We start from the raw sequence: 57,671 nt of genomic DNA, 5'->3' as shown, positions 1-57,671 counted from the left end.
ATAGCGCCGGAGTGATCATAGTATCCTGCTCGCTCCTCTACTCCTACAGTCTCAGAAGCGGTAATTTGCACATTGGCGATGTACTGATTGTTCCATATTCCTTGAAGCAACGGATTAGCGAATTTTAAGGCTTCAAGGTTTTGAACCATGGGCTTGCCTAAGTAATGGTCAATACGATAAATCTCATCCTCAGCAAATGTTCTGCTCAGGCGATCATTCAACTCACGTGCGGATTCCAGATCGTGACCAAATGGTTTTTCGATAATGAGCCGTTTCCAACCCTTTGTTTCAGCTAAACCACTCTCCCGAATATTGAGGGCAATCACATCAAAAAATTCCGGTGCCACCGATAAGTAAAACATGCGGTTCCCCGGAATTCCCAAGTCATTTTCACGTTGCTCAGCAAGCTGTAGCAGCTTTTTATAATCTTCCGGGTGGTTGACGTTCAATGCGCTGTAACGGAAAGCACTTAAGAACTGATCCATCTGTGCACGGTCTTCATTCACGTGTCTGGAAAAATCCTTAATGGATTGCTCTACATTACTTTGAAATTGCTCGTCTGCCACTTCACGACGCCCCATCCCAATTACAGAAAAGGAAGCCGGAATTTTACCTTCTACAAACAAATTATACAAGGCAGGGTAAATTTTACGTTTAGCCAAATCCCCTGTCGCTCCAAATAAGACAAATGTCATTGAATCCATGAATTATTCCTTCTTCCCATTATAAAGATGAGGTTATTAAAAGTTACCTGAGGAATTAACGTAACCCATAATACACCCAAAATAAGGGGCAAGTCAATCAAATTTTAGCGAAATCGTGAACATTCGATATATCCTGTAATGATAACGTTTTCTGTGGTATGATTGACGAAAGGAAAGAGAAAAAAATGTTAAATATGTCACAGTTGACACAAAGCGTTATAGTTACTATTGGTATACAGAGTTACTTTTAGTATACTGTTTAAAACAACAATGAAATTGAGGGGATTCAGATGAGCGACGACAGGCAGCCTAAGCTTTTGTGCGGTAAGGTGGAACAGTCCTTTCAGATCATCAGCAAAAAATGGACCGCTCTCATCATTCATACTTTGATGGAACATCCCAAACGATTTAGTGAAATTCACGTCTCCATACCCGATCTTAGCAAACGCATGCTGAACGAACGCATCAAGGAACTAGAGCTTTCCGGCCTGATCCTTCGCAATGTCATCACAGAGCGGCCTGTGCGTACCGAGTATTCGCTGACACGCAAGGGTAAAGAGCTAGGTGATGCATTGAATGGTGTGGAGAGCTGGGCCGAGAGATGGCTTTAACTTCTAACAGGAGATCGTCACACATGGTCTCCTGTTATTGTGTTACCCCATGTGGATCATAATACAGACTACAGTACGAAAATAATGGAACAACCACGCAGCAGCTCATGATTTCAGTCTGAGCCAAGGAAGGAAGAGAACGATGGCTTTTGGCATTACCCGGCAGGAGCTTATGGCCTGGAAAAGAGAGGTCAGTCGTGGTGAAATTGCTTTTCTGACACATTACTGGCTGGATGATCGCTTTCCAGGCATTACAACCGTCACCAAGGTGGGATGTTCTGATTTGGACAAGCTGCGCTTATGGTGCAACCATAACGGATTGGACCCCCAATATATTCATCAACGTCAGGCCTATCCGCATTTTGATCTTATCGGCAACAAACAGACAGAAATTTTACGTAAGTACGGCATGAGCGATCAATTAAAACGCTTTGAACTTCATCTCCCAACGAGTACACGCCCATCGTTCTAAACCGCAGCTCTCAGAGCTGCGGTACTTTTGTTTTCATACCCGTTAATACCTTGTGTATCCAAATCGCTGACATAGCTCCTTCTCCCATCGCCACAGTCGCTTGCTCGGCATGAACTCCTAAGTCCCCGGCTACCCACACATTTTCCACATTTGTCATTTTGCTGCGAGGATGAGTTTCAATGTGCTTATTATGCAGCAGATGTACACCCAGTTGCTCTGCCAGCTCTGAATGAACATGATTGCTGCCAAAAGCTAAAAAGCCCCGCTCTGCTCGAACTACTTGTCCATCAGCCAGTCGCACTCCTTCAAAACAGCCCGGTTCTCCGGTTATAATCTCAGAAATAGCGGCTTCCTTATAGCCAATCCCTTTTTCCCACAGCTTTTCGCCCAGCTCGTCCGGCACCTCTGAACGCTCATGATTGACATATACAAGTTGATCGGTGCGCTCTGATAAAATCAGAGCCATGGAAGCTCCTGCTTTGCCAGCCCCCATGACGACCGTACTGCGATCCTGAACCTCATAACCGTCACAATCCGGGCACACATATACACTGTTGCCCAAGCAAGCTTGTAACCCATCCAGTTTTGGAAAACGATCCGTTAGCCCTGTCGCCAACAGCAGCGTCTTTGACGAATACATGGAGCCTTCCTCCACTTGAATGTCAAAAAGCTCATCCCTTTTGACGGCTTTGACCGCCTTTTCTTCAACAAACTCAGTTCCTAGTTTCGTAGCCTCGCTACGTCCACGCCGTCGCAGCTCTTCACCAGAAATTCCCTCAGGAAATCCCAAAATATTATGATATTGATGACACAGCGTAGACCGACCATAGCCGGAATCTATTACCAGCACCCGATGACTGCTGTATCTTCCCAATTGAATGGCTGCTTGCAAACCGGCAATTCCCCCGCCAACAATAATGCAATCATAGTTCATCACTTTTCCTCCTTTGAATGCGCGTTATCCTAGACAGCTGCATAAAACCGCAATCACATCTATGTAAACTTCTCATCCAATTTTAAACATAATATCACCCACTAACGGATGAATTAACCGCTGTGTCTGTATATATCAAAGCTTACATATCTTAAAAATGGAATGGCAAAGAGCACTGTAGATACCCACAGTGCTCTAATCAGGCTGAACCTGAAACGTCATTTTATCGTGAAAATTATTTAAATGTTTTTACACGTTCTTCAATAGGCTGGAATTCTTTTTCACTTGGTTGGAATGTCGGTTTACCAAATGGCATTTCAGCAATCAGTTTCCAATGCTCAGGAATGTTCCATTCGTTTTTCACTTTTTCATCAATCAAAGGGTTGTAATGCTGAAGGGATGCGCCCAATCCTTCTTGTTCCAGAGCTGTCCATACAACCAATTGCAACATACCATTAGATTGGTTAGCCCAGATTGGAAAATTGTCCGCATAGGCTTCGAATTGTTGTTGCAGACCAGCTATCACGTTATTGTCTTCAAAGAACAAGACCGTTCCGTAACCGCTGCGGAAACCGTTCATTTTCTCAGCAGTAGATTTGAATTGTTCTTCATTGCCTACCACTTCCCGCAAAATATCTTCTGTAATATTCCACAGTTTGTCATGATGTTCTCCAAGCAACACTACGGCGCGTGAAGTTTGGGAGTTGAACGAGGTAGGTGTGTACTTTACAGCTTCCTCTACAATCTCTTGAATTCGTTGGTCAGAAATGACCTGTTCTTTGCTAATACCATAATAGGAGCGTCTGTCTTTCAGAGCTGTGAAGAAATCTTTAGTCATTTTGTTACCTCCTGAGAAAAATCAATTACTTTTCGTAACTTAATATACATTGCATATATCTTAAAGTCAAGAGTTTTCTTTTTGAATATTACCAGTTAGTTGATGATTATACGCCACCATTGTATTTTTTCTCACTGGAAGAGGTGTGCTTGGTTGCATCCTTGTCTCTCTCCTCCTGTCTTTCCATCTTCAAATCCTCTACAGGAATGGCGTCTACTGTCTGCTCGATCTCAAAACGGTCGAACAAGCTTTCCTGCTCTGTTGGATACTGCTCTGCATGATCTCGATTGATCGACTGTTCCTGATGTTGAGACTCCGTTGTTCCTTTCCCCGTCTGTCCTTTCTGCTCATTCTGATCGTGCAGGTTATCTTCAAATGGGGCCATTTTATTTCCCTCCCTATCGGATTGGTGTCCACAATATACTTTTACCTTTCACATCGGAGATTAAACGCAAAAAAGAGAAAATCTCTTCAAAGATTTTCTCTACTCATGTTCTTATAGATGGTCGATTGGATTATTCCGAGTTGGATTGACCTGTACACTCATAAAAAAGATGAGGTACCAGCCTCTCTCCTGTTACGAGCTTCTGTACCAGTTGAGTCCCCGAGTCGGGGGTCATTTGACCATACCAGTCCCCTTGAGGATAGACGATCACAACCGCAGCATCATGACAACGCCCATTACAGCGAGTTCTGGTCGTGTGAATATATGCCTCTGCATTTTGTTTACGAATTTCATCCCGAATTGCCTGTGTAACTTCTTCACCCTCATGTCGCATACATGTGCCTCCATTGCAAATCAATACATGATGCTTCATTGGTTCTAATTCAAAAATAGCCATAGCTTCCCCTTTAATCAACAGTTGTTGGTTTTAAATCAATGTTTATCTGGATAAAGAACAAGCTGTGCTTCCATCTGACCAGCTTCAATCGTCAGCACGATAAATGAATATTCGTCTTGACCGCGTTTGTCCGTCGGAGACCCCGGATTAAGGACAAGCTGACCGTCAATCGTTTTGAGCACCGGAATATGAGAATGTCCATAAATCAGGCAATCCAGCGTTTCTCCCTTAAACGTATTCAATGCGATATTTTCTGTCGTGCCTCGCCAGCCGTGACCGTGAACCATGCCGATTCGCTTGCCTTGGGCTTCAACGATTCGCTGATAGCCTAGACGCTCCACGATGTCCACTCCATCATTGTTTCCGGCAATGCCTTGCACAGGCGCAAATTCAGCTAGACGTTCATATACGAACCAATCCGTCCAGTCTCCGGCATGGAGAATGAGGTCACTGCCTTTTAACTCCTGTACCAGTCGACTAGGCAGTGTTTTGCCTCTGTGCGGCATATGAGTGTCTGAAAGTACGATGATTTTCATATTAATTGCTCCTTACCAGCGTCTTTACACAGATGAACTTTGTTGCCCCACGCGCTGCTGAAGTGCCTGCTCCAAATCTCGCAGCGTAACGGTCTCGAAAAACGTCTGTATTTTCTGCTCTGCCACGGTATATAAACCATCCAACAATGCGTCTATGTTCCTGCCTACCTCACAATTAAGATTGCTATCGGTGTGGATGGCGAACAACGGACCTTCATCCTTAGTCGCTTCATAGATCATTTTCAGATTGATGTTTGAACTGGACATGCTTAGACGAAAGCCGCGTGCTCCAGGCGATGAATCAACCAAACCCGCTTGCTTGAGGCGGCTCATAATCCTTCTCACAACTACCGGGTTTGTATTGATGCTGGAAGCTATAAGTGACGATGTCATTCGCTCCGGTGCCCCTTCAGCCAGAAGAAGCAGACAATGGATACTAACGGAAAAATGGGTACTCATGTTAACCACCTTTATGTGTGTGCCTCATTAAATGTTTGATAAAATACTTGTTTCCATCATACCACAATAGAGGCACCAACACAGTGCTAACTGCACCTTACTCCGGAAAATAGTCATTTTCAGGACGTACTCGCACCTTTAATTGGCGCACACTATATTCCAACTGTTTTACGATATCCTCCAGTTGACGACGGTCAAGTCCATTAAGGTCAGCCGCTGGCTTGGGTGCATTTTTCAAATCACGTATGGTTGCCTGCTGCTCCTGCCACTTGTCCATCAGGTCGGCTATATTCGCATAAAAGCGTTCATAATCCTTGATCACTTCATCCAGAAAGGCATCTACCTCGTCCGGATCATAGCCGCGCATTTTATTCTTAAACTGTTTCTCATGAATGGAGAGCGCGTCCAGCTGAATGCCCAGTTGTTTAAACAACTGCTTTTGCTTATCCAGACGACGCTTCATATGTTCATCCATCGGTTATTCCCTCCTTAACACACTATTCTTTTTATATCACATTCTAGGCTGGGAATAAAAGTCTCTGCTGATTGCCCGGCCCTATGAACGGGTATAAAAGAGCATACGTGTCACTTATACAGACCACGAAGGGGAGAGATGATCATGAATCATTTGAACGATCCGCAGCTTGCAGAGCTGAAACATATGTTGTTGGAGCAGAAAAAGGATTTAGAAAAGCATTTTGAACAAAACGGTCAGGCAAACACTCAATTGGGAGAAACACTGACAGATTCCACAGGTGAGCTCTCGTCCTATGACAATCACCCCGCTGATATAGGGACAGAAACCTTTGAACGGTCCCGTGATCTGGCGATTAATGATTCGCTGCAAAACGAGCTGGAGCAAGTCAATGCAGCCCTTCAGCGGATAAAGGACGGGACGTACGGAATATGTGTGGAGAGCGGGGAAGAAATTCCTTTTGAACGGTTACAAGCCATTCCATATACAGCCTATACCGTCGAGCACACGCCAACTCGAGAATTATCGAATGACCGTCCGGTAGAGGAACAGGTCATGACTCCGCCGCCCAAGGGTGCAGGTGAGGTTCGCCAACGGAATGCAGGACGATTTGACGATGCAGGCGCATGGGACGCCGTGGAAAAATACGGTACATCGAATTCGCCTGCAACTTCCGCCAAGCGTGATGTCACAGATTATGATGAAAATATGTGATGCTCGAATGTCCAAAGACTCATTGAAAATACCTATGTATTTGTCATCTAAAAAAGCAGCTTGTCCTTTTGACAAGGCTGCTTTTTTAGATCTTCTAGGAATACGGTACACCGCTTATCCAATTTCTATCCGTTTCCGACTGCGAGCTGACTCAATACAAGCATCGATCACCTTCATATTGCTCACCGCATCTTCTGGCTCATACGGCAACGGGACACCGTCAAGCACTGCTTTAGCAAAAGCATCCGCTTGCAGTTCAAAAGAATTAAAACCTTTCAGACGTTCCTCACGCGTAACCGAACCGACGTGGACGAAAATTTGCGGTACCACAGACGTTCTTTCCCAGCCGAACATTTTGGGCATCGCAATCGTACCCTTGCTACCGAGAATTTCCATGTTGGAACGATTGGCTGCCCACATGCCACAATCGAAAGTAAGATTGATTCCACCCGGAAATTCCAGCAAGCCGGAAGCCATCATATCGACGTTGTCATGCTCCGGGGAAAATAAGGCATGTACCGTCACTGCCTCCGGCTCCCGATCCAAATACATACGAGCGGCTGATATCGGATAGACACCCACATCATATAGCGAGCCGCCGCCCATGTTTTTATTAAAGCGCACATTATCTGCCTGATCGGTATTGTTAAACGTAAACGTGCAATGGATGCCGCGAATGTCACCAATTTCCCCACTATTGATAATTTCCTTAATTCTTCGATGTTTGGGATGATAACGATACATAAAAGCCTCTGCAAAGATCACTCCTGCACGTTGACATGCTTCAATCATGCGGCTTGTACCGGCCGAGCTAAGAGAAGATGGTTTTTCACACAAAACGTGCTTCCCAGCCTCCGCCGCCCGAATGGTCCACTCTTCATGCAGATGGTTTGGCAACGGAATGTACACCGCTCCGATTTCGGGATCAGCCAACAGTTCATCATAGCTTCCATAACTTTTTGGAATATCGAACTCCCGGGCGGCCTCAGCGGCTTTATCCGCATTACGACTAGCAATCCCAAGCACTTCTCCGCGTTCGGATTGCTGAATCGCAGGAATTACAGCGATTTGGGCGATCTCCGCAGTGCCTAAAATTCCCCATTTCAGCTTTCTACCCATCATTCTCATCCTTTCGTGGTTAGGAATAGTTGTCTTGTTCCGCTTTATGCAGCATACCTAAGCAACGGTCCAAATCAGCTTTGACCTGCTTCTTGTACAGTCGGGCTTTCTCCTCCCCATCATCTGTAAAGTGATAGAGTACAATCTCCTGAAAATCCACGCGCGGGTCTGTTCCTTTCAATCGCTTGGTACGGTAAAAAACGCCTTCCTGTACCAGCTCATGCAGCGCCCGGTAAACTTCGCTCTGAGGCGGAACATATCCAAACCCACTAAACTCATCCTTCATCGATTCGAGCATCTGATATCCATAACCGCGATGCCTCTCCACCATTGTGATCAGATAAATTTTGATAAAAGCCCGCTGGGATATCATAAACGCCATTTCACAGCCTCCTCCACACCTTATTCATACACCTTACCTTCCATTATAAACCACTCTGCGTCCATAGACTATTTCCTTTGATGAGATAAGAGTTTATGAGAACTCTCCATCCCTTGTGACCTGTTTTAAGATGATGAGAGACATAGAATGAGGCGATATAGAGTAGTGTGCGAAGCGCTGAGAAATGAGTTTATGGTTTACTATTATGAATTTTTCATATTTTGAAATAATATAATATCAGTCAAAAAAGTATCCCTTGGCCTTATTTCTTGGCTTTGGGATACTCTTGTGAACATATGTGATTGGATTATCAAATCAAGCTTGCTTTTGTACGGCTGGCGGACTCCCAGTCGGGCGAGGACGAACCCGAAGCCCCACGATCCATTTGCCCAGAGGCAAACGTGCCAGCAGCCATGTTCCGGCAACGGAAAAGATCATACAGAGAACGAATGAAGCCAGCATACGAAGAACGTGGCTCCAGTCTGCAAACAACGTCTCGTCAAAATAATAGGTCACACGCAGCATAAAGGCATGCATGAGATACGCTCCATAGGACAACGTTCCGATGGCCGTCAGCATACTCGCCGCACGTCCCCCCTTATGAGCAATCCACGTCGCTACCCGATAAGCTACAAAAATAGACGCGACGCAATATACAGCCATGACCGGACGCAGCAGAGACAAATAGTTAAAGGAAAGAACTGTACCTTGCGGTGTCTGGAACTGACCGATCATCTCATACAGCAAGTAGCCAGTAATTACGATAAACAACGGCCAGTATATCATTTGTGCTTTGGTTACCCATGCATTCCAACGCTTGACGTTCATCCCGGCTGCCGCTCCTAGCACAAAATAAAAGAAAAAGTAGATCACATTCCGGTCAGCGTACAGGGTAAACCAAGAGGTAATGACCGGAAGCTGGAGCTTATCCATCGCTTGGTATACGGGTCCAACGGCGAACATGAGCAAAATATATAGCACGCCGAATACAGCCAATGCAGCGGGTCGCCATGTTGATGGCAGTAGCGCAGACAAACGACGGACAGCATAACGAAACACAGGAAATAACACATAACATTGAATAATCATTACGATGTACCACAGATGATAGCTACTTTTCCCGTTCAACAGCTTCTGGAAAAAATCCAGCGGGTGAATATATCCTCCACTTTGAGCAAGCTGATTTCCCAATTCGTATAAAAGAGACCATATGATATAAGGAACGATGATGTCCAGGAATCTTTTACGTAAAAACGTTCCGTACTTTAAGGCTCCATCATAATTGTAAAATAGCACCATTCCCGTGATAAACACAAACACAGGAACTGCAAATTTGGAACACAGCAGTAAAAGTGTCATCAATACCCCGTCCTGGACGCGCGCCCCCTGCGCAACCGCATAGTGTGCGACGGAATGCTGAAGAACAACGGCCGCAAAAGCCAGCCCTCTCAGCAAAGCGACTTCGGAAATTCTCTCTTTTTGACTCATGCCACTCTCCTGTTACATCTAGCAATTTATAAATCCAGGATTTTTTCAAAATCCTCAATCTATTATAACGACAATTCTGTAAAAATATATAGAAGGTTAAACGTGCCAACGGCAAGCTTAGCATCATTTATCTCAGATTTATTCTATGATCCACAAATATGTAAAAACAGCAGTCCTCCCTCTCGGGGAGACTGCTGCTGTAGAAACAACCCATATACAAAGGAGATAGGAAAGCCTGTTAAATCACGTTCTCAACTAGCCGTTAGGTTTTTACAGGTTCCTTCTCGTATCTGTGTATGCATCTGTACGCGGCGTGTCTGCCAACGTATCATCATACGTTCTGTAACGATCCGCATTCAGCGAACGGTTGGTGCGGAAAATATCATAAACATCCCTGTTATGGTCAGCGGAGTCCACCAGCACTAAAATCTTGCCCTGATCGACGTAAGTCTCGTATTGACGTGCATCATCTTCCGGAATACCCAGCCCGACCAGTCCACCGACCAAGCCACCTGCTCCCGCTCCGACAGCTGCTCCGGTAAGGGTAGCCGCGATAGGTCCAGCAGCGAGGATTGGTCCGATACCTGGAATAGCCAAGGCCCCGATGCCCGCCAGCAACCCAGCAACGCCGCCTACAACGCCGCCGGTAGCCGCACCGGTCGCTACACCCTCCGGTGCTTTGGTGCCTGTCTCTTCACTAATCGTCCTCAACTCGTCACGGTCACGGGTGATCACAGAAATTTCACTGCTTGGGATTCCTTTGCTCTGCAATTGTCCTATCGCACGAGATGCTTCCTGCTCTGTATCAAAAACACCAACAATCTTCTTTTCATTATAATCGTTTAAGTTATTAGCCATGATAGTTGCCTCCCAATATTTTAGTGTTGAGTGGTTCGTTTTTCATTACCCCGCTATTATGACGTTTAAACGATTTTACAAAAATTCAAAAAGTCGATTAGCATAAAACAGCTTCTATTTAACGCTTTGGCTTTGCTCTGTTGGTCGCCACAGCTTCCAGTGGATCATCCGGCCAATAATGCTTGGGATATCTGCCTTTCAGGTCCTTTTTGACTTCAAAATAAGCCTCGTTCCAGAAGCTGGACAAGTCGGATGTCACTTGGACAGGTCGCTGGGCAGGTGACAGTAAATGCAATACAATGGGCACACGTCCGCGTCCAATACGAGGCGTATCCCTCATACCGAACAATTCTTGTAGTCGTACGGCCAGCGCTGGTGCCTCAGGATTCGAATAATCGACAGGAATGCGGGAACCGCTGGGTACACGGATATGCGTCGGCGCTTCCTGATCAAGCTGCTGCCGCTGTTCCCAGTCCAGCCTGCCAAGCAGCAATGCAGCACTGTCCAGCCGTTGCAGATCGGATACGTTTTTGGCTCCTAGAGCAAAAGGCAACAGCCACGATTCCAGTGAATCCAGCAATGCCAATTCCGTGCAGTCCGGCCAGTCTTCAGGCGCTGAGAAGTGCATAAAAATCAAACGAGCCTGCAACTGGAGGGTTTGCCGATTCCATGACAACAGCTTCAGACCGCGTTCACGGACACCCTGCATCAAGGCGGCAGCAACTTCCTCTGCCGGAGGTCGCTCATAGGACGTTTCCTTTAAGACGAGTGAGCCCAGTCGCAGTACCTTGCGGGCTCTCACTGCTGAGGCGGAGCTATCCCAGTATACGCTGGCTTGTTCCAGCAACAAATTGCTGCAATGCTGGACCAGCTCTTGCAGTTCAACCGGTGCCGCCAACTGAATGGCACCATCTGCTCCCTCGTCGTCCACTTCGGCGGCGACGAGATAGGATGAACGCGACATCCACTCCACTTGTCGGAGTCGCGTCCCTCGGCCGCCGCTAAGCAAAAAGCGGCCATCCCCCCGGCCCTGCGCAATCCGGTCCGGATACGCAAAGGCCAGCAGTAGCCCGCAGGCCGTGGAGCCGTCAGGCTCGTCCTGCGCTGCGGCAGCTATCGGCAGCGTGGCTAGCAGCTGTCGGCTCTCTTGCACGATACGGCGAATCACCGTATCGTCTGCCGTCCGCAGCAGGCTGTGCGTGCTGCGGGCATGGGTCGCCTCGCGCAGGGCATCCAGCCGCGGGCGCAAATCCGTTCCGCCATGAGCGCGGAACGGGTCCCGCTCTTGCAGCAGCGCAGCCAGACGGCTGGCAGTTGGTGCCAGGCCGAGGGCCGCTGCGCGCAACAGCATGTGCCCGAGGCGCGGGTGCGTGCCCAAGGCGGACACCTCGCGCCCATGCGCGGTGATGACGCCTGTAGTGCCATCGGCTGCTTCATCCAGACAGCCGAGCTGGTGCAGCAGACCTGTGGCCTGGCCGTACGCGGCCTCAGGCGGGGCATCCAGCCAGGCCAGCTCGGCGGGCTCGCGCACGCCCCAGGCCGCCAGTTCTAGCGCGAGCGGGGCCAGATCCGCCGCCGCGATCTCCGGGCGGCTGGCTTCGGGGAGCGCTGCATGCTCCTGCGCGCTCCACAGCCGGTAGCATACGCCCGGCTGGAGACGCCCCGCCCGTCCGCGCCGCTGGTCGGCGGAGGCCTTGGACACCTTGACGGTAGTCAAACGGCTCATGCCAGTTCGCGCGGAAAATACCGACTCCCGCGACAGTCCGCTATCGATCACCACCGTGATCCCCGCTATGGTCAAGCTAGACTCGGCAATCGAGGTGGCCAATACCACTTTTCGACTGCCCGAAGCCGACGGGCGTATTGCCTCATCCTGCTGCTCCAGCTTCATGCTCCCATACAGCGGAATGACCTTGACATGTGCTGGTAAATGCTTTGAAGCCAATTCTCGTTCCGTTCTGTGAATTTCTCTAGCCCCTGGTAAAAACACCAGCAGATCACCTTCATGAGTATGAAGTGCCTTTTCTACCGTCTCAGCCGTAAAGGACTCTAATGAAGTTGACGAAGGTTTGGACATATGAAAGGTTTCTACCGGAAATACAGTGCCTGGACATTCCAGCAATGGCGCATCCCCTAATAGTCTGCATACAGGCTCTGCCTCCAGGGTGGCAGACATGATCAATATCTTCAAATCCGGTCGCAGCAACGCCTGGCTTTGTAGAGCAAGTGCCAATCCCAAGTCTGCATGCAGGCTGCGTTCATGAAACTCATCAAAAATAATCAGCCCGACTCCCTCCAACGCCTGATCATGTTGCAGCATCCGGGTCAGTACACCCTCCGTAACCACTTCAATCCGTGTGTTTGGCCCTACCTTTGTATCCATACGAACCCGGTAACCCACGGTCTTCCCGGTGGGCTCTCCGAGCGCTTTTGCCATTTGCGCTGCTGCTGCACGCGCTGCCAAACGCCTCGGCTCCAGCATAATCATTTTTTGCCCTGCCAGCCACGGCTCATGCAGTAGCTCCAGCGGTGTTACCGTCGTTTTCCCCGCTCCCGGCTGTGCAATCAGTACCGCCGCCGAATGGGATTGCAGTGTATGTTTAAGCTCGGGGATCACTTGCATAATAGGCAGTTGTTTATCTGTCAATGAAATCTCTCCAATGATACGCTTGATGCGTAGAATCTAAGTTTTAATTCCTTTATTATTGTGAATTTTTCATTACCTGTAATTATCGAATCTTGAATAGAAAAGGTATGCTGCCCCCTCTGGGACTTCTCTTCGGTCTATCGTGCATAATTCTTCTAAATCTATTATACAGATATTTAAATTTCCCGTCTGGCCATCGCGGCTATGTAAGTTTCCTGTGTTAGCTCCTATACCTGTCGGGATGCACTCGCGGCAAGATCGTTTTATAATATGGTTGATATGGATTGCTGAAGGACGGAATATAGAATCGAGGTCACTTTCGTATGGAATTACAGGCCCAACCCATCAGAGGGCGATTTGCCCCAACACCATCGGGATGGATACACTTAGGAAACGCTCGTACTGCCTTATTATCCTGGCTGCACGTTCGCTCCCTGGGTGGAACCTATATTTTGCGCATGGAAGATATTGATATGACGCGAGCTCGCAGCCAGTTGGCGCAAGGGAGTATGGAAGATTTGCGCTGGATTGGTCTGGACTGGGACGAAGGACCCGACGTAGGCGGTCCCTACGGCCCCTACACTCAAAGCCAGCGGCTGGAACGCTACCAGTCTGCATTGGAGAAACTACAGAGGCAAGATTTACTGTATCCTTGTTTTTGCAGTCGAGCTGACATTCTGGCTGCCGCTCATGCTCCGCATGGACTGTCTGGTGAAGGGCCTGCGTATTCGGGGGCATGTCGTAGCCTTAGCTCTCAAGATGCCGTAGCCAAAGCACAATATAAACTCCCTTCACTTCGCTTTAAAGTACCGCAATATCCAGATGCCGTTATTTCGTTTCATGATCAGGTAGCAGGTCATGTGGCCTTCGGTACGGCAGAGGGGGGCGATTTTATCGTCAAACGAGCCGACGGCATGTTTTCCTATCAGCTGGCTGTCGTTGTCGATGATGCGGATATGCATATGACCGACGTACTACGCGGGTATGATCTTCTCGATTCAACGCCCCGTCAGCTATTGCTGTACCAAGCTTTGGGGTTGCAGCCGCCACGTTTCGCACACGTTCCCCTTGTCCTAGGCCCTGATGGACGAAGGCTGGCCAAACGACATGGTGGTGTAGCACTCCGAGCTATGCGCCGACAAGGGGTCACACCGGAAGCAGTCATTGGCTGGCTCGCCTATTTTTCCGGGCTGCTGGATTCACCGGTGCCTGTGAAGGCTGAGGATTTAATCGATAACTTTCATTTGGACAAGCTGCCCAAAGAACCTGTCATCCTGACGAAACAATGCCTCACAAGATTATCTGCACTGCAACGGTAATGAGGTAAAGCGCGGAAATCAAAGTGTACGGGCAAAGGCATTCCGTCCTTTGCTCCGCTCGTCTCTATTCCTCCAGTCGCTTACGCATAGCGGACTCATATTCATAAAATACAGATGACGTATTCAGCCCTCTTTCCTCCAGCAGCATACGGAGACGAAGTGATTTTTCAGTCAGCCTGCGACTGATCCGCTGTTGCTCTCCTGCCTCATGGCAAGCGTGAAGCAAATCACGTAGCTGGACACATTCCTTTTGTAACTGAAGCTCTTCCGGTAAAATGCCTGCATTCTTCAACAGCTTGTACGACATCCGCAGCTCCTCTGGAACATGTGACAAATCCTCGATCACCAGTGGCTTGCCCTCTCCCGGTAAATGATCAAACTCACCTTTGGCCATCGCCTCGGCAATCTTCTGCTCTGCCATTCTGGAGAACATCCCCATCGCCCCTTTCCACTCCTTGTATTAAACATCCTATGTACAATCTATATTAAAGAAACCTGGAGTCCTTTGCCACTGTAGCTTACATATCATTAGGATGTCCTGTATCCATAAAGGAGAAAGAGGGTTATTCTTCGATCCCAAGCAATTGACATACTTGTACTCTATATTTTTTGGCCTTACGTGTTCCATGAATGAGATTAGACAAGCGACTAGCAGGAATATGGTAGGTATCACAAAATGTTCTCTGATCCATTTGAATTTCAACTAGCTTTTGTTTGATTTTCCAGCCGAAAGGGGTTACAGGATTTCGTTTGTTCAGCAACGTTATCACCTCTTCTATAGTATAGGATTTAGAATTTTTATCGGGGTTTGGGGTTTGGAGATTGGAGTTCGTCTTCTTCTTTTAAAAGCGCGTCAAGCATACATATTAGCTAAGATTTCATTTTGCAGGTTTGGTATTGATTCAATAGTTTATCCAGTTTTATGGATTGTTCAATCACTTTGGGATGCGTTAAAAATCCGTATTTCTTCTGGACTTGGTACAGTCTTTTTCTGGCCCGTTCGACACGAAGTAAAGTCACACCTGGATTCATCAGCATGATTCCCCCTTCTGTGTCATATTCTAATGCAAAACGTAAATTTTTGGTTTTTTTTAAAATACGCTTAACAAAAAAAGCGCTTCTGGAACATTCCAGAGGCACTTTTGTCGGTATATGTTTATTTTCAGTTGGTTCAGTATTAAACTTGGAATCACAATGCCCAAGAAACTGAGGCAACCAATCGTTACTCCTTAGCTCCCCTGATTAAGCACCTCCTATTGTTTCCTGAAGATGGATAATCTGGTTATGTGATTGAACAGGTACATACACGATAAACAAGAAGCTAGTTACGACAATCAATAGAACCATTTTTTTTAACATTTCCTAACCACACTTTCTCAATAAAATTGTAAAATCCTGCTTTGATTTCAGGGACAGCGTAAGTCTTAAAATGTACGAATAGCCCCAAACAGTTTTTAAAGCAAGTCACATTATTTAGTGTATTCGAGTTTTCCAATGAACAGAGCAAATGTTTAAAACCATCACTATACATACCTCGGTGCAAATAATAATAAGCTAGCTCATATCCAAAACGTGCATACTGATCCGGCACGACTCGCTGTGTGTACATATCAGTAGAAGGTTGCTGTTGAGCAAAAGAATTAATCTGCCTTTCAAAGCGCAAGAATATATCATTCACATCTAGCTGGAATTGATTAGCCGCAATTACAACGTTCATCAACTTAGCTATCATTTCCTTTTCTGATGTTTCGGATGAGGTGCAAATATAATCTAGGTAATAAGGAAGTACGCTTACTTCCCCTGATAAAAGCTTATACACGTAAGTATTACCTTCTGCCCAATCTTGAAACTGTTTAATCCATTGCAGAGTATCCTCGTCCCTCTCTTTGACCCAATCTAAATTAGCGTAGGCGTATGTATATTCTAATGCCTGCTCATAGTCGCCTTTGGCCTCATATACACTGGCACACAGTAAATCAGAATAGGTGATGTACACAAACAATGGACGGCTCAGCCTCTTTTCAAGTTCCGCAGGCTTTCGTTTTTTCTGCTTATGCTCTAATGTATATTGGATTTCCGCTCTAACTCTCATTTTTCGAGCGGTCACATCAAGCCTGTCCCATAAGCGTAAAGAACGATACACATTCGCCAAATCTTTTAAAGCATCAAGCTGATCTATTTCATCTAGACGTTCCACAAAGGGTTCAAATAGCGTGGCTGCCTTGAGATTACGGCTCTGATCATCTCCAACTTGAATCGTGAATATACGATATTGGCAGGTCGCCAAGCGTTCAGAATGCTGATATTTCTCCACTTCTGCGACATTCTCATAGAGAGGCAGCGCAGCAGCATGTCGTCCCTGTTCAAATAATGCTTCTGCAACATCAAATAGCCTGGACGCATACAGCGGATTATCCATGATATGTCCAACCATTCGACGGATTGCATCCAGCTTGTCCAGCTCCGCACAACGATACAATAATGGCTCGATTCGCCTAAAATTCGGGGAAAGGTCAATGATGTAATTTTCTATGTATAGGTCATAAAAATAGCCTTCTGGCAAATCCATAGCCGCAGTAATTCGGTCTAGCTGCTGTACGGAAACAGGACGATGCTGAGTAATCCAATTACTAAGCGTTCTTTGATGAACCCCTGAATATTCGGCAAATTGACTCAATGTCATATCATTTTGTTTTAGATAATCCTCAAACTCCGCTGAAATCGTAGGTGTATGCTTCAAGTCATAACCACCCTTCACATAAAAATTCCATTATTTTAAAAATCACCCTCTATTCTTCTCCATAATTAACCATATGTCAATATATTATGCAACTAATGTTTATAACGAAAATTCAGCATAACTTACACATATTGGGACATGTAGGACGAGTGGCATCCTGAAATGATTGGGTTGATCCAAGTAAAAGGTTTCACAGAGTTGACATGACTAATTCATTTCCCCATGTGGATTCTCACCAGTAATGATATAGAGGTCCCATGCAGAAACTCTGTTGGACCTTTTAATTACATGAAAAATCCCCTGATGTAGATGCAATCAGGGGATACCTAGGTTCATTTCTCTCGCTTTGATAATACGAAGTTGATTATTTCTCCAGTCACAATTCCTGTCAAAATTGCATAGATTCCCATAGCGCTCATCTTATATCCCAAAGCGTAAAATAACCCTATAACTATTGCGTAGCCCAACAAAATCGCTGCATAGCGTTTTAGTAACTTACTCATGGAAATTCTCATAAGCAACTCCCACCTAAATTTATACTTCAACCATTGTAAAAGTCTGGTATCAATTATCAACACAAACTGAACAACATAAGATTTTGTTCGGTTTGTACAAGAGCGACGCCGTCTTCCTTGGATCGCTTTAAAACGATCATTTCTTGGTTGAAGAGGTCGCATATAAGCATAACGTAGCAACATTCTCTTTCAGCCCTTTGTTGGCCACAAGCAATCATTAAATATTCAAAAGTAAATCTATAATGTTGATAGAGTGCATTAAAGTCGAAAAAAGTGGAGTTTAAAATTATGACTATATAGATGATACGGTTTCAAAATACTCTCTCTGTATATGTCAATCAAGATTTCGGTGTTAATTGAGATATCTTCTGCTCATCATTCTTAGTTAGAGAACCCTTCTTTAAAATTGATTTTTTTGTTTCTGAGTAAGTATAGAGTACTGCTTGTGGAGAATCGTCACCTTTACTCACAAAGTCAAAACTTTTCCCATCTTTATGCCAAACTATAGATGAAATTAATGTAAAGTCCTTATCGGACACATGCATATAGCTCTTACGCTCAACATTGTATAGTCCGATATAACTTGAACCTAAATCACCGATTCCAAACGCAATCTTTTTTCCATCAGGCGACCAGTTATAGGCATCAATCTTTTCGCTCCCGGCTCCGTCACTATTCATCTCAAACATGTTTACAATAGTTTGAGTCCCATCGGATAAATTAATTAAAATAAGTCTACTCCCCTCGTGATCGCTTACATGAAGAGCTACCTGGTTGCTTTTAGATAAGGAAAGTGAGTTAACTCTCAAAGGTCGTGGGTTGAGCTTAACGAGTTGCTCTCCACGCTTACCTTTTATTTTCATAGAATTCACAACTTCATTGGCTTCGGCGGCTTCTTCCCCTTTAGCGTTAGTTAATTTTGCTGTAAAAGTAACGTCTTTATTTTTCCATACAATCTGTTTCCCCGAAACTACAACCTTAGATTTGTCTTGGTTATTATCATACTGAGAATAATCTAAGGTATTCACCTTTTTAACAGTTGCTCTAGATGTTTCTACAGTTGCTTTTTCGTCTACTTTTTTTACACCTTCCTTTGTGCTGTTTACCCCGGTATTATTCACTTCGGTCTGAGGTAGTTGATGATTTGAGCTTGCCTTACCACTACACCCTGAAATCACTAACATCACTATCGCACCTACAGACATAATCTGCACGAATTTCATAGTTTCCTCCTTAAGAGTCGGTTCCCTAAGTTCCCTTTTATAGCTGTTCTTCTTCTGGAATAGAGAAAAACATTTGCTTCGCCTGATCTTCAGCCGCTTCCCCCAGACGAGTTTTTTTGCCAGCTTTATCAATAGTCCCGAACGTGGTTCCACCCGGAACGCTATAATTATAATAAACTACGCCCTTTTGGATCGTTGGCATTTTGCCGCTTTGTTCAACAATTTTGTTGGTGAGGAACGGCAGGTTTGCATTTCTAGCTTCCTGTTGCAGATTCAGCCTTGCAGACCAGAGCAGCTCTACATGCGTGTCAATGATACGATAGTAATTCACACTGTCCATGTGTTGTTCAAAAAATTCACTGGATTGGTTTTTTTGGAAGTAGCGAATATAAGCCATACTATCCCCTTCTTTACCTGACAGTACATTAACTTTGGCAATACGTGGAAGACTGTATGCACCATGACGAGCTACAGAAATATCGCTAGATTGGATTTCTTTCAGCATCTCTTCTGTCGGCTTTGCTACGTAAACTGTACGATCTGGGGCATCCCAGTACACTTGAGAACCGGACGCATCTGCAATGAAACGCAGCGGTACCATAACACGACCATTTTTCATTGCAGAAGAGGTAGACAGCGTTACTTTTTTATCACCTACCATTGTCTCTTTTTTACCAGCCACCAGTGTTGATTTTGTTCCGTTATTATCTACAGTTACCGTTTTAGAAGTATTGTTCCAGTTGATCGTTACACCAGGAATCGATCTTATCATATTCAATGCTACTAATGTGGAACCATTCTGAACATAGGGGTCTACATCCCCTGGCATGGGTACGTTATTCACTTGCACAATAATGGACTTGGAGGCTGCTCCAGAAACACCGCTAGCAAGCATACTAAAAGATATTGTTGATGCAAAAGCCGCTTTGAAAAATGTATTCATAATTATATTCACCTCAATAGTGTCTTCTTGTCAGCATTTCAAACTAAATTGAGCTTAGTAGTATTAATACATCGATTCAGTATTAGCTAGTGTTTTCTCGTCTCATTAGGAATAGGTTGGATAATATCTGTATAGGATTTCGCCTTTGCAGTGAGATCTTTTTGTTGACCTTTATCATCTTTGTATACAGCTTTGATATTTCCATGCTCATCATTAAACATCAAGATATCAGTCACCCATTGAACGTAATTATAGCTAGGTCTCTTTCCAGCACTTGATGCAATATCTTCCAGACCCCTGGATACAGTAAACTGCCAGACTGCCTTGGCCACTCCATCTTTAACTTCAACTACCGTATTACCAACATTGTTTCCATACATGTATCTGGAAGAATCCCCTCTTGGGAAAATGTAATTGTATTCTTTATTAGCCCCAGGTTTTTCTAAAGAAGAAAGCGATTTGAAAGAAAATTGAACCGGCAACGATATAGCAGCCTGACGAGCGGTTTGTAAATCTTCTGCCTGTAAGTTCTCTTGGTCTACCTTATAATTACCGTCTTGAATAAATAGAATAGACCGAAGCTTCTCATAGCTTGCCTTATAGCCAAAATTCTCCGACACAAAACGAATAGGAACCAATATCCTTCCCTGAGTTACTTGGACAGGAACATCTACCTGAACCGTTTTGTTATTTTTAAATGCTTCTTTTTTGCTGGCCGTCAACTTAATTTGATCTGTGCCTTTTGTGATGAGGGCAGATTGACTTTTACTATCCCATTGATAGGTTACCCCAAGTGAAGCAAGCGTGCGTATAGGGACCAAAACACGCCCGTCCTTAATAATAGGTGAAACATCGGTTGCTATAAACTTCCCATTCACATTCACCGCGTTAACGGATATCGGATTGGCAGCATCAGCAATCGCCCAGGATTGAAACATAAGTACGAAGAAAAACACAAACACAATAACCTTTTTCAAGATAAATTACCTCCTTTTTCAATAAGCACCCTTACATAAGACGTATGAAATAATTCGAAAGTTTCTAATCTATACCACAAAATTCATATGTTTTGAGATGATGAGCGAAATGTAGCGTTCATGGTGTTTTTTGCCCTCCCTAATCCCTTTTCAAGGTCCTTCATTCGCTCCGTGGGTCTTGCCACCTTAGAGCCAGTAGCAATGAGCCTGCTTCCCTGTCTTATCCTGCCTACTCTCCTGCTCACCGATCTGGAAGCCAGCCGCTTGCTACAGTATCCAGGCTGGTTCAAACCAGCCTTTAGGGTTACAACCGGCCATTAAAAAAGAACGCTCTTGGATTCCTCCAAAAACGCCTTTTCTAAACAATGACCTTTTCCGAAATTACTTTCCTTTACGAATTATGCTCATTTTTGTAAACTTGCACGCAAAAACTGTATAATAATTGTATAACTGTAAACTAGGTGAGGGGAGAGAACGATGCTAAAAAATCCTTATTATTTAACTTTTGTTCTTTTGGTATGGCTCATAGCTAGTCTAGTTTTGCGAATTTCATATAATTATCCGAACACTCTTTATAACTGGTTGTTAGCATCATTAATAATCCGTTTAATTGTACGCGCTATTCATGCAACATATCAGAAAAATGGGAAGACCAGTAGGATAACTGATTGGGTTGTAGAATTATTTATGCTTCTCATTTCATTCGGAGTTATCATATCCATATTTTCAACTAAAGACTTTTTATGGTCAGATCAATTAATTTTTCTGCTTGCAGAGCTATATTTACTTATTGGTGTGTGCGTTAATCTTATCAAAATCAGAAAAAAGGGGTGCTCCTAGATTTCTCTAGCCCCCTACTAATTGTTTTTTTTAGCCTATCGACTTCCTGAAGCTCGGATCAGAAAACTTAAAAGGAAAGCATAGATAAGGACGTCCCTTATTGCTCAGAACGTCCAAAATGAAGTGAAAAATCTATTTTATTTGATCTTTCCTTACTTCGCCGGAAATAGGTACAATAATATCTGCTAATCCTGTAGTATTTTTAGGCAAAGCTTGCGTTACTGGCTTCTCGGTCCCCACTTTACCATATGTGACACTATGATCCACACGTTCTTGTAAAAAATAATATTGTGTTTTGTCTTCCGATGGACGCTTTCCTTTTTCTTTCATTTTCTTCCTCGAATCTTCTTCTACACCTTCCCAAACTATATGTTTAACATCATCCTTAATTTCATAGTAAGTATATAAATTCCCAACAACATAATAATATCTCAATGCTTCTCCTTCAGGAAAGATATACTGATAATAAACACCCTCCTCGGTATTATGAAGCGCATTTTCATCCTTAGAAGGAAGATTTACAGCGATTTTACGTGCCGCCACCAAATCCGTACCTTGATACAGCTTCTTATATGTTTCTACTTGGTCAGCACTCCGGATAATGACAGTATTTTTGTCCGCTTTCCACTCCACCTCTGCTTTAAAGGCTTCGCTGATGAAGCGCAAAGGCACAACAACGCGATTCTTGTTTAATTGAGCAGGCACGTCCAAAGTAAGTGTTTTTTCTCGATAAGAAGCTTCTTTTTGGCCGATCGTAAGCACAAGTTTCTCTTTTACCCCAGGAGCATTGACAGTCACCGTCTTCTTGTCCGCGTTCCAGACTAGATTAAGCTTTAGCGGCTTTAAGGAAGCTAAAGAAACCATAGTCCTTCCTGCAACGGAAACAGGTGGAGCATCTGAATTAGCGACCTCACTATTGATCACCAATTGAATGGATGGTGCAGCAGAAAGCGAAATAGCAAATGTTAAAAGCATACCTAAAGTAAGCATAGATGAAAGAAAGATTTTTTTCATACCCAACTAACCTCCAATAATTTGTAATTCACTAAAAACCCATTGCTGCTTAGAATTTGAATTCATAAGCAAAATAAAGAACATCCCTTGCTAAGGATGTCCTTAATAAACTGATTCAGTAACTATTGTTTTCTCGTCTCATTAGGAATAGGTTGGATAACATCTTTATAGGATTCAGCTTTTACAGTGAAATCTTTCTGTTGACCTTTATCATCTTTGTATATAATCTTGAAATTTCCATCTCTATCATTACCCATTGTAATGTCTGTTACCCATCCGACGTAATTATAACTTGGTCTTTGGCCAGCACTGGATACAATATCATCCATACCATTTCCTGAGGTAAATTGCCAAACCGCCTTAGCTACTCCATCTTTAATCTCAACTACCGTATTACCAACATTGTTAAAATACATGTATCTGGACGAATCCCCTCTCGGGAAAGCATAAAAATAGCCTTGATTAGCCCCCGGTTTTTCCAAAGCAGAAATTGATTTGAAGGAAAATTGAATCGGCAACGATATAGCTGCCTCACGCGCTGCTTGTAAATCTTCTGCCTGTAAGCTCTCTTGATCGACCTTATAATTACCGTCTTGAATAAATAAAATAGACCGAAGCTTCTCATAGCTTGCCTTGTAGCCAAAATTCTCCGACACAAAACGAATAGGTACCAATATCCTTCCCTGAGTCATTTGGACAGGGACATCAACCTGGACTGCTTTGTTATTTTTAAATGCTTCCTTTTTGTTGGCCGTCAGCTTAATTTGATCTGTGCCTTTTGTGATGAAAGCAGATTGACTTTTACTATCCCAGTGATAGGTTACCCCCAGTGAAGCAAGTGTGCGTATAGGGACCAAAACACGCCCGTCCTTAATAATAGGTGAAACATCGGTTGCTATAAACTTCCCATTCACATTCACCGCGTTAACGGATATCGGATTGGCAGCATCAGCAATCGCCCAGGATTGAAACATAAGTACGAAGAAAAACACAAACACAATAACCTTTTTCAAGATGAATTACCTCCTTTTTCAATAAGCACCCTTACATAAGACGTATGTAATAATTCGAAAGTTTCTAATCTATACCACAAAATTCATATGTTTTGAGATGATGAGCGAAATGTAGCGTTCATGGCGTTTTTTGCCCTCCTTGATCACTCTTTCAAGGCCCTTCGCTCCGTGGGTTGCGTTAAGCGAGCGCCAGGAACGTAGAGCGCCTTGGCCGGGCGCTTTCTCCCAGCGTAGGCGCTCTAGTTATCGGCGTGAGTAGCGGCGCAGCGGTGCGTACTGGCTCTTAGGTGGCCGCTCTTGCCGCCTTAGAGCCAGTAGCATGAGCCTGTTTCCCCCACTCTTGTCCTGCTCGCTCCCTTACTTGCCGATCAGCGAGTCTATTTTTTACAGATATCCCGGCTGGTTAAAACCAGCATTTAGGGTTTCAACAGGCTCATAAAAAAAGACTCTTCCGGTTTCACAGAAACGTCCTTAATAATCTTCAACCCACAAAGATACATATATAAATAATACGTAAGCTAAAAGGAAGAACCCAATCACACTAAAAAGGATAATCCAGATAAAACGTTTTTTTAATGGAGACAGGATTTCCCCGCATCGTCTTAGGATTCTCTGACGGGTAGGCAACAACTCATATTCTAATTTCTTTATAACATGTTCTGCTTCTTCCTCATCTCTAACTAAAAGTTCACTCCATAATTGCTCATAACGTTCTCGGATTTCTTCTTTTTTAGAACTATCCTCTAGAAAAGCCATTTATCTACCTCCATAATAATCCATTTATGTAGAAAAAAATCAGAAAATGTACAGCGACATTTTCCGAGGTATTCTATTATTCAACCTTACACGTTGCCCACGTAACATAAAGAAAAACACAGGTTCCTTTTTGTTGGACCCGTGTTTTATCGTTTATACAATTAGCTGTGGTCGATGGATAAGGCCCCGCTTATGGTATTAGCACTGTTATATGAACACCAAAGAAATAATTTTTATTTTTATTTAAATTGTAAATGCGTACAAAAATGCGCTCACCTGTTTTAAAAGTGGAACTGGACACAGCGTTATTACTGCCTAATTCATATGCAGTAATGGTATAGCTTCCCGAATGTGGGTAATCCTCCATTCACAGCTCCTCTAATTTTTATTTCTCCTGAGCTGTTTGTAGGGAAATAGTAGTGAGTATAAATAGTGTCTCTTACACCTGAAAATTCAGCAATATAAGTACCTTGGCTGTTAATGTTCCAGAACGAGGTTGGGTACGTAATGCTGAATAACCCTAAGCTGCTTGAAGTGCTTATTTTCTTAGGATCAAGAGCAGACGTCTTATCTGTTGCTGGATCTAATATTTCGACTTTAGCATCACTCGTTGTTTCTATAACTGGTTTATTCATATTATCTACAATACCAATTTTATCTACCGCTTTTTCGTTACTTCCAGTTCCTACTGGCAGAACTTCGACAGAAGGAGTCGCCTGATCTTTAGTTATTTGCTAGCGGCAGGAACCGAAGCGGCGGATACAGAAGCACCTAAAGCAGCAACCATTGTAAGTGTAGCAAGCATAGTAAACCATGTTTTCTACATTTGTAATTCCCTCTATCCTTTAATTTTTATTCTATTGATGTATAATTTTTGTATGCAAATAGTTACTAATATTTTTTTGTAATTTACAACTAATTTTTTATGGTTTTTGGAATATTCATGTTAATTATACAGGTAACTTGATAGTTTTTCCAACGTATTCAATTAATCAATAGCGAATATACCGGAATTGAGTATATAGCACTTTTTTTTGTTAAATGCGTAATTTAGGAAGTTTCACCTTTCCCATGACAACTTGATTTTTCAACAATTATAATCTCGTATATTTTTTTCAGGGAGGAATTTACATGGGCTTTTTGATCTTCGTACCACAGCCTTCAGTGTCGAATAGCCTTCCGTGGAACAATGCAAAAAAGCAAAGATTTGGCCAACTGGCTGATCCCCGCTTTTCTATGTCCATTTCCGAAAAACGGCCGTTTTCGGGCTTATCCTTCGGCGGCTCATGGACGTTTACTTCTCCAAAAGCTTCAGCACGTTGTCCCAATCACTCGGCAGTCGGATTTTTGCCTATTCTGCCGGCATTTCTTCGTCTTCAAATTGACTCAAAATGAACTTTCCCTTCTGTATCAATGATGACCATAAACAACCAACCCATGCCCTATTTTTTGACTGTAAAGAAGCCATTATTGCATTTCGAATGCAATGTAAGAATATCTAAAAAATAAAATACAGGCGCCATTTCTGGCGCCTGTATTGTCTTCCTACCAAGGCGTTTCCGTTTTGTGTTCAATCACTTTCAATACTTTGGGTTCCAGAATCCGTTTCAATAGTTCCAGCGTACGATCGTCATCAGTAGCTCCACCATGCGGATCGGCTTGGATTTGTTTTTTTGCCTGCGTACTTGCGATTACGTCCATGACTTGTTGTTTGGAAATCTTTTTAGATGCTGCGATCTCGACGACAGATGCCCCCTTTGCCAATTCTTGTTTCAAGTCTGCTGGACTCATGTGAAGTAAAGAAAAGAGCTCTTCATCGTTTAAAAAGGCATCCGCAGTATAGTCAGGCTTGCCGTTAGTCATGAAAAAGCCTTCCACGGATGGAGCAGGGCCGCCTCCGATCAGAGAAACGCTGATCGTATTCCCTTGAACGAATGCCTGATAAAACGGCGTTGTTGATCCCTTTTCGGTGTAGTTCAATATAAATGTTTTTTGGTCCGGGTTCTGCATCGGCTCCATGTTACATTCGTACTTACTGGAGCTGCCGTACAGTTTGTTAATGAGGTCATCTACTTTCGATTTGATTTCTTGATCGGTTAAGGAGATGACCGGCTTCTCCTGAGGCTCCCAATTCTCTTGGTTCACTTGTTCGATTTCACCCGTGATACCGTTCAAATCAAGTCGGACCTTTTTGCCGTGAGCTCCCTTTTCCTGCAGCACGATGCTTGTTTGAATGGCTTTCCCCTGACTTGTATTCGCGGGGTCTCCTCCAATCTGGCTGGCGTCGATAATTTCAAACGACTTGGTTTCCGGATAAGAGCGATACAACTTTTCAAGCGCTGCTTGGCCAACCGCATCCATCTTGACTTGTTGGGCTGTCATCGGTGTCCTCGTAATCATTTCAATCAGGGGAGGGGCCGCGAATGCCGCGGTTGGAATCATAATTACTGCAGCAACAATGCCGCCGATCAATCGTTTTTTCATCGTTTTTTTGCTCCTTTGCCGTTGTACGTATTGAGAATAGGATTGTTCGATTCGTTTGGAAACAGCCGGGGGACATTCCATGGTCTCTGCCTCTTGGTGCAGGTACTCGCTGACTTGACTTTCAATAGGCATTGTTCTTTTCCATCCTTTCCAACGGGAGATTTCCCAATTGTTTTCGAAGCGACTGCAGGCCGGCATGATATCTGGACTTTGACTGTACCCAGCGGAATATCGAGTAATGTCGCAATCTCCTCCAGCGTATAATCGTGATAAAAGCGGAGGATGATCACCGTTCGCTGTTTATCGGTCAGCTTGTGCATGGCCCTCGATATCTCGGGGTCTGTCCCATCCGTCCTCAACGTGGGCTGATCCCAATGATACTCTTCCCGAGAAAAGACACGGATGCGTTCGAAAATTCGGAATCTCCTCCAGCTTTTCACCCGGAATCTTTGCACTTGTCGGATGACCAAGCCGTGCAGCCAGAAGTGGAAAGGACGATTCGGATCGTAGTTGGGAAGCGAGGTCCACATTTGCATGTAGATCTCATTCATAATATCTTCGCGATCCTGCGGATGATCCACCAGAAAAGAGACGGTCCGGTAGACATCCTTATAGGTGGCATCATACAACGTATGAAACGCCTGCTGATCTCCTTCGATCATTTTTGTGAGCACGTGGTACATAGATTCACTTTGCATTCAGAGGGCCCTCCTGAGTAAGCAGCTTACACCCTATATTGTCGCTCGATGGAAAAAAGGTTTGGTTTTTTATGTTTTCGGTTGGGAGCCTATGGATTGTGGGAAGGCGAGCAGCGGCATGAAAACGTGGAAGACATGTTGTTCTTCCGTCAGACTGCACGGTGAGCTCAAGGAATTAGGCCTTTGCAGGAGCTATCTGATCAAACCCAATAAAGATGAGTTCTGAACAATAAAGTTGAGTTCTAACTGAAAAAAATACAATAAAGTTGTGTTCTCAAAATTAAAGAGACCCGACGGTAGGTTACATCATAAGAACTCTTTTAGAGCAATAAGGGTAATTGATAATTAATTCAAAACTCAATATTATTGTATATGCTCGAATGAAAATGATGATTTTGTGAGACCAAGAACTCTACTTTATTGTCCGTAGAGGGTTGCAGAAGAAAACACCATTTTTTTTTACTCTAGGATCTCCAAAAGAAAAAGTGATCGATGTTATGGGTACTTCAACGTCAATCATAGAAACTCATGGTCTATAGCAATAATGAGGTTATACTATAAATCTTAGTTATTGACTGACAGGTTACTTAATCAATTTAGGAGTGGCAATAATGGTGAAACAAAACTTAGAATATATCTCTCAATTGATCTATGACACATACAATATTCCTCTTTTTATTTTCAAGAATAAAAGTCATCGTATTACTAGAAGTGGAAAACAGCTAAGACATCCTCTTTTTGATTCAATAGAAACATTTATAAACAGGCTCATTCAACCTGGCGATCAACAAAACGTTCCTTTGATTAGAATAACAAACTATCTAGAAACGCTCATTGTATTTCATTCATCTTCCACAGAAACGATAATAATCGGACCTTTCACTTCCTTTGAGGTTACCGAGAACACCGTAAATGGTATTATGCATGATCATCAAATATCCTCTAGTTATCAGCAAGAGTTATGCCATTATTACAGTCAATTAGAGCTGTTAAACCAAAAACAAATTGTATCGCTTTGTTCACTCACGTATTTTTTAATCTACCAAGAGCCTATGGATGAAGAAATAGTGAGATCTCAATTAATGAATTTTGACGAAATTGAACCCACTCATATTGAACAAGCAATACGGCATCTTCGTCTGGAAACGTCTTTTCATTTAGACCATAAAACTGAGCAGAAAATATGGCAATATGTGAAAGAAGGAAAGAAGGAAAAGCTGTTACAGCATTTAGAATCAATTGAAATGGAGGGATTGAGTCAACTTTCGAAAAAAAGCCACCTTCGTAACATTAAAAATCAAATCATCATTTATATTGCACTTGCGACGAGGGCAGCTATTGAAGGCGGTCTTTATCCTGAAATTGCCTATACAATGAGCGATATTAGCATTCAAAAAGTTGAAGAAACGTTTGACCTACAAAAAGTTTTATTAATTGGTGATAACTTATTATTTTCATTAGTTGACCGTATGAATGAAAATAGGGAAAGTGCACATTCTAAGGCTGTGAATACTTGTAAAAACTATATATTCAATCATATATTTGAACAAATTTCGATAAAGGATTTAGCAGACCTCGTCCATTTAAATCCAGTTTATTTATCGCAGCTCTTTAAAAAAGAAACAAACAAACCAATTGGAAAATATATCCAAGAAGAAAAAATAAAAGAGGCACAACAATTATTGATCCAAACGGACTATTCTGTAGCCGACATTTGTATGTTGCTTCATTTCAATAACCAAAGCCACTTTTCAAGCCTATTTAAAAAATTTACGGGTGTAACACCAAATCAGTACCGAAAAAATCCACTCAATCATTAATTGATTGTTCACGAAAAAAACTGCTAATCCATTGCAGATTAGCAGTTTTTTCTTATTAGATTCGTCTATCTCTCCATTAACCCATACCTATTAATAGCATAGATCGCAATATGCACCATCTATTTCATTTAAGGTATTAAGCGTTAATAATGACACCGCCATCTACATTGATTGTTTGTCCCGTAATGTGTCTAGAGTCTTCACTCGCTAAAAACAGTACGACAGGTGCAATATCCTCGTAAGGCGTGCCAAATCTTCTTATAGCAGTTTGTGAGAAACCTAAATAAAGTGGATCTCGTTGACCTTCAGGCATTTGGTCTAAATATGCTTGAATCGCATCTGTAATGGCACCTGGGTTTACGACATTTACATTAATATTGTCAGGTCCCCATTCACGCGCAGCTACTCTCGAAAGACCACGAATTGCTTCTTTAATCGCTGCATATGCTGCATAGCCTTCTTGTCCTTCATTCCCACTTCCAGAGCCAAAGTTAATGATTTTACCACCATTTTCTTTCAGGTATGGATAGCAAAGTTTCATAAAGTCCCATGTTGTAACAAGACCCGTCTGGTAGCTTCGTTCTAGAGTCTCCCGCGTATGATCTAAAAACGAATGAGGTGGCTCAATCGCCATCGCTAAATTTACTAAAATATCTACAGTTTGATATTGTGCAACCGTATCCGAAATAAATGCTGTTGACTCTTTAAGATCAGTAGCATCAAATGCTTTTGCAAATACATCTGCACCTTTGCTTTTACATAATTCAGTAGTTTCGTTAAGCCCTTCTGCATTGATATCACATAATGCCAGTTTAGCACCTTCTTCTGCAAAACGAAGTGCAATATATTTACCTAATCCGCCACCTGCTCCAGTAATAACAGCAACTTTTCCAACTATTTTGTTCATAATGTCTTCTCCTTCTTTGCTAACAATTGCTTTAAAATCGATGAAGTAGCCTGTTAGTCAATAACAAAGATTTGTAGTACGTTTTCATTTTAAGCAAATTTTTTAGTGTAAAATATGCATTTTTAAAGATTTTTATAAGGATTTATAGGGTGTTTACTTTTTGTTATTTCAAAATATTTAATTTATTTTATCAGGGTTACGTAAGACAATTGAAAGTGCAATTCGTAATGGAAAAGTAAAATCCAGTTTGGAAACAATCAATAATACTCCTGTTTTTAAAATCTTATTTTTGTGCTTAACGATGTAAATGCAATACCTAGAGTCATCCCTTATACCACAATCGGGCGCATTTGTGGAGTAACGCAGGATGAGTACTATTTTTTCTAATGAATAAATTTAAAATTATGGAATTCAGTACACAACTTTATTGTATGTACACACTATCAGCACCAAATATTAAGTTGGCTATAATTTTGTATATAAATCTGTTGGAGTGTAATGGGCATGGCCGCAACCAATTTTAGAACTGAAAAATTACTAAAGGAGCTGGAGGCTCTTTTCCAAAATTGATTGAGTCACTTGCAGAGTAAATGGGATCAGAACACCAGACCACTTCAACCTTGAAGTGGTCTTTTTTGTATAGAGAAGAATCTTAAGCTCTACAGGAATGTTTAGCGCAACAAGGCAGCTGATCCATGAGTCTGTGGTCAGCCAATCTATGGATGGAAACTTTTTCAAGTTCACCCGCGTCTAACATACGAATAAAGATTGCTGGTATGCATTCGGAAAGAACGCTGCCGTCATGAGAACAGGAGTGGATACTATGAAAAAGCTTCTATGCACATTCGCCGTCATCGGTGCATTATCCGTCGGTACAACCGCGTTCGCCACCGTGGATATTGGCATTACGGTGAGGAGCAAGCCGATCGCGACCGACAGTCCCCCCATCTACGATCAGGGACGGGTGCTCGTGCCGATCCGAGCTGTCTCCGAAGCACTGGGCGCCGCCGTCGATTGGGATGCGAAAATGGACACCGTGGTCGTCCGAAAATGGTCGCAGACGATTAAGCTGACCGTCGGGAAGAAGACGGCCGCGACCGAGACGTTTGGGAATAACTCGTCCTCGTCGGGTCCGATTTCGCTCGACGTGCCAGCGAAGGCCGTCCATAATCGCGTCTACGTGCCTCTGCGCTTCGTCTCCGAGCAGTACGGCTACAAGGTGGAATGGAAAAACAACACTGTCGCCATCGAGTCGCCACTCTCCGATAAGCAGCGGGACGCGCTCTATACCGGCGATCTGGCCGCAAGCAGGAATCTGGTCATGGAAGCGATGTTCTCTGGAACCCATTACGAGCATACGCCACTGCGGACGCTCCACGAATCCGAGGATTACAGCACCGCCTTCCTCTTTCCCGAAGGAGAGGCACTCCGCTTCTTCACCATCGAGGGCAATGAGACGGCGACCTATTACGAATACAAGGACGATTTCCTTGTCGCGACATGGCAGGCCCATTTTGACGGAAGCATTGGAGATAGCTTTCAACTGCTGCTGGAGGAAAAGCTGAAGGACCGTACGGGTCCGACGCCGAAAATCGACAAGCCGCTGGTATTCTATAGCAGAGGCATTGCCGGAGATTCCAGCACGGAGGAAAGCGGCCTGATCGGACTGGACGGGAAGGTCACCCGGATCGGCTTCGAGCATACAGTCGGCGGTTCCGTGACCGACTCGTCTGGAAAGCTAACCGTGACGCAGCCGGACGAGGTGCGCAAGGAGGTCGTTCCCATCCCGCAAAATTAACAGCCTCAAAGGATGTTCAAGTCTATTGCTTCTATCAGGAGGCGCCGGTAGGCAAAAAGGGATGGGATAAGATTATAAGTTCTTGTCCTTTTCGGATACCGATACATGTCTTAGGAAAGAACATGTATCACGAAAAAAACAAAAATCCGCGAAATCCGCGAACCCGATACGTAATATGTTCTTATCCTCCGACACATCCGTCAGGAGCATCGGACAATTAACTGAATAGACCAGTGAGTCTTGGCGTTTAACATGATTTTTCGGATAAAAAATAAGTTGGGGCTACCGTGTGGCGCAGCCTCTTCGAAGTTAAACTAACGTTCTCCGTTAGCTTAGTCTTTTCTCAGGTTTCGAACAGGTTGTCCCCGTACTATGAATTTCTTAACATCTGTAAACTGGAATTGCTTAATAAAAGCGGGTATCATCTCATGAACGCGCACCGGATTTTGATGTTAGTCTTGTCTCTGCTCAATGCTCAAAAGGTCGACAATAGACTTGACATAGGAACGGGCGAGTCCACTTGTCATCGAGATGTGAACACCACCTGTTCCAAGCTTCTCTAAGAAGCCTTCGTTCATGACGACGCTTTCGACAGATGCATCATCCCATAAAATGGTTGCAACAATTCCCCTACTCATTACTGTCTCAACCGGGCGGGACGCCAGCTGTGCGCCCTGAGCAACTAGGAAAAAATTAATGCTACTCTCTTTCCTCGAACCAGCGCTCGAAGCGTTCGATGTTGGCCTGTAAATCAGCGCGGAATTGCTGTAACCCACCGATCTTCTGGTCAGCCTCTGCGAGATGCTACCGCAGGATAGAGAGGACTTTCTGCTTAGGTTGTACTCCACTAGGGTCAATGAAATAGAGATCAATAACGTCCCTTATTTCTTCCAGGCTGGCGGTTGATGTTGGTTTGCAGCATAGTACAGAATGTAATGACTGGGCTCCTTTCATGCTCATTGAAAGTGTAAAAGAGCCTTATACTTTTAAGCCACGCTTTGAGCCTGATCAAGAAGTACAAATGAAATTTTATGTCCCTTCTGACTACAAGATCGACAAGACTATAACGATGGTTCTTACATCAGAAGAGTTCGTTGAGCTACATCCTATATTGGTAAAGATTCTGAAGATAATAACCCTTGGCGAAACAGTCAAACCTATGATTATTGTTCTATGCCACGGAGTAAAGTTGTAGTGGATTACGTACATGGAGGAGAGGAAACAGATAATATATTTTTAGATTGAATTCCGTGAGGGGCTGCTAGCCCCTCTCTTTTAAGGAGGATATTTTTATGGGAAAGATGTTGTTCAGAATTATGCTTATAGGTGCATTGTTTCTTTGTTTTTCTCTACCCTATATAGGAAAAATGTCAGCTCAGAGTATAACTCCAAACACTCCATTTTTGAAGATTAACAATTACTATGTCTTGTTCACAGCCCCCAAAGCACCTTATATTGATCAGAATAATCGCTATATGGTACCTTTGAGATCCATAAATGATTTGTTGGGAGGACAGACTACGTTTAACCCAACTTCTAATACGGCTACAATTAAGTTTGGAACACACAAGGTTGAGTTTAAAATGAACTCCACTGAGATTGTTACCGACTCGAGCTCGTCCGTGATGGATACCGTCCCTGTGCTTTATAAAAATGCGATGTTTGTCCCTTTAGGGGTACTTACTAAGCACTTAGACATACACCAGGAATGGGATCAGCAAAATAAACTGTATTCCCTCTCTGGGAAAGAATTAATGAAGACACCTTTGATGGAGAATGTAGAAGATTTGGATCATTTTAGAGAACAAGTGGATAATGAAAATGCATTCCAGTTGTTATCGTACAAATTGACCATGGGAGAAAAAATTCATCTGGCCATTACAGCTAAGAATATGACAGGGAAAAAGATTAGTGAGGGCATTGAAGATTTAAATACCACTTTTATTTTTTCTGACAATAGCACGGCCGGGGAAAATAGAAATCGTAAAAGGCCCAGTATAGATAAGGATGAAATTGTAACTCGCGAAGATGACATAGATTATGTGAAAACAATAGAGAATAATAAAATTATCAAACATGAACTGTCGTATATTCTCTTTAAGGGCAGAACGCTAAAGACTCACAAGTAAAAAAGTACTTTTACTTGTAGAGTGGAATGGGTCAATAGTAAAGCTGATCCTAGAAAGGATCAGCTTTTACTTGACTGATTATTTATGTATTAGAAAGTTTATCAAGAGTATGTCTATATTTTCGACTGCCTTCTTTATTCTGGGGTGTTATCATGACGATCATCATTTTTATTCATATAATCCTCCTCGTGCAAATCTTCGTTTATAAAATAAAAATGCTGACTGTACTGAACCACGACTTGTTCTAAACCAAACCTTTTACCAGCCAACAAATTCGCAATCCACGCACTCATATAGAGTGCGACGTGCCTCGCGCAAAGCAGCCTGATATGCCGGGTCAATTTCAATCCACGCACTCATATAGAGTGCGACGACAGCGAAAATGAAGGAATTAATACCCTAATGATATCAATTCCATGCATTTCCGAAAAAAACGATGCCAAAAAAGCTTGAATCGACTATTGACTTCTAACGAAGAAAGCTAATTTAAAACCATTTCGACAAATTTCGAGGTGCGAAAGATCCAGGGTTTTTATGTGAGCTTCACATTTGCACCGTAACCAAGACATACACTCAGGATACCACAAAACATTTCTCTGTCCCAGACAATGCTCTATTTCTAAAACAATAACGACTCTGCCCCGTCAATGACAATTTGTGCGCCAGTAATGTGACGCGAATGATCTGAGGCCAAAAATGTTACCAAATCAGCTACCTGCTCGGGTTGACCCGGTCCATCTGCCAACGGTTGCCCTCCTTCAGGAAACTTGACGGGGATGGTAATTTGCTTTAACCCTTCCGACTTCTCCGTGGTTTCATCAATATTCGTCGAAATGGCACCCGGATAGATGACATTGACACGAATACGAAACTTAGCCAGCTCCAGTGCAGCCATTTTAGCAAAACCAGTTTGACCCGCCTTCGATGTGCTGTAGGCTGACATCCCAAAGCTGGTAAAGCGCTGATTTCCATTAATGGAACTGGTAATAATAATGCTGCCGCCACCGTTCTTTTTCAAATGTGGAATTGTATACTTCACCGTCAGGAAGGTACCGTCCAGATTCGTGGACAATGTTTGCCGCCAATCCTCAATGCTCAGATCCTCGATCGGTCCGACGACCCCGTTAATCCCCGCATTAGCAAAAATGATATGCAGACCGTCAAATAATTCAACCGCTTCCAGAACTGCTTTTTCCACACGCACCGGATCGGCAATGTCCACGTCAAATGCCCGCGCTGACCCTTCACGTATAGCATTAATTTCTCTTTCTGTCTCCAAAATACGCTCATTACTTACGTCAAAAAGAGCGACATTCGCTCCTTCTCTAGCCATTTGAATGGCCGTTGCCTTGCCAATGCCAGAACCAGCCCCCGTGATCAGAGCCGTTTTTCCTTCAAAGCGTGCGCCTCCTGCATATGTGTAGCTCATATGTATCGCTCCCTTTCAGTAATCTGTATAATCACAAGATTACCCAAAAGGATATACTTTATAATCACCATTTTTGCGCATTTTTTGCTATTCCTTTGCGATATTTAAGAAAAGTACGAATATTACGCGCATTAGCGCGTCTTTCCTTCTCCTCCTCGTTACATTCTATAAATATCTTAACGAATCGTAATGTTCTATGTATTCATCAAAAAAAGGACGTATACATCCATATCCATGGTTGTATAACGTCCTTTTGCTTATTCATTTACCACTGCAGCTCAATAAATGCAGCATCATCATCAAGTCCCCCGGTGTGGGATGCATCCAGCAATACCTGTATCTGCTCATCAGGGACAGGCTCGCGAATGGGGTCCAAATCGGATAAACCGTCCGTATATACCTGTAATCTCATCGGCATATCTGCGGATATGCTTCTTTCATACCAATGAGGCTTCCCTCCAATCGGCCCACGACTTGTGGACCAACGCTCCGCTGTAGAGAAGGTATGATCGAACAGCTCGCTGATTTCTTCGGCACCATTCCATAGTCGCAAACGTGAATCCCCTTGCCAGGCAAGTCGGAGACGGCCACGGCTGCCACGCTTCGGCAGTTCGATTTTACCGCAAATATACATGGACTGGCTACCTTGACGACGTTTATCTTCCAATACCGAACGCATTAGGCCTGATTCGTGATCCAAAGGCTGTCGATCCAGTTCCTCTGCCGCTGTACCTGCCAAACGTTCAAGGTACACTCTCAATTGATCAGCAGACAGATCTTGTCCCCGTTCCATCCAATCCAGTAAAGAAGAACCCAGATAGCGGGCCGCAAAATCTCCTCGGTAACTGAGCCCGACACCATCACACAAGACAAAACAACAGACGGATTTATGAATACGTACTGCGGCGAAATCCTGTCCGCTTTCTCCCATACTGGCAGATTCGGCAGACCTTCCATAGCCATAACGACACATAAAACGACTGTGATGAGATGATAAAGGCTGATCGCCTGTCTGAGAGCTTATGTAAGCAAATTGCTGAGTCAGCCTTGCATTCATTCCCTTTTTTTTGCTCGCGGGGAGCAGGGACAGCGGTGGATTCATGCTTTTACCTCCTTACCGTACAGGCGTTGCGGCCGACATTTGAAACCCAATGGACACCAGCTCCGCACAGGTTCCGGGCAGCATCATAATGGCTCCTTCACCTAACTGATAATCTGCCTCAAATAGCATTTCCCGATAGCTTTCAGGCAGCACAGAAGACATATCACGCAATTTCACAGCATGTTCATCCTGCAACGGCGTATTATGTGTCAGACCTTTCCAGCGACGGGGGTCCTGAATAGGCGTTTCCAGCAACCTGTCGGATAAAAATATATTTTCCACCAGTACATTACCATCCGGTACGCTCATGCTCATAATACGCTTCGCAATCGGTTCGGGATCATCACCTGTGGAAACTCCATCTGTCATATGACAGACCAAAGGTGCAGGACAGTCCTGCATCCCTGGTAATTCCGCTTGCAAAATACGCTCAGCTTGCAAGAAGGCCTTTGCTGAATCTGAAAACCGTTTGGGCGTCAAATCGGGCAACGAACCAATGGCCGCGATTTCATCAATTCCCTTGACACCATTCAGCAGGTCATACACGTCGTCACTATAAGCCAAAATCGCAATCCGATAGCGCGCTGTCAGTCGATTTCCTTTGGTTGATCGAAAAACCATCTGCCGGATCGCCAACGATATAGCTTCATATACAACGTCAATACGCCGCCGCCCCTCCATCAGCATGTTCATCGACGCGCTGATGTCAATCAGGTAAATGATCAGGGCGGGAGTGCGTTGTGAAGCCTGTATTGTATAATTCATGGTTTGTACATGCTCCCCTCAGTTACCTTCTATCTCCATCTGTTTCGTATCTATCATTCCGCCTATATATAAACATATGAAATATTAAATTTTAGGCAGTCTAAAATTCGTATCTCCTAAAAAATTATAAATAGAGGAGGCCCGATATCCTACTTCACCTACCGAACGATAATAAGAAGGATTACTATCATATAGTGTTCTAAAACGCTTCGCAAAGCTCTTTGCCTTCGCAGCGCTGCCACCTTCCTGAGAGGCATACGCCTTGTTGTACAGGGAAATAAGCTGAAGAACGTTCTCCTTGTTTCGTGCATGCATGGACTCTTTTTGCTTTTGTTCCGCCTCGGCTGCTGCCTTACGAGCTGCCTCTTCCTGGGCGGCACGAGCTTCCTGCTCTTTTTTCAAAGCCAAGTATTTTTCATACTTTGCCTGTTGATCATACGCTTTTTGCTTCGCCAACTTGGCAGCCGCCTGCTTATTTTGTTCCTTTTGAGCGAGATAAGCTTCATATTTAACCTGTTGAGCGATAAGGGCTTGCTGTTTCTTCTGCTCTTCCTGTTGCTTTTGAGCAGCAAGTGCCTGTTGTTTGGTCTGCTGTTCCGCTTCCTGTCGTTGTTTCTCCGTCAGCAATTTTTGAGCCTCTTTCTGCTCGGCTGCCAGCTTTTCCTCGGCCGCCTTTGCAGCCTTCGCTGCCTCTTCCTGCTTGGCTGCCTCGATTTGCCGCTGATTGGACTGATCTGCAAGAATATTCACGGCTGGGATTCCAGCTGCCAATAGAACGACTGCGGCCGCAGTTGTCACGATAAACGCTTTGGAGCGATACCAGGCTTTTGTTTTTTCAGGTTGCTCTGGCGTCATGGGATTCAACTGCTCCTCTAGTCCTGTGATCGCAGCTGACACCTCCACATGCAAAGGACTGCCGTCTTCTACAAAATGATACAACGACCGGTATACTTCCAGCGCTGCAGCAGGTTTGTTTTGCTGCTCCAAATCACGTGCCTGTCGGAACAGCTTGTCCGTTACCCCACGCTCTCCTTGCTCCAGGGCGGCCTGATTTAGCAGTGCAGCCTGTTCAGTCTTGAGCGGTGCAGGCGCTGACAAAGAGGATGCAGCTTCACTGGAAAGGCCACCCACCGCTGCCGATTCTATTGTTTCTGTCGCAGCAGGTTCCGGTTCTATAGCCTCAACTGAAATTTCCTGCTCAGTAACCGCATTAAGTACAACCAGCCATTCGCCAAAAGTAGGGCAACTGCTTAAATCCTGACTATCCCAAGCACGGCTGAACAATTCTACCACCTTGCTGCCCCAACGAGATTCCAGCGATTTTCGTAAAATAAAATAACGTTCGCAAGGCGTCTGCATTTCATGCTGATCAAAATAACTTTCGCCCCACGCTTTGTCGACTACTACACGGTCAGACCAGCCTAACATTTCTCCTATAATGATTGCCCCTGCAAAACGGTCTGCATACGCACTCCACAACCCGCTGTGGACGGTACGATGGGCGGCATACCCTGGCGAACCTGCCAATAGAGCGTCTGGACGATCCATTTTAGTACTATACATTTGTTCCACGTCCACCAATTCCACAGCTGACGTGCCTTCAGGCAGTTCCACTTCAGAAAAAAACGGAAGCATCACATTCGGCGCCGATAAATCACAGTGCGCCAATCCTTTTTGCTCCATAGCTGAACCGATCCCTGCCAATGCTCTGGCTAAAGCCAGACTATCGGAAGCCTCAAGCTGACGCTGATCTGTGAGACAATCGAACCATGTCATACCGTGAACCCATGGCATCAGTACCGCATACAGCAAATCAGGCTGCTCGGCAATCAGACTTCCGTTTCTTTCTGGAGTGAGCACATCACGCTTGCATACCTGCAAACCGGGAATATCCCCGTATGCTTCCATATGCTCAGATTGATAAACCATAGCCGGGATGCGGAACTTCGGAAAAAACACCTTAAGGGCTTTTGCCTCATGTGGCGCTCCGTTTTTGGCATTTAGCTGGTATACAATTCCCTGACGCCCTGCTTGAGCATAGGCTAAACCGGGTGCAGCGGGATGTCGTCCAACCACATAAGCTGTGCCGTTTATGATCAATTCGTCTCCCGGATTCGGTTGAAAAGACATGAAACATCCCTCTCCTTACATCATTCAGTATGCTAGTTTTCCTCACCTTATTATATACATCTATGGATGGCAAGAAAACCGGGTATCCGAAGATCGCCCGGTTTTTCCTGAACATCCTGTGCCAAACCGTGAGGAATGGCTCACATATTGCTTCTTAATAGAGTGGTATATGTTAAGTTAATGCCTATCAGGCAAGACAACTTATTTCGTTTGGTCAACCGTGCGGAATTTGTTAGCGATAGCTGTCAATTCTTGACTGATGCTGTTCAAAGTCGTTACGAAAGCTTGCATTTGTTTGCTAGCTTCCTGAAACTCTTGGAAGAAGCGTTGTTTAGTCATACCTTCCCATTGACCTTCCATACCTGAGATGGACTGTGTCAAACTGGAAACGATCTGCTGGCTTTGCTCACCACTTTGTTTAAATTGGTTAGCCACCTGATCAACCTGTTCTGGGGTAATTAAAATGCGTCCTGCCATTTTTTGAGTCCTCCTTGATGATAAATAATGTTTTTGTTTATCTGGTTCAAATTGTACTATGGCTATTTAATTCCCTACAAAAGGCAAAGGACCTAATTGTAACAATCCCACTTTTTAACTATAAAACAGCACCTAACAGTATAATATTAACAAAAAAAACACCTAATAAGTCCCATAAAGCCGGGAATTGTGGAACGAGCTCAAGTAATTTTGCAATCGATCCAGATTGTCCCGGAACGCGATCCCAACTAAGCGACAGGCTGATCTCTTACTGTAGACGGATCAGTAAAATACCAATCCTGCGGACTGCTAGAAGACGCCTGCATCAGAATATCCTGATGCAACGTTTCTACATCCGAAGACTGTACACCAGAAATGGCATGTACGACAGACTGCGGGTTAGAAATCAGGCTGCTTCCTTCCGAAGCTTGCCCAGGCAGAATAGACGGTGATTGCTGATTCGACCAATCGAGCATCGTGACGGGTCGTCCCAATGGTTGGCTGGCAAATGACAGTATCGTTTGATAGTTGTGGTCAACAGACTGAAACTGCTCTGCCTTTCGGTTCAGTTGTGTACCTGATGTATGGAGGTAAGCATGGATCTGTTCTGACATCCGCTTGGCCTGCATCCAATGATTCAAGATCGCCTCGCGTGCAGATACATCCCAATCCAGCGATTGTAACGCCTGCTCCAAACCTGCTGTTAACTGTTGAATTTGCTCCGCCGCATGCTGTAGCTGCCCGCTAAGCCCCCGAAGCACATCCGGTTCAACTCGAATGCGCATATCCATCACCCTTCTTCTGTCACTTCTTCATTCACTGCCGACTGTTTCAACCAATTTAATAATAAATCCACAAACTGATCTCTTGAAGCCATAGCTGCAATCAGCCAGTCCCCGTTACCACTAGAGCTCATCCGAAATATCCAGTTCATTGCAGGACACAGGACAAAGGCTGCCCGTTGTGATTCCCACTCCCTGCCGTTCCAAACCAGCAATTGCAGTTCTCCCTCAGCTACACGGGAACTCAAAGACTGAGCCAGTCTTGCAGACCCCTCTGCATCTCCGCTAGCCTCGGTCAGTTTACTGCTGATCAAAGACACACTTTCCCCTGCCGATTGCTCGAAAATTTTATTAAACGCCTGCTTGGAGAACATTAGTGCGGGGGATTCAGGCACAAGTCGATCTACCCAACCCATTTTATCAATCAATGTCTCGCAAGCCTTTTCCACATTACCCAGATCGTACAATCGATACTCATCGGGTTCATCAGCGGATTTCACGAGTTCCACTACACGCTCGTTCGTGCAATGGAGATAGCCTTCAAATTGCTTACCTCCCCGCACATAGCGTATACGGCAAGCCCTGTTGGATAATCCCGCGATAGCGACTCTTGAAAAAACAGTAGGAGGCATTGCTAGCTCTTTGCCCTTATCTACCCGCTTTAGATAACCCTTTTCCAAAAGAGTAGCTTTTACTTGCTCCCACTCTTCCGCCAACTCCTCTGCTAGATAGCCCTTAAACGGATCTTCCACCCCAAGCAGTCGGTCAGAACCCAATACGCCTGCCAGAAAAAACAGTTCCTTCGCCTTGAGGGTTATTAACTTCTGCTTGGAAGCTTGAAACGTTAACATTATGAGCCACCTCCCTTCAAACTACAACATGCCATCGGTCACGAATTTTCGTTATCCAATCCTCACAGCTCACTTGCTCTGAGAAGGGAATTGCCGCTTTTATCCTGGTAAATTTGCGCCGTACGTAGTACCCCTGCCCAGGTGGCAGGACTTTTAGTCCACCAGTAGCGGCGTTCGCCTCCGAATAAGGGATACGAAAGAACGATAGATCATTCGAATCTAGTGTTCCAAATAGCATACCGCTTTGGCTTGCCTTGACATCATTAAACCAGTCCACACCAAAGGTAGGAAAATCAGATGGCACACCCGAGAGCACGACATGCACATTGCGATCACGTCCCAACCGTACAATGGCGGAGAGCTGATCCTTTATCATAAAATCATTCAGTTGCTTGCTTAACATATCCGCATCATCAATGACCAGGAGCAATTCGGGATCATTCCCCTCCTTGTTCCGTTGTTGAACAATATCATACACTTGCTGTACCAGAGGTCCCATTTCTTCCTCACTTTCAGCAGCAGCCTTAACATGAGGAAGATGTCGTAATCTAGATAGTCCCCCGCCTCCATAGCGTGTATCGATCGTATAGACTTCCAATTGATCGGGTGATGTGTAATAAGCCAGCGATATAATCCAGCTCATTAGAAAGGAGGTTTTTCCACCCTCCATTGGACTACCCACAATAAAATTGGGCCCTTCTTTCAGATTCAGGAGAAAAGGCTCAAGATCGTCACTCTGTAGGCCTACAGGTACTTCGTAAGGTAGTGCGCCCGATGGTCCACTCGTCCGATCCCACTGCTGAAGCAGCTCCGATAGTGGAATCCGCTCAGGTAATGGTAGGATAGCTGGTGCGTGCTTGCCTTTCCATTCCTGCACAATGCCAGCAATATTGCGGCGTAGCCGTGCTGATCGCTCCGCCTCATCTTCTCCTGGTGAAGGCAGTGCCGTCTGGAACTCCAGCGGAGGAACATGCCCTTTAACCAGAGCGCGACCTGGAATTAACGGTCCTGGCGTTTTGGCTGGTCGCCCTACCGCATAGTAATAGTCACTCGGGTCGGACATTTCAAAAGAAACAGCATTCGGTATGTTACTGCGGAATTTCTCAAACACATCGGTAATCCGGTTCGCTGTAATGATAAACGTGATGCCTAGACTACCCCCTTCTCGCAAAAGAGATTCCAGCAGTTCATTTTCATCTGGATAAGCATTACGGAAATTAAGATATCCATCAATAACTACGACAATTTGCGGAATATCCTCGACAGCAGAACGTCGATAAGAGCTTATTGTTTTGACTCCAGCCTCGGAAAGCATTTCCTTGCGTACGGCCACCATCTTGAACAGATAACGGAACAATCGCTTGATCCGGTCATCCTCCTCAGCCATCATAACAGCCCCGATTTGGGGAAGTTCCCCAAAGTCGCGCATCGTTCGACCCATGTCAATGATATAACCGTTCCAATGATTCGCAGCAAATCGCTGAGCCGTGGACATCAGCAACGTATGCAAAAAGGTTGTTTTCCCCATGCCGGGCATGCCATACACAGCCCAATGACCATGATCTAGCGATGCATAAATTGGCTCCTGTCGCTGATTCGGCAAATCATCCACTAGACCAATAAGAGCCTTCAGCTCCAAAGGTGATGATGTACTATCTATTTCGGTGCATGCCGGCAAATTTGTTAAATCCAGCAATTCAGGCAGCGGCGGAAGCCACGGTCCCTGAAGCCGTTTGATCCCTGCCTTAGCAGCCTCATTCGCAATATAATCAATAAATACTTGAAGCTGTTTAGGGGCTTCTTCTCCTTTTAAGCCCGAGCTTGCCCGTTCGCCGCCCGTCAGTAGCGCTTCACGTTTTCCGTTCAGTCTCACTTCATGTACAGGTAGTGCAGAAGAAATATCGCTGTTGCCTATATACGGCGCACCGCTCCAAGCAAACTGCATCTCTTCAAATACTTCGTCACTACCCACTTGGAAATATCCTCGTCCCGGCTTCGTAATCCACGCGGCATTCGGTATTTTCAACATGTCACGGCTATCGCCTTCGCTTTGCACCCGTAAGCAGATGCGGAATCTGGAGTTACTCCAAATCTTGTCATCCACGACACCTGCGGGCTTTTGCGTCGCCAAAATCAAATGGACACCTAGTGTCCGCCCAATCGCAGCAATACTGATTAGCTCGTCCATAAACTCTGGCTGATCCCGCTTTAATTGTGCAAATTCATCAATAATAATAACCAGATGAGGCAGCGGTTGTTCCTGCCGCTGCCGGAGTAGTCTGTAATATTCATCAATATGCTGTAAATTGCCTGCATCGTTCAATATCTTCTGCCGACGAACCAGTTCTGCTTTAAGAGATATTTTGGCACGTTCAATCAAATTATTGTCCAAGTTCGTGATCGTACCCACAACATGCGGCAAGTTAACGAACGTGTTGGACATGCCTCCACCCTTGTAATCGATCAGCATAAAAGCAAGATCATGCGGATGAAACTCGGCAGCAAGCGAGGCTACGATGGACTGGATAACCTCACTCTTTCCTGAACCCGTTGTACCGGCGATCAAGCCATGGGGACCATGCCCTTGACGCTCTATCTTATCATGCAGGTTAATCATAATCTTCTTGCCGCCTGCTCGCACGCCCATTGGCACAGGTAAGGTATCAGGATGGCGGTTACGTCGCCACCGATCTGCCACATCCAGTTCTTCCACACTTGCTACGCTCATCATATCAAACAGAGGCAGCACAGCGGGAATATCAGAAGCAGAGGAACGCTTCAAGCGAATAGGAGCCATGTACCGCGCTAATGCATCGGCTTCCTCTTTTGACAAACGATCCGGTTTAAAACTTTGCTGTTCAACCTCCGCCGACTCTGATTTACGGGCATATACGCCCTGCTCTTTGGAAGCCTCCACAATCAGCTGACACTGCATCGGCAAAGCCTCTTTACGAGAAGCCAGCACAATCGTACACGCATCAATGGTTCGGCCGTCTTCCAATAACAACGGCAGTAACGGTTCTTCCTCAATCAGCTGGGTGTCAGATAAAACAACGACATAACAAGGGACTTCCATCCCTTTGCCTTGACGCTCATTACGATTATTTTTACGGCGGTTCAGTCTGGCAAACAGAAAATCTGCTAATTGATGTGCACTACTACTGCGGTCTGACATCATTCTCTGGATTCGGTCATCATCCCACACATGTGGAAGCCAGCGCATCCAGGTCCATTCACTTTCCTCTCGCTCGTCATAGAAGGAAGCAATTTTCACTTCATCTGGCGAGTGACGAACCGTCACTTGTGCCAAAATGACTCTTAACGCAGCAAGGGTATGTTCCCGATCGCCGACCAATCCAACCACTTTGGATTGAAACAGCGGTAATGCAATGGAAGCAGCGTCTACCAGACGAAATTCTTCTTCCAGTTCATCCGCAGCTCCCAACAAAGGATCTCGGTCATAACCGTCTGGGCGTGGAATTTGCAATTTTATATGAAAGGGAACTTGTCCAGTTCCAATACGCACCTGCAAAAAGTCCTCATCCTCCGGTGATCGTTCCCAAAGTGAACTGTTGCGGTTTTTGACAATTTGAGTGCATATTTGCGGGTCACCGTGAATTTCATATAGTGTGCGAATTTGCTCCTCGCGTTTCATTTCAAGTTCTTCACGATGCTTTTGGAGCTGTTCCCGGTACATGCGGTCCCGTTCCTCCAGCTTGCGCTTGTATTCCTTCTTATTATTTAGATAGACAAAAAAAGGAATCGTATAAGATGTAAGCATCATGACCACAGTGACCATTTGGAACATCAAATAGTTACTGTTGCCCATCTTGCCTGTTTTGCTCATATATACGTAAAAGCCTATAGTCACCAACGTCATCATTAACGGAATAAGTATAGATATAATAGAAAAAGACGGCTTGCTCGGCTCAGCCGGAGGCCGTAAAATCTCCAGCTTCTCCTCTCGGAGCGCCGGCCTTAATCTCGGGGATCGCTGGTATAATGCATTCAAGACAAAAGTCCCCCTTTTCGCTTACTATTTCATTTTACCAAGGTTTCATATAATTTCATGTGTGTATTTACCCATTTTTTTCATTTTGAAACAGAGAACGCCTTCCATACACAGGCGCTTCGTCCTGAGTTGTCGAAAAAGCGCGCTGAATACGCACAGTACAGCCTTCCCGCAAGCCGGATCCTGTAAGTAGCTGGTTATCTCCCACCCTGAACCAGAGCCCTTCCGGGAACTTTGCTTCCATAATATATTGCATGCCTTCCGCCGGAGGCTCGCCGAAAATGCGCACACCCAGCATCAGCTTTAAATGTTCCACCGAGTATTCATCAGCTACCTCGATGTCAAACCACTCTGTTTCCTGTCGTCCTGAAAGCACGGTCAGGATCATCTGTCATCCCTCCCGATCCTTAATATATAGCAAAGTTCACGCAAAAAGCCTATTTCCACGGAAATATGGCTATCGTAACTGTAGCATCCGACTATTAGACTGTCAATTTGTTACAAAATACCCACTCCAAAAATAAAATAGTGACTTTGGTCATATTTTCTCATATTAGTAGAGTCATTGGTATCAATAATATGTATTGGATCGGTTCTAATATGGGTATATACGTCATTTTGTCGATTAGTTAGAACTAAATTCGATTGTTACCTAGATTGTTGTGAACACTTTGTAAATTTTTCAGACCTTTATGTTTTTATAAGGTGTTTTTAAGGTAATTTTAAGAAACGGGCACTACAATTAAGCCATGAAATAACTCAGGCGAGGTGATTTTTGTGAGAACATTAATTACATTTCAAAACAAACGTATTCCCGTATACTTCAATCAAGAAAATAAGCAACCAGTACAAAAAACATTAAAACTTCTAAGTAACACTTTGGAGAATAAAATCTCCAGCGGCAAGCGTGCCCTTCAAAAATGCCTTAACTCTTTGATCAGTATAGAGATTGTCGGTTGTGAAGCCATCCTGCATAGTGTTAGTGAAAATGATTCATTGGCATTGTCCCTCTATTAAGAGGGACTTTTTTTTGTCCACTTTAGACACACAAAAAAGAGAGGGACATTTCAGCACCCTCTCCATATCAGCAGCTTTAAAACATGATACATGTGACTTACCGCAGCTTATGGATTGATCAGACTTTATTTAAAGTATTCTGCGATAACCTTTTTTACCGCCTCGTTCCTTATTCTGCGCCTTCTCAATCCGTATTCTAAACAGTTCTAGTAAATTAGCGCGTGTATGCTCTTCCCGGCAGTTGTCCAGCTTTTTTAAGATAAAACGGTCAATGGACATATGACTCAGGCTCCTTTACAGCAAGCTGCCCCTGCTTTTCAAGGGGATGATCAGGCTATCCATTTTTAACCATTCTGCCTGTTGTTTAAACAGGTACGTTCCTTATAGGATAAAGCAGGCGGGATTACATACCCTTTAATAAGGGTAAATACATAAAGTTTCGATAATTTTATCACGTTAAGCCTGGAAGCTATGGACAAGGAGCGAACAAAAACCATGAGTAAACACATGATTACCAAAATAGTCTGCAACCTTTTATTCGCATTCTTAATTCTAACGATGCTGGCTGCATGCAGCAGGGAAAAAGCTTCAACCCGGAGTATAGCCCAACATGAAGCTGAAGCACGTGCCTACACCGTAACGGGTAATCCCAACCAAGGTGCATCATCCCTTGATGAACGAGCTGCCAATCATACACCTGTCCATCAGCAAGGCAGCAGCTATGTCGAAATATCAGGTGGCGTCAGCATTGATAAAAATACCGTGAAGGTTACAGGACATTCCAACCTCCCGGCCGGAGCACGGATCAAAGGGAATCTTGCGGTCAAAAACTCCCTGTTAACTGGGTACACGGATGAGACAACCGTTCAAAAGGACGGAAGTTTTGTACTCCAGGTACAACGCCCCGGAATACAGGGCAGTATGGATCTGACTGTTCTGTTCCGTCCAGATGACCAAGACAATGAAATACGAAATCTGTATGGCAGCGGTGGCAACAAATTGGAAGGTCCTTATGTATATCAATACGAAGAAAACAAACAGCTTCTGTATGAAGTTCGGATTGGGGCTGAATTTGATCCTGAACAAGAACGCAATACCCCTTTAGTTAAGCCCGTCTGGAACAAACCTAAGGACTACGGCAGCCCTCAAGTGTGGATTAAGCCTGATGTGAAGCAAGAGGGTAACTATTATCATGTATATGCGCGCAGCAATTTGCTGGAAGGGTCGGACGTCAAACTCAAGATTGATTTTCCGGGACGATGGCAGTTTGGCTACGATGATCAAACCAAAGTTATGCCTGACGGCTCCTTCAGCATGAGGGTCAAAAAGCCGAGCCTTGCCAACCGCTACATCATAGTCATAAGTTTCGAACCAAACGAAGATATGTGGACCAACGCCAAACAGGCGTATGGTACACAAGGAGAACGTCTTTCGGGACCGTTAGTCAAATCTGCAGACGAAAAAGAGGGCTCCAAACAGATTGAAGCCCGTATCCCTATCCAACCCAAATCGTAACTAAACGCAGCATCTAACTTAAAGTTACGGCCGTTCGCCATGAAATACGCTTCACAGATACAGTCTATGACGCGGTTTCCACGTATGAGTAGATACAGAGTCTCATGTCGTCTAGCCGCTACGGCTGTATCGTGACTGGCGTGCCTATACTTACCCTCTCCTGAAGCTCAAGCACATCCTTATTCTGCATTCGAATGCAGCCATGTGACACCATCTTGCCAATGGACCATGGCTCATTGGTGCCGTGAATGCCATAATGCGGCTTGGACAGCCCCATCCAGAACGCTCCGAAAGGTCCGCCCGGATTAGGTTGTTTGTTAATAATCGTAAATTGCCCATGCGGTGTCTGTGTAGCCAGCTTGCCAATACCGACTGGATAATTAAGGACAATCTGATCTCCATCCTTCAAATATAAACGACGATCCGATAAATCCACCACAATGCTGTAGTTCGGCATATATTCACCCCTTTATACCATATGCCGACTACAACATAGATTTTCGTATATTTTTACATTTGATACTTCACTGCAGTTCGGCTCACCACTCCACATCACGTCGCCAGCCACTTCGCTGATCCCTACGCCCCGGGGTTGTGCTTGAACGGCTATCTTTCCTGCGCCGGTCTGCTTCCTTACGCGCCTGATATTCCAGTTCCCGCTGCATTTTGCGATAATTGTTCACTCTGGATTCCGACAATTCCCCTCTCTCTATAGCTTCCTCCACTGCACATCCAGCTTCTCCCTTATGCTTGCAATCTGCAAAACGGCATTGCTGCGCCGTTTCCATGATATCCGTAAAGGTATGAGCGACACCCATGGAATCATCCCATAGATTAAGCTCGCGCATACCAGGTGTATCCAGCAAAACGGCTTGCTTTGCGATAGGAAAAAGCTGTCGGTGAGTGGTTGTGTGCCTGCCCCGACTGTCTTCCTCCCTCACATCCTGTGTCAGTTGAACCTCAGACTCGGAGAGCCAGTTTACTATCGTGGATTTGCCACTACCGGAAGAGCCTGTCAAAGCAACTGTAGAGCCAGGCTGAAGAAACGTCTCCAGTTGCTCTCTGCCTTCATTCTGCAAAGCAGAAATAACGATAACAGGTACACCAGGGGCAACTCCCTCCGCTTCAGCAACCCGTTGTTCAACATCTTCACAAAGGTCACTCTTACTCAAAACGACAACCGGGTTTACCCCGCTGTTCCAAGCCATAATTAAATACCGTTCCAGTCTGCGCATATTAAAATCATGATTCAGCGCATTAACAAGGAACAGCGTATCCACATTGGTAGCGATCAGCTGCTCCCTCGTCTCAAAGCCCGCTGCCTGTCTAGATATTCGACTTTTCCGCGGCAAGACGGCATGAATTACTGCATCCGACACTTCATCTGGCGTAGTGATTGCTAGCCAGTCCCCTACAGCAGGCATTTCCGCCGGATCGACAACAGCATGTCGTAGCTTACCTGAAGACACTCCCCAGCGTTCTCCATCCATTGTGATAAGCTTCACCTTTTGTCCGTAATCGGCAATCAAGCGAGCAGGACGTACCTGTGTATTTCCTGTGCGTTCCTCAAAGCCTTGCTTCCATTGGTCCCAAAAAACGTTCCAGTAATCAGACCAACCGTATTCATGTATACTCATTGTTTTCCTCCTGAATTCATTGTTCATTTTTGATCGTAATGTTATTTGATAGGTGTACATTTTCTCCCCGCATGCGAACAACGCGAAAAATCCGCAGGGGTTTCCCTGCGGAGGGTATACGATTCAGGTCGATGCGATCCGTTCGTTCACTTAAGCAAGCAGTCTCTCACAGACCACTCCCCAGAACCAACAACTGGATAACAAGACGCCTAACCATAAAAAATCCGCAGGGAATCACTCCCTGCGGATTTTGTTGGTTCTACTGTCCAACCAACTGCTAAGCCAAGACTATAGATCTATACAGTCTTTAACTGTGCATTGTCCGTGCGGGAGACAAGTCATTCTGCTGCTGAACCCATCCATTCATGTTCGTACGCATATAACATCGCCTCCTCCTAAAATTTCCTTTATCATACAAGTCCATCAATTGTCTGTCAAGGCAGCTACGAAACTTTTTTGAAATCTTTGTCAAGTTTCGTTTAGCGTACCTGATCCCAGCGCGTCCACATCTCACGCGGGTTCAATTCGTACATTTCCCGTTCCCTGTACATAAACTGATGCATAATCAGCTCACGCCGAATCGTTGCAAAATCCTCATGGTATTGCTTGATCCACTCGTTTAATTCACGTTCAGGATACATGCGGCCTGGCTCCAGCTTTTCTGCCAGCATCTGAAGTACGATCAATTTTTTCTTATACTGCGCAGGGATTTGGCGCAACTTGCCGTCCTTGGAAAAAAAATTGCGTAAGACCGATGCCTCCAGCGTTTCATTCAACTCTGACATCTCTTCCTCCCCCTCTCCTTTTTCGAAAATAAATCGCACCGTCGCCTCGGCATGCTGCCGGATCAATTCTGGATTCAGTGTAAAATACACCGTGTTTTTATCACGTCGTTCCTTAATCAACCCAGTCTCACGAAGTTTGGAAGCATGATGCGTAACAGTCGGTTGGGACAAATTCAGCTTTTTCGCCAAAGCTTGGCCATGCATCTCCCCACAGGACAAAAGAAGTAGTATCCGCATTCGCGTTGGATCAGCAAGTGCTTTATGATAATTGACCATTTTATCCAGTTGCATCGTTATTGCACCTCTTTTCACTAGTACATACTTGCTATGCAAACGAATTCAATCACATAAATTAGATATATATCTAATTATATGTTCACTAAATGTGGCTGTCAATCTTCACCGTCTGTCATCTTTTCTGAAAACGGCTGGATATTGTGTTCGCATTGCGGTAGGATTATTATTTGAAAACTTCTCACATACTGAGCGATTTGCTTCAATCCTGAGATCCGTTTTTAATCGTCAAAATAATGTTAACCCTACAAAACTGGCGTAATAAACCAATACAACTGGAGGTTCAACCAAATGCACGACGTAATCATTATCGGTGGCGGACCCTGCGGACTATCTGCTGCAATCGAATGCAGCCGCAGAGGTTTGCAAACTGTCATTATTGAAAAAAGCAACATCGTTCACTCCATTTTTCTGTATCCGACGAACATGCAGTTTTTTAGCACCGCTGAACTACTTGAAATCGGTGATATTCCATTCAGTACCCCTAATGACAAACCTTTTCGTCATGAAGCACTGGCGTACTATCGTAAGGTAGCTACACATTATAACTTGAACATTCAGCATTATGAGGAGGCCCAGTCTATTCATCGCCAGGATGACGGTACATTTACTGTACATACCCTGAGCAAAGGAGAAATAACCAAAACGTATTCGTCACGCTATGTCGTTGTGGCTACAGGATATTTTGATCATCCGAACTATTTGGGCATTCCCGGGGAACAATTGGATAAAGTCACTCACTATTTCAGCGAAGCCCATCCCTACACAGGAACCCGGGTTGCAGTTATCGGTGGCAGTAACTCTGCGGTAGATGCTGCGATGGAATTAGTGCGGGTCGGAGCTACGATTGATATGGTATATCGTCGAAGCGAGTTGTCCCAATACATCAAGCCGTGGGTTCGTCCACTGTTTGACAGTATGGTACAAAAAGGGAAGATCACGCTGCATTTAGGCGCACGCATTACCGAAATTCATCCAGACCATGTCGTAGTCACTCCGCTGGACACTGAAGCATTCCGACTCGAAAATGATTTTGTACTGGCACTGACTGGATTTCACCCGGAACGAAAACTACTGGAGTCTGTCGGCGTTCATATGGCTGAAGATCTGGACAAACCAGAATTTAATCCTGCCACGATGGAAACGAACATCCCAGGTATATATGTCGCGGGGGTCATCGCTTCAGGCAGCAATGCCAATGAAGTGTTTATTGAAACAGGCCGCTGGCACGGGCGTCAAATCGCGGAGCATATCCAAAGCTAAATAAACGAAGGAGAACATCTGTATGGATTACAGCTCACTTATCTTACTGGTATTGGCTGGTCTTGGGATTGTTAGTGGCAACTCTACCGTGACTATTGCCATGGTTGTATTACTGCTGCTGCGGGTAACCAGCTTTCATTCTGCTTTCCCCTGGCTCGAAAAGTATGGCCTGACGATCGGAATTATTATTTTGACGATTGGGGTCATGACCCCGCTAGCCAGCGGTAAAATCAGCATCAATCAGGTGATGGAGTCCTTCCTGCACTGGAAATCACTGCTCGCGATTGGTATCGGAATTCTGGTAGCCTACCTTGGCGGCCGCGGAGTAACTTTGATGTCTGGACAGCCCATTATTGTGACAGGTCTACTGATTGGGACCGTCATTGGCGTTGCCTTCTTTAAAGGAGTTCCTGTTGGACCTCTAATTGCTGCCGGATTGCTTTCCTTGTTAATTGGCCGCAGCTAAATTCGTACAACAAATATAGGAATAAATGATAGCAATCTGCATGTCGGGCTGAATTCAGTCCCGCTTTGTGGTATACTCATATCGCATAATTTGGTAAATGCAGGAGGCTTGACCGATGTCTCGACAATTTGTAACGGAAGCTGTAATGGTGGCTATATACGGCCAACTTCTTACATCTCCCGCCCCTGTGGAATATATGGTGCCTTACACATCACTGCTAGAGCTATACGAATTCCAGGATAGCACAGAGCCGCTCATGGATAATCCTATGGACGATCAACATGTGAAGCGGAAGGTAAGCGAGTTGATCAGTTATTTTGAGGAACCGTTGAATCAGAAAAAAATTCGGCGTGCGCTTCAGATGCCTTGGGCCAAGAGCTTGCCTATTCTATTCGATGCCAATACATCACTCATTATCATTAATGCTGTTGATACAGCACATTACGGAGAATATTTTGATCCAATTGAGACTGAACTGGTGTTAACAGCTCAGCGTGAATCATTACCCATTCTGACGGATCAATTGGACTGGATCCACCGCATTATCGAAGCTTCCGTACCTGTACATGTGTACGACATTGATGATTTTGATTTTGCACTCGATGGCCCGATACTTAACAACCCTTAACATACGACATACCCGCCTTAACCACAAAAAAGCGGCGGAGCATCATGTACAGGTTCATCTCCTGTAACACGATACTCCGCCGCTTTTCATGTCCAAGAACAATTATTTGCACGCTATGATTGACAGTGGAGTACTAAGCTTGTCCATCCTCAACATAGGTATAAATAATGTCATCATGTTCCTCCAAATACTTAACTTCCAGATGATGGCCCTTGAGATACCAGTAATCCTGGTCCTCCATATAAAACGTAATGCCAGCCGCTTCATGCTGTAATACGGGGTGCTGCGGAGGCTCTACGGCAATTCCCAGAGAAAAGCCTGGATGCAACCCACCGCCAGAGCTATAGCGAACAAAAAAACGGATCGAATCTCCACGTTTCAAACCAAGCTCCTTAATATACCACTGTGCCGCAGGTTCAGTTACCTGTATGCTCATGCGCTATTCTCATCTCCTTATACAATGACGTCTGCTAACTATATCATAGCATTTTTTAGAATGACCACCAACCGTCCTAACCCAGCCAGTTTCTTGGACAAGCCATATACATTTTTTTGAAAAAGGTTTGACAATTCGCAAAAAAGGGTGTTAAGATTCAACCATACGAGATCCATTTTGAAATTTATTACCAATTTGAACGATTACTCATGTTAGAATGAACCCATTTTGAGGAAGAAAGGAGTGTTACCGGTGCTAAAATTTCCTATTGCATTTTACCCACATCTACAAACACAACAACTTCATACCGGAGCATCTCCCCTGTCGCATCCTTCAGAATTGGGCCATTCACGTTGTATGGTTTAATACGAGTGGCTGCCTGCGTTTGAGCAGTTTTTCAGTGGTGAGTGTGCTGAAAATACCTGCGCGCCATATGATATTGAGATTTAAGGCATATCGTCTGCGGACGGTATGCCTTTTTTGTGCCTGTTGTCGGATCTTACTTGTGGCAGCAAGCCCTGTTGTTTCTTCAAAATGGTACACAACTCTCGAATGAACTTGTCATGAAAGGATGGGATTCCTCTTGTTTTCAGTACTTAAAAATTTAAGCTGGTTTTTTAAAAGAGAACGAAGCCGATACTCCATTGGACTGTTTTTGCTGATAGCTGTTGGTGTACTGGAGCTTGCTCCACCTCGGCTGCTAGGTAGTGCCATTGATGAAATTGTGCGCGGTTCAATTTCCTGGTCCTCACTTTGGCATTATATTTTGTACATCATAGGCATTCTAGCCGTCATCTACTACATTACGTACATATGGATGCACAAGCTGTTTGGTGGTGCCAATCTGGTGGAGCGCTTACTGCGCACACGCTTTATGAATCATCTGCTGCGGATGACCCCTCCATTTTTTGAACGTAATCGCACTGGCGATCTGATGGCTCGGGCCACGAACGACCTTCGCTCCGTAGCAAGTACAGCGGGCTTCGGCATGCTGACACTGACAGACTCTACGGTCTATCTGAGCGTGGTATTAGTTGCCATGGGCACCCTAATCAGTTGGAAGTTGACACTGGCAGCTATCCTGCCCCTACCTTTTATCGCACTGGCTATGAGCATTTACGGTAAAGCCGTTCATGAGCGTTACACACTGGCACAAGATGCATTTGGTGATATGAACGATCAGGTGTTGGAATCCGTGGCTGGTATCCGGGTCATTCGCGCCTATGTGCAAGAGCGAATGGACGAAAAGCGTTTCGCTGATATTACTGACGATGTATTTCGTAAAAATCTGGCTGTCGCCCGGATGGATGCTCTCTTTGAACCGACGATCCGTTTATGTGTAGGACTTAGCTACGTCATTGGACTCGGGTATGGTATTTATCTGGTATTTCATAACGATATCACGCTAGGCGAATTGGTCTCCTTTAATATGTATCTAGGAATGATGATTTGGCCGATGTTTGCCATTGGAGAGCTGATTAACATTATGCAGCGCGGTAGCGCTTCCCTGGACCGGGTCAATGAAACTCTCGATGTCCAGCCAGACGTTCAGGATGCAGCTCAACCTGTTCCAGTAGACCGCCTCGAATCCATCAGGATGAAAGACGTTACCTTCCGTTACCCTACCTCTACTATTGACAATCTGTCACATGTGAGTCTGGAGCTCAAACGCGGAGAAACGCTAGGCGTCGTCGGTAGAACCGGCAGCGGGAAATCCACTCTGCTCAAACAGCTACTGCATGAATATCCGACGGGGAGCGGTGATATTTTAATCTCCGGCATAAGTTTGGAGGACATTGCAGTAGAACAACTACACAGCTGGATCGGCTACGTGCCGCAAGAGCAAATTTTGTTTTCCAAATCGGTGCGCGAGAACATTCAGTTCGGGAAACCTCATGCAGATGATGACGACATTATGGAAGCAATCCGTACTGCTGCCTTCGATCAGGATTTAGGTACCCTGTCTGACGGGCTGGATACACTGGTCGGAGAAAAAGGTATCGCTCTGTCCGGCGGCCAGAAGCAGCGCGTTTCGTTGGCACGTGCCTTTATCGGTGACCCGGATATTCTATTGTTAGACGATGCACTATCTGCAGTAGATGCCCGGACGGAAGCAAGAATTATTGACAATATCCGACGCAAGCGCTCGGGTAAAACGACCCTGATCTCCACCCACCGCCTCTCCGCTGTAGAACATGCAGACCGGATCGTCGTGCTGGAACAAGGACGCATTATTGAGGAAGGAACCCACAGCGAGCTGCTTCAGGCTGACGGATGGTACCGACAACAGTATGAACGGCAACAAGTGGAATCTGATCTGACCTCAGGGGAGGTATCCTAATGAAACCCAATATCGGCAAAAGACTATTCCAGTACGCACTGACGAGCAAAGCAGGCTTTATCGCCGCTCTCATCGCTTTGGCTATCGGAGTAGCCGCCGAGCTGGCTGGTCCCTTCATCGCCAAAACGATGATCGACGACCATATGCTCGCTATTGAAAAACCATTTTATGAAACAACTAGTGTGGACGGCACCGTAAGCTATGCGGGAACCCACTTTAAGCGTGAAGATCGCTTTGAGTCCGGGGAGACTAAAGGTCGTGAAGCGAGGATTTTACAAGTTGGAAAATCTTTCGTATTTGTGGATGGCTCGGTTCAAGTGGCTGACGGTAATCGCTCCTTTACGAACGGAACGCTGACTGTGACACGCGGCTCCGACACCTTTCGCTATGAAGCCAAGGCTCTGACAGCTGATGAACTGTATAGCTTTTACAAACCGGAAATGCCCGGTATCTTTCAGCTGATTGGTTGGTATTGCTTCTTCCTGGTTATTTCCATTTTTGCTGAATTTGGCAAAACATACTGGCTGCAATCCTCGGCGAACAAGGTCATTCAAAAGCTTCGGCTTGATCTCTACGCGCACATCCAGCGGTTGCCAGTTTACTTTTTTGATAACTTGCCTGCAGGCAAAGTCGTATCCCGTGTTACGAATGACACTGAGGCAGTCAAAGATTTGTTTGTGGCTGTGCTCTCAAATTTCACTTCTGGGATTGTGACGATGGCAGGAGTATATGTTGCACTCTTTTTGCTGGACTTCAGACTGGGTCTTATCTCTCTGTTTATTGTACCGTTACTGATCTTGTGGATTGTATTGTATCGCAAGGTTGCCACCCGTTATAATACGATCATTCGGTCCAGACTCAGTGAAATTAATGCGATTATCAATGAATCGATTCAAGGGATGTCCATTATTCGCGTATTCCGACACCAGAAACAAACGCAGCAAGAGTTTGAAGAACTGAATGATGACTATATGAAGCATCAGAATAAAATGCTGAATTTGAACGCCTTCACTTCGCACAATTTAGTCAACGTGTTGAGAAATCTCGCCTTTGCCGTCGTGTTGTGGTATTTCGGATCTGAGGCGCTCGGAACGACAGGTAGTGCTGTTTCACTAGGCGTATTGTATGCCTTCGTCGATGTGCTGGGACGACTGTTCCAACCTATGACGGGTATGGTCAACCAACTCGCCGTACTGGATACTTCCATCGTATCCTCAGGACGCGTATTTGAGTTGATGGACGAAACTGGAGAGCCGGTGACCGACGGCATGATGCCGCGCTACAAAGGCCAGGTAGAGTTTAACGACGTTTCCTTTGCCTACAAAAAGGATGATGTACTTAAACATATTTCCTTTACAGCACAGCCCGGCCAAACGGTTGCCCTTGTCGGACATACCGGATCAGGCAAAAGTTCGATTATCAACCTGCTATTCCGGTTCTATGATCCGCAAAAAGGAACGATCACCATTGACGGAACGTCTGTCAA

Annotated in this window: 57 protein-coding genes and 1 pseudogene (2 of these 58 only partly in view); 15 read left to right on the top strand and 43 right to left on the bottom strand. The window is 44.7% G+C overall.

The features are described 5' to 3' along the window. Positions 1 to 704: the 5' end (the start) of a glucose-6-phosphate dehydrogenase gene (zwf, locus tag MKY16_RS10715; RefSeq protein ID WP_318626609.1), read on the bottom strand. 799 nt of this gene lie to the left of the window's left edge; the window shows 704 of its 1,503 coding nt (coding positions 1-704); its start codon is at positions 702 to 704; its stop codon lies beyond the left edge, outside the window. A gap of 290 nt (positions 705 to 994) precedes the next feature. Here zwf and MKY16_RS10710 point away from each other — a divergent pair, with 290 nt between their 5' ends. Next, the gene (locus MKY16_RS10710) at positions 995 to 1,315 is read left to right on the top strand and encodes a winged helix-turn-helix transcriptional regulator (protein WP_007430161.1); all 321 of its coding nucleotides are present in this window, start codon (positions 995 to 997) and stop codon (positions 1,313 to 1,315) included. Positions 1,316 to 1,457: 142 nt separating this feature from the next. After that, complete coding sequence (locus MKY16_RS10705) at positions 1,458 to 1,787, top strand: hypothetical protein (RefSeq protein WP_069010239.1); 330 nt, start codon at positions 1,458 to 1,460, stop codon at positions 1,785 to 1,787. A 10-nt stretch (positions 1,788 to 1,797) separates the two neighbouring features. Here the strand turns inward: MKY16_RS10705 and MKY16_RS10700 are convergent, their stop codons facing one another. From MKY16_RS10700 to MKY16_RS10670, 7 genes are all read right to left on the bottom strand, one after another. Next, positions 1,798 to 2,721, bottom strand: a complete 924-nt coding sequence (locus tag MKY16_RS10700) for an NAD(P)/FAD-dependent oxidoreductase (RefSeq protein WP_340955279.1) — start codon at positions 2,719 to 2,721, stop codon at positions 1,798 to 1,800. A 235-nt stretch (positions 2,722 to 2,956) separates the two neighbouring features. Beyond that, on the bottom strand, positions 2,957 to 3,559 hold the full coding sequence (locus MKY16_RS10695; protein WP_340955278.1) for a nitroreductase family protein: 603 nt from the start codon (positions 3,557 to 3,559) through the stop codon (positions 2,957 to 2,959). Between the two features lie 106 nt (positions 3,560 to 3,665). After that, positions 3,666 to 3,944: a hypothetical protein gene (locus tag MKY16_RS10690; RefSeq protein ID WP_318626614.1), complete on the bottom strand. Its 279-nt coding sequence runs from the start codon at positions 3,942 to 3,944 to the stop codon at positions 3,666 to 3,668. Positions 3,945 to 4,074: 130 nt separating this feature from the next. Continuing rightward, the gene (locus MKY16_RS10685; RefSeq protein ID WP_340955276.1) at positions 4,075 to 4,401 is read right to left on the bottom strand and encodes a (2Fe-2S) ferredoxin domain-containing protein; all 327 of its coding nucleotides are present in this window, start codon (positions 4,399 to 4,401) and stop codon (positions 4,075 to 4,077) included. Between the two features lie 35 nt (positions 4,402 to 4,436). Next, positions 4,437 to 4,937 carry a metallophosphoesterase family protein gene (locus MKY16_RS10680; RefSeq protein ID WP_029519040.1) on the bottom strand — a complete coding sequence of 167 codons (501 nt, stop codon included), beginning with the start codon at positions 4,935 to 4,937 and terminating at the stop codon, positions 4,437 to 4,439. 24 nt (positions 4,938 to 4,961) lie between these two features. Further along, entirely contained in the window at positions 4,962 to 5,396 is a 435-nt protein-coding gene (locus MKY16_RS10675; protein WP_029519039.1) for an Rrf2 family transcriptional regulator, read from the bottom strand. A gap of 97 nt (positions 5,397 to 5,493) precedes the next feature. Continuing rightward, positions 5,494 to 5,871 (bottom strand): DivIVA domain-containing protein, encoded by a 378-nt coding sequence (locus MKY16_RS10670; protein ID WP_023988297.1) that lies wholly within the window; start codon positions 5,869 to 5,871, stop codon positions 5,494 to 5,496. Positions 5,872 to 6,015: 144 nt separating this feature from the next. Here MKY16_RS10670 and MKY16_RS10665 point away from each other — a divergent pair, with 144 nt between their 5' ends. After that, complete coding sequence (locus MKY16_RS10665) at positions 6,016 to 6,585, top strand: TraR/DksA C4-type zinc finger protein (protein WP_340955275.1); 570 nt, start codon at positions 6,016 to 6,018, stop codon at positions 6,583 to 6,585. Positions 6,586 to 6,699: 114 nt separating this feature from the next. Here the strand turns inward: MKY16_RS10665 and MKY16_RS10660 are convergent, their stop codons facing one another. The 5 genes from MKY16_RS10660 to hrpB all read right to left on the bottom strand — a co-directional run bounded on the left by MKY16_RS10660 (position 6,700) and on the right by hrpB (position 13,079). Beyond that, positions 6,700 to 7,704 (bottom strand): Gfo/Idh/MocA family protein, encoded by a 1,005-nt coding sequence (locus tag MKY16_RS10660; RefSeq protein WP_029519037.1) that lies wholly within the window; start codon positions 7,702 to 7,704, stop codon positions 6,700 to 6,702. Between the two features lie 19 nt (positions 7,705 to 7,723). Then, on the bottom strand, positions 7,724 to 8,086 hold the full coding sequence (locus MKY16_RS10655) for a helix-turn-helix transcriptional regulator (protein WP_013310011.1): 363 nt from the start codon (positions 8,084 to 8,086) through the stop codon (positions 7,724 to 7,726). Between the two features lie 315 nt (positions 8,087 to 8,401). Next, positions 8,402 to 9,574: an acyltransferase gene (locus tag MKY16_RS10650; RefSeq protein WP_029519036.1), complete on the bottom strand. Its 1,173-nt coding sequence runs from the start codon at positions 9,572 to 9,574 to the stop codon at positions 8,402 to 8,404. Positions 9,575 to 9,844: 270 nt separating this feature from the next. Further along, on the bottom strand, positions 9,845 to 10,432 hold the full coding sequence (locus MKY16_RS10645) for a general stress protein (protein WP_029519034.1): 588 nt from the start codon (positions 10,430 to 10,432) through the stop codon (positions 9,845 to 9,847). Between the two features lie 118 nt (positions 10,433 to 10,550). After that, positions 10,551 to 13,079 (bottom strand): ATP-dependent helicase HrpB, encoded by a 2,529-nt coding sequence (hrpB, locus tag MKY16_RS10640; RefSeq protein ID WP_340955273.1) that lies wholly within the window; start codon positions 13,077 to 13,079, stop codon positions 10,551 to 10,553. A gap of 323 nt (positions 13,080 to 13,402) precedes the next feature. Here hrpB and gluQRS point away from each other — a divergent pair, with 323 nt between their 5' ends. Further along, positions 13,403 to 14,398 carry a tRNA glutamyl-Q(34) synthetase GluQRS gene (gene gluQRS, locus MKY16_RS10635; RefSeq protein ID WP_340955271.1) on the top strand — a complete coding sequence of 332 codons (996 nt, stop codon included), beginning with the start codon at positions 13,403 to 13,405 and terminating at the stop codon, positions 14,396 to 14,398. A 64-nt stretch (positions 14,399 to 14,462) separates the two neighbouring features. Here the strand turns inward: gluQRS and MKY16_RS10630 are convergent, their stop codons facing one another. The 12 genes from MKY16_RS10630 to MKY16_RS10575 all read right to left on the bottom strand — a co-directional run bounded on the left by MKY16_RS10630 (position 14,463) and on the right by MKY16_RS10575 (position 25,054). Continuing rightward, the gene (locus MKY16_RS10630) at positions 14,463 to 14,837 is read right to left on the bottom strand and encodes a DnaJ family domain-containing protein (RefSeq protein WP_076264218.1); all 375 of its coding nucleotides are present in this window, start codon (positions 14,835 to 14,837) and stop codon (positions 14,463 to 14,465) included. Positions 14,838 to 14,961: 124 nt separating this feature from the next. After that, positions 14,962 to 15,156, bottom strand: a complete 195-nt coding sequence (locus MKY16_RS10625; RefSeq protein WP_340957564.1) for an XRE family transcriptional regulator — start codon at positions 15,154 to 15,156, stop codon at positions 14,962 to 14,964. A 112-nt stretch (positions 15,157 to 15,268) separates the two neighbouring features. Continuing rightward, positions 15,269 to 15,436 (bottom strand): aspartyl-phosphate phosphatase Spo0E family protein, encoded by a 168-nt coding sequence (locus MKY16_RS10620; protein ID WP_318627071.1) that lies wholly within the window; start codon positions 15,434 to 15,436, stop codon positions 15,269 to 15,271. Between the two features lie 283 nt (positions 15,437 to 15,719). Continuing rightward, positions 15,720 to 17,138, bottom strand: coding sequence for a helix-turn-helix transcriptional regulator (locus tag MKY16_RS10615; protein WP_340955269.1), 1,419 nt, complete (start codon positions 17,136 to 17,138; stop codon positions 15,720 to 15,722). A gap of 332 nt (positions 17,139 to 17,470) precedes the next feature. Continuing rightward, the gene (locus tag MKY16_RS10610) at positions 17,471 to 17,653 is read right to left on the bottom strand and encodes a hypothetical protein (protein ID WP_318626624.1); all 183 of its coding nucleotides are present in this window, start codon (positions 17,651 to 17,653) and stop codon (positions 17,471 to 17,473) included. A gap of 338 nt (positions 17,654 to 17,991) precedes the next feature. Beyond that, a complete protein-coding gene (locus MKY16_RS10605; protein ID WP_069010249.1) occupies positions 17,992 to 18,876 on the bottom strand; it encodes a PD40 domain-containing protein in 885 nt (294 codons plus the stop codon). 37 nt (positions 18,877 to 18,913) lie between these two features. Then, the gene (locus MKY16_RS10600) at positions 18,914 to 19,819 is read right to left on the bottom strand and encodes a copper amine oxidase N-terminal domain-containing protein (RefSeq protein WP_340955266.1); all 906 of its coding nucleotides are present in this window, start codon (positions 19,817 to 19,819) and stop codon (positions 18,914 to 18,916) included. An 86-nt stretch (positions 19,820 to 19,905) separates the two neighbouring features. After that, positions 19,906 to 20,796 (bottom strand): copper amine oxidase N-terminal domain-containing protein, encoded by an 891-nt coding sequence (locus tag MKY16_RS10595; protein WP_340955265.1) that lies wholly within the window; start codon positions 20,794 to 20,796, stop codon positions 19,906 to 19,908. 972 nt (positions 20,797 to 21,768) lie between these two features. Further along, on the bottom strand, positions 21,769 to 22,650 hold the full coding sequence (locus MKY16_RS10590) for a copper amine oxidase N-terminal domain-containing protein (protein ID WP_340955264.1): 882 nt from the start codon (positions 22,648 to 22,650) through the stop codon (positions 21,769 to 21,771). A 122-nt stretch (positions 22,651 to 22,772) separates the two neighbouring features. Continuing rightward, on the bottom strand, positions 22,773 to 23,663 hold the full coding sequence (locus tag MKY16_RS10585; RefSeq protein ID WP_340955263.1) for a copper amine oxidase N-terminal domain-containing protein: 891 nt from the start codon (positions 23,661 to 23,663) through the stop codon (positions 22,773 to 22,775). Between the two features lie 471 nt (positions 23,664 to 24,134). Beyond that, positions 24,135 to 24,419, bottom strand: a complete 285-nt coding sequence (locus MKY16_RS10580; RefSeq protein WP_340955262.1) for a hypothetical protein — start codon at positions 24,417 to 24,419, stop codon at positions 24,135 to 24,137. 320 nt (positions 24,420 to 24,739) lie between these two features. Beyond that, positions 24,740 to 25,054, bottom strand: coding sequence for a hypothetical protein (locus MKY16_RS10575; protein ID WP_340955261.1), 315 nt, complete (start codon positions 25,052 to 25,054; stop codon positions 24,740 to 24,742). Positions 25,055 to 25,550: 496 nt separating this feature from the next. On the opposite strand from MKY16_RS10575, the gene MKY16_RS10570 reads away from it, so the two are divergent. Beyond that, positions 25,551 to 25,814 (top strand): hypothetical protein, encoded by a 264-nt coding sequence (locus MKY16_RS10570; protein ID WP_340955259.1) that lies wholly within the window; start codon positions 25,551 to 25,553, stop codon positions 25,812 to 25,814. Between the two features lie 150 nt (positions 25,815 to 25,964). Here the strand turns inward: MKY16_RS10570 and MKY16_RS10565 are convergent, their stop codons facing one another. Both MKY16_RS10565 and MKY16_RS10560 read right to left on the bottom strand, forming a co-directional pair. Beyond that, positions 25,965 to 27,035 (bottom strand): hypothetical protein, encoded by a 1,071-nt coding sequence (locus MKY16_RS10565; RefSeq protein WP_340955257.1) that lies wholly within the window; start codon positions 27,033 to 27,035, stop codon positions 25,965 to 25,967. Beyond that, positions 27,025 to 27,601, bottom strand: a pseudogene (locus MKY16_RS10560) (sigma-70 family RNA polymerase sigma factor). Before MKY16_RS10560 ends, MKY16_RS10565 begins: the two are co-directional and overlap by 11 nt. 611 nt (positions 27,602 to 28,212) lie before the next feature. On the opposite strand from MKY16_RS10560, the gene MKY16_RS10555 reads away from it, so the two are divergent. Further along, entirely contained in the window at positions 28,213 to 29,421 is a 1,209-nt protein-coding gene (locus tag MKY16_RS10555; RefSeq protein WP_340955256.1) for a helix-turn-helix domain-containing protein, read from the top strand. Between the two features lie 136 nt (positions 29,422 to 29,557). Here the strand turns inward: MKY16_RS10555 and MKY16_RS10550 are convergent, their stop codons facing one another. Beyond that, positions 29,558 to 30,328 carry an SDR family NAD(P)-dependent oxidoreductase gene (locus MKY16_RS10550; RefSeq protein WP_069011427.1) on the bottom strand — a complete coding sequence of 257 codons (771 nt, stop codon included), beginning with the start codon at positions 30,326 to 30,328 and terminating at the stop codon, positions 29,558 to 29,560. 823 nt (positions 30,329 to 31,151) lie between these two features. On the opposite strand from MKY16_RS10550, the gene MKY16_RS10545 reads away from it, so the two are divergent. Beyond that, the gene (locus tag MKY16_RS10545) at positions 31,152 to 32,126 is read left to right on the top strand and encodes a stalk domain-containing protein (RefSeq protein WP_340955255.1); all 975 of its coding nucleotides are present in this window, start codon (positions 31,152 to 31,154) and stop codon (positions 32,124 to 32,126) included. A gap of 452 nt (positions 32,127 to 32,578) precedes the next feature. On the opposite strand, the gene MKY16_RS10540 is transcribed toward MKY16_RS10545, so the two are convergent. Then, positions 32,579 to 32,764, bottom strand: coding sequence for a hypothetical protein (locus MKY16_RS10540; protein WP_069011426.1), 186 nt, complete (start codon positions 32,762 to 32,764; stop codon positions 32,579 to 32,581). A gap of 654 nt (positions 32,765 to 33,418) precedes the next feature. Between MKY16_RS10540 and MKY16_RS10535 the strand changes: the two genes are divergently transcribed. Continuing rightward, positions 33,419 to 34,255, top strand: coding sequence for a copper amine oxidase N-terminal domain-containing protein (locus MKY16_RS10535; protein WP_069011424.1), 837 nt, complete (start codon positions 33,419 to 33,421; stop codon positions 34,253 to 34,255). A gap of 619 nt (positions 34,256 to 34,874) precedes the next feature. Here MKY16_RS10535 and MKY16_RS10530 read toward each other — a convergent pair. The 9 genes from MKY16_RS10530 to MKY16_RS10490 all read right to left on the bottom strand — a co-directional run bounded on the left by MKY16_RS10530 (position 34,875) and on the right by MKY16_RS10490 (position 46,191). Beyond that, positions 34,875 to 35,684, bottom strand: coding sequence for an SDR family oxidoreductase (locus MKY16_RS10530; protein ID WP_279830794.1), 810 nt, complete (start codon positions 35,682 to 35,684; stop codon positions 34,875 to 34,877). A 265-nt stretch (positions 35,685 to 35,949) separates the two neighbouring features. Then, entirely contained in the window at positions 35,950 to 36,786 is an 837-nt protein-coding gene (locus MKY16_RS10525; RefSeq protein WP_069011423.1) for a hypothetical protein, read from the bottom strand. A 12-nt stretch (positions 36,787 to 36,798) separates the two neighbouring features. Further along, positions 36,799 to 37,551: a vWA domain-containing protein gene (locus MKY16_RS10520; protein ID WP_013309992.1), complete on the bottom strand. Its 753-nt coding sequence runs from the start codon at positions 37,549 to 37,551 to the stop codon at positions 36,799 to 36,801. An 84-nt stretch (positions 37,552 to 37,635) separates the two neighbouring features. Then, positions 37,636 to 39,681, bottom strand: coding sequence for a hypothetical protein (locus MKY16_RS10515; protein ID WP_340955253.1), 2,046 nt, complete (start codon positions 39,679 to 39,681; stop codon positions 37,636 to 37,638). 201 nt (positions 39,682 to 39,882) lie between these two features. Then, complete coding sequence (locus MKY16_RS10510; RefSeq protein ID WP_013309990.1) at positions 39,883 to 40,158, bottom strand: WXG100 family type VII secretion target; 276 nt, start codon at positions 40,156 to 40,158, stop codon at positions 39,883 to 39,885. Between the two features lie 248 nt (positions 40,159 to 40,406). After that, positions 40,407 to 40,943, bottom strand: coding sequence for a WXG100 family type VII secretion target (locus MKY16_RS10505; RefSeq protein ID WP_029517064.1), 537 nt, complete (start codon positions 40,941 to 40,943; stop codon positions 40,407 to 40,409). Between the two features lie 5 nt (positions 40,944 to 40,948). Further along, positions 40,949 to 41,791: a hypothetical protein gene (locus tag MKY16_RS10500; RefSeq protein ID WP_340955251.1), complete on the bottom strand. Its 843-nt coding sequence runs from the start codon at positions 41,789 to 41,791 to the stop codon at positions 40,949 to 40,951. A gap of 16 nt (positions 41,792 to 41,807) precedes the next feature. After that, positions 41,808 to 45,803: a type VII secretion protein EssC gene (gene essC / locus MKY16_RS10495; protein ID WP_340955248.1), complete on the bottom strand. Its 3,996-nt coding sequence runs from the start codon at positions 45,801 to 45,803 to the stop codon at positions 41,808 to 41,810. Between the two features lie 67 nt (positions 45,804 to 45,870). Further along, entirely contained in the window at positions 45,871 to 46,191 is a 321-nt protein-coding gene (locus MKY16_RS10490) for a hypothetical protein (protein WP_029517061.1), read from the bottom strand. A 389-nt stretch (positions 46,192 to 46,580) separates the two neighbouring features. On the opposite strand from MKY16_RS10490, the gene MKY16_RS10485 reads away from it, so the two are divergent. Beyond that, positions 46,581 to 46,820, top strand: coding sequence for a hypothetical protein (locus MKY16_RS10485; RefSeq protein ID WP_013370782.1), 240 nt, complete (start codon positions 46,581 to 46,583; stop codon positions 46,818 to 46,820). Between the two features lie 129 nt (positions 46,821 to 46,949). Here the strand turns inward: MKY16_RS10485 and MKY16_RS10480 are convergent, their stop codons facing one another. After that, positions 46,950 to 47,099 carry a hypothetical protein gene (locus MKY16_RS10480; protein ID WP_023988262.1) on the bottom strand — a complete coding sequence of 50 codons (150 nt, stop codon included), beginning with the start codon at positions 47,097 to 47,099 and terminating at the stop codon, positions 46,950 to 46,952. Between the two features lie 216 nt (positions 47,100 to 47,315). Here MKY16_RS10480 and MKY16_RS10475 point away from each other — a divergent pair, with 216 nt between their 5' ends. Beyond that, positions 47,316 to 48,335 carry a flagellar motor protein MotB gene (locus MKY16_RS10475; RefSeq protein ID WP_209018285.1) on the top strand — a complete coding sequence of 340 codons (1,020 nt, stop codon included), beginning with the start codon at positions 47,316 to 47,318 and terminating at the stop codon, positions 48,333 to 48,335. Between the two features lie 118 nt (positions 48,336 to 48,453). Here the strand turns inward: MKY16_RS10475 and MKY16_RS10470 are convergent, their stop codons facing one another. The 3 genes from MKY16_RS10470 to MKY16_RS10460 form a co-directional block, all read right to left on the bottom strand. Continuing rightward, on the bottom strand, positions 48,454 to 48,792 hold the full coding sequence (locus MKY16_RS10470) for a L,D-transpeptidase (protein WP_029517059.1): 339 nt from the start codon (positions 48,790 to 48,792) through the stop codon (positions 48,454 to 48,456). Between the two features lie 82 nt (positions 48,793 to 48,874). Beyond that, positions 48,875 to 49,972 (bottom strand): ribosome small subunit-dependent GTPase A, encoded by a 1,098-nt coding sequence (gene rsgA, locus MKY16_RS10465; RefSeq protein ID WP_029517058.1) that lies wholly within the window; start codon positions 49,970 to 49,972, stop codon positions 48,875 to 48,877. 479 nt (positions 49,973 to 50,451) lie between these two features. Next, positions 50,452 to 51,048, bottom strand: coding sequence for a DUF2087 domain-containing protein (locus MKY16_RS10460; protein WP_029517057.1), 597 nt, complete (start codon positions 51,046 to 51,048; stop codon positions 50,452 to 50,454). Positions 51,049 to 51,342: 294 nt separating this feature from the next. Here MKY16_RS10460 and MKY16_RS10455 point away from each other — a divergent pair, with 294 nt between their 5' ends. The 3 genes from MKY16_RS10455 to MKY16_RS10445 all read left to right on the top strand — a co-directional run bounded on the left by MKY16_RS10455 (position 51,343) and on the right by MKY16_RS10445 (position 53,408). Further along, complete coding sequence (locus tag MKY16_RS10455; RefSeq protein WP_029517056.1) at positions 51,343 to 52,314, top strand: YpdA family putative bacillithiol disulfide reductase; 972 nt, start codon at positions 51,343 to 51,345, stop codon at positions 52,312 to 52,314. 22 nt (positions 52,315 to 52,336) lie between these two features. Beyond that, positions 52,337 to 52,780 carry a DUF441 domain-containing protein gene (locus MKY16_RS10450; protein WP_039273550.1) on the top strand — a complete coding sequence of 148 codons (444 nt, stop codon included), beginning with the start codon at positions 52,337 to 52,339 and terminating at the stop codon, positions 52,778 to 52,780. Between the two features lie 115 nt (positions 52,781 to 52,895). Continuing rightward, positions 52,896 to 53,408 carry a hypothetical protein gene (locus MKY16_RS10445; protein WP_039273552.1) on the top strand — a complete coding sequence of 171 codons (513 nt, stop codon included), beginning with the start codon at positions 52,896 to 52,898 and terminating at the stop codon, positions 53,406 to 53,408. 133 nt (positions 53,409 to 53,541) lie between these two features. Here MKY16_RS10445 and MKY16_RS10440 read toward each other — a convergent pair whose 3' ends face one another. Then, complete coding sequence (locus tag MKY16_RS10440) at positions 53,542 to 53,844, bottom strand: HesB/YadR/YfhF family protein (protein ID WP_039273555.1); 303 nt, start codon at positions 53,842 to 53,844, stop codon at positions 53,542 to 53,544. A gap of 583 nt (positions 53,845 to 54,427) precedes the next feature. On the opposite strand from MKY16_RS10440, the gene MKY16_RS10435 reads away from it, so the two are divergent. After that, positions 54,428 to 56,185 (top strand): ABC transporter ATP-binding protein, encoded by a 1,758-nt coding sequence (locus MKY16_RS10435; protein WP_318626636.1) that lies wholly within the window; start codon positions 54,428 to 54,430, stop codon positions 56,183 to 56,185. Continuing rightward, on the top strand, positions 56,185 to 57,671 hold the 5' portion of the coding sequence (locus MKY16_RS10430; protein WP_340955247.1) for an ABC transporter ATP-binding protein. The gene runs 598 nt beyond the window's last position; 1,487 of the gene's 2,085 nt are visible here — the first part of the coding sequence; the start codon lies at positions 56,185 to 56,187; the stop codon falls past the right edge of the window. Before MKY16_RS10435 ends, MKY16_RS10430 begins: the two co-directional genes overlap by 1 nt.

Origin of the sequence: Paenibacillus sp. FSL L8-0641, assembly GCF_038006265.1 — a bacterium.
Taxonomy (GTDB): Bacteria; Bacillota; Bacilli; order Paenibacillales; family Paenibacillaceae; genus Paenibacillus; species Paenibacillus polymyxa_D.
This window is presented reverse-complemented; position numbering and strand designations above follow the sequence as displayed.

Coding starts and splice junctions, on each gene's coding strand:
- MKY16_RS10710 (WP_007430161.1), top strand. CDS start 995: ATGAGCGACGACAGGCAGCCTAAGCTTTTGTGCGGTAAGGTGGAACAG.
- MKY16_RS10705 (WP_069010239.1), top strand. CDS start 1,458: ATGGCTTTTGGCATTACCCGGCAGGAGCTTATGGCCTGGAAAAGAGAG.
- MKY16_RS10700 (WP_340955279.1), bottom strand. CDS start 2,721: ATGAACTATGATTGCATTATTGTTGGCGGGGGAATTGCCGGTTTGCAA.
- MKY16_RS10695 (WP_340955278.1), bottom strand. CDS start 3,559: ATGACTAAAGATTTCTTCACAGCTCTGAAAGACAGACGCTCCTATTAT.
- MKY16_RS10690 (WP_318626614.1), bottom strand. CDS start 3,944: ATGGCCCCATTTGAAGATAACCTGCACGATCAGAATGAGCAGAAAGGA.
- MKY16_RS10685 (WP_340955276.1), bottom strand. CDS start 4,401: ATGGCTATTTTTGAATTAGAACCAATGAAGCATCATGTATTGATTTGC.
- MKY16_RS10680 (WP_029519040.1), bottom strand. CDS start 4,937: ATGAAAATCATCGTACTTTCAGACACTCATATGCCGCACAGAGGCAAA.
- MKY16_RS10675 (WP_029519039.1), bottom strand. CDS start 5,396: ATGAGTACCCATTTTTCCGTTAGTATCCATTGTCTGCTTCTTCTGGCT.
- MKY16_RS10670 (WP_023988297.1), bottom strand. CDS start 5,871: ATGGATGAACATATGAAGCGTCGTCTGGATAAGCAAAAGCAGTTGTTT.
- MKY16_RS10665 (WP_340955275.1), top strand. CDS start 6,016: ATGAATCATTTGAACGATCCGCAGCTTGCAGAGCTGAAACATATGTTG.
- MKY16_RS10660 (WP_029519037.1), bottom strand. CDS start 7,704: ATGGGTAGAAAGCTGAAATGGGGAATTTTAGGCACTGCGGAGATCGCC.
- MKY16_RS10655 (WP_013310011.1), bottom strand. CDS start 8,086: ATGGCGTTTATGATATCCCAGCGGGCTTTTATCAAAATTTATCTGATC.
- MKY16_RS10650 (WP_029519036.1), bottom strand. CDS start 9,574: ATGAGTCAAAAAGAGAGAATTTCCGAAGTCGCTTTGCTGAGAGGGCTG.
- MKY16_RS10645 (WP_029519034.1), bottom strand. CDS start 10,432: ATGGCTAATAACTTAAACGATTATAATGAAAAGAAGATTGTTGGTGTT.
- gluQRS (WP_340955271.1), top strand. CDS start 13,403: ATGGAATTACAGGCCCAACCCATCAGAGGGCGATTTGCCCCAACACCA.
- MKY16_RS10630 (WP_076264218.1), bottom strand. CDS start 14,837: ATGGGGATGTTCTCCAGAATGGCAGAGCAGAAGATTGCCGAGGCGATG.
- MKY16_RS10620 (WP_318627071.1), bottom strand. CDS start 15,436: ATGCTGATGAATCCAGGTGTGACTTTACTTCGTGTCGAACGGGCCAGA.
- MKY16_RS10610 (WP_318626624.1), bottom strand. CDS start 17,653: ATGAGAATTTCCATGAGTAAGTTACTAAAACGCTATGCAGCGATTTTG.
- MKY16_RS10605 (WP_069010249.1), bottom strand. CDS start 18,876: ATGAAATTCGTGCAGATTATGTCTGTAGGTGCGATAGTGATGTTAGTG.
- MKY16_RS10600 (WP_340955266.1), bottom strand. CDS start 19,819: ATGAATACATTTTTCAAAGCGGCTTTTGCATCAACAATATCTTTTAGT.
- MKY16_RS10590 (WP_340955264.1), bottom strand. CDS start 22,650: ATGAAAAAAATCTTTCTTTCATCTATGCTTACTTTAGGTATGCTTTTA.
- MKY16_RS10580 (WP_340955262.1), bottom strand. CDS start 24,419: ATGGCTTTTCTAGAGGATAGTTCTAAAAAAGAAGAAATCCGAGAACGT.
- MKY16_RS10575 (WP_340955261.1), bottom strand. CDS start 25,054: ATGAATAAACCAGTTATAGAAACAACGAGTGATGCTAAAGTCGAAATA.
- MKY16_RS10570 (WP_340955259.1), top strand. CDS start 25,551: ATGGGCTTTTTGATCTTCGTACCACAGCCTTCAGTGTCGAATAGCCTT.
- MKY16_RS10565 (WP_340955257.1), bottom strand. CDS start 27,035: ATGCCTATTGAAAGTCAAGTCAGCGAGTACCTGCACCAAGAGGCAGAG.
- MKY16_RS10555 (WP_340955256.1), top strand. CDS start 28,213: ATGGTGAAACAAAACTTAGAATATATCTCTCAATTGATCTATGACACA.
- MKY16_RS10550 (WP_069011427.1), bottom strand. CDS start 30,328: ATGAACAAAATAGTTGGAAAAGTTGCTGTTATTACTGGAGCAGGTGGC.
- MKY16_RS10545 (WP_340955255.1), top strand. CDS start 31,152: ATGAAAAAGCTTCTATGCACATTCGCCGTCATCGGTGCATTATCCGTC.
- MKY16_RS10540 (WP_069011426.1), bottom strand. CDS start 32,764: ATGAGTAGGGGAATTGTTGCAACCATTTTATGGGATGATGCATCTGTC.
- MKY16_RS10535 (WP_069011424.1), top strand. CDS start 33,419: ATGGGAAAGATGTTGTTCAGAATTATGCTTATAGGTGCATTGTTTCTT.
- MKY16_RS10530 (WP_279830794.1), bottom strand. CDS start 35,684: ATGAGCTACACATATGCAGGAGGCGCACGCTTTGAAGGAAAAACGGCT.
- MKY16_RS10525 (WP_069011423.1), bottom strand. CDS start 36,786: ATGAATCCACCGCTGTCCCTGCTCCCCGCGAGCAAAAAAAAGGGAATG.
- MKY16_RS10520 (WP_013309992.1), bottom strand. CDS start 37,551: ATGAATTATACAATACAGGCTTCACAACGCACTCCCGCCCTGATCATT.
- MKY16_RS10515 (WP_340955253.1), bottom strand. CDS start 39,681: ATGTCTTTTCAACCGAATCCGGGAGACGAATTGATCATAAACGGCACA.
- MKY16_RS10510 (WP_013309990.1), bottom strand. CDS start 40,158: ATGGCAGGACGCATTTTAATTACCCCAGAACAGGTTGATCAGGTGGCT.
- MKY16_RS10505 (WP_029517064.1), bottom strand. CDS start 40,943: ATGCGCATTCGAGTTGAACCGGATGTGCTTCGGGGGCTTAGCGGGCAG.
- MKY16_RS10500 (WP_340955251.1), bottom strand. CDS start 41,791: ATGTTAACGTTTCAAGCTTCCAAGCAGAAGTTAATAACCCTCAAGGCG.
- MKY16_RS10490 (WP_029517061.1), bottom strand. CDS start 46,191: ATGATCCTGACCGTGCTTTCAGGACGACAGGAAACAGAGTGGTTTGAC.
- MKY16_RS10480 (WP_023988262.1), bottom strand. CDS start 47,099: ATGTCCATTGACCGTTTTATCTTAAAAAAGCTGGACAACTGCCGGGAA.
- MKY16_RS10475 (WP_209018285.1), top strand. CDS start 47,316: ATGAGTAAACACATGATTACCAAAATAGTCTGCAACCTTTTATTCGCA.
- MKY16_RS10470 (WP_029517059.1), bottom strand. CDS start 48,792: ATGCCGAACTACAGCATTGTGGTGGATTTATCGGATCGTCGTTTATAT.
- rsgA (WP_029517058.1), bottom strand. CDS start 49,972: ATGAGTATACATGAATACGGTTGGTCTGATTACTGGAACGTTTTTTGG.
- MKY16_RS10460 (WP_029517057.1), bottom strand. CDS start 51,048: ATGCAACTGGATAAAATGGTCAATTATCATAAAGCACTTGCTGATCCA.
- MKY16_RS10455 (WP_029517056.1), top strand. CDS start 51,343: ATGCACGACGTAATCATTATCGGTGGCGGACCCTGCGGACTATCTGCT.
- MKY16_RS10450 (WP_039273550.1), top strand. CDS start 52,337: ATGGATTACAGCTCACTTATCTTACTGGTATTGGCTGGTCTTGGGATT.
- MKY16_RS10445 (WP_039273552.1), top strand. CDS start 52,896: ATGTCTCGACAATTTGTAACGGAAGCTGTAATGGTGGCTATATACGGC.
- MKY16_RS10440 (WP_039273555.1), bottom strand. CDS start 53,844: ATGAGCATACAGGTAACTGAACCTGCGGCACAGTGGTATATTAAGGAG.